Raw genomic sequence first — 57341 nt, 5'->3', positions numbered from 1 at the left:
CACCACTTGGTCACCGAAGTGGTCGACAACTCCGTCGATGAGGCCTTAGCCGGGTATGCCACGCACATTGAGGTGACACTGCTCGCCGATGGCGGTGTACGCGTGGTTGATGACGGCCGCGGTATTCCGGTGGATATGCACCCGACCGAAGGCAAACCCACCCTGGAAGTCGTGATGACGGTGTTGCACGCCGGCGGCAAGTTCGGCGGCAGCGGTTACGCGGTGTCCGGCGGTTTGCACGGCGTGGGTATTTCCGTGGTGAACGCGCTCTCCACACACGTGGATACCGTGGTGAAGCGTCAGGGTTACACCTGGTCAATGAGCTTTGAGAACGGCGGCGAGCCGATTGGCGGGATCGTTAAGGGTGAGGAAACCACCGAGACCGGCACCTCGCAGTCGTTTTGGCCCGACCCCGAAATTTTCGATGTGACCGATTTCGACTACGAAACCATCCGCATGCGCCTGCAGCAGATGGCGTTCTTGAATAAGGGTTTGCGGATTTCGCTGACCGATGAGCGGCGCCCCATGGAGGAAACCGAGGAGCTTGCCGAGGGTTCCACGGCTCAGGTGGAGGAAGAGACCCCCGAGTTCCGCTCGGTGACCTACCAATATGACGAAGGCCTTGTGGACTATGTGAAGTTCCTGAACTCCGCCAAGAAGAGCGAGAGCGTCCACGACGAAATCATCTCCTTCAGCAACGAGGACACCAAGGAACGCATTGCCCTGGATATCGCGATGCAGTGGACCGCGGCCTACACCGAGAGCGTGTACACCTACGCGAACAACATCAACACCCATGAGGGCGGAACCCACGAAGAGGGCTTCCGTGCCGCGCTGACCGGGCTGATCAACCGCTATGCACGTGAGAAGAACCTCATAAAGGAGAAGGAAGAGAACCTCACCGGTGAAGACATCCGTGAAGGTTTGACCGCCGTTGTCTCGGTGAAACTCTCCGAACCGCAGTTTGAAGGCCAGACCAAAACAAAGCTCGGCAACTCGATTGCCAAGCGTTTTGTGCAGGGCGTGGTCAATGATCAACTCGGCGACTGGTTGGAACGCAACCCGCAGACCGCCCGCGAAATTGTGCGGAAAGCTCTGCAGGCCTCCCAGGCGCGCATTGCTGCACGTAAGGCACGGGAAACCACCCGCCGCAAGGGTCTGATGGACTCCGCCGGGATGCCCGGCAAGCTCAAGGACTGCCAGTCCAAGGACCCCTCGCGCAGTGAAATTTACATTGTGGAGGGTGACTCCGCAGGCGGCTCCGCGGTGCAAGGACGCAATCCCGAGACGCAAGCCATCCTGCCCTTGCGCGGCAAGATCCTGAATGTCGAGCGGGCCCGCCTGGACCGCGCATTGTCCAATACCGAAGTGCAGGCCATGATCACCGCGTTCGGTGCCGGCATTGGCGAGGACTTTGACGTGCAGCGTGCCCGGTACCACAAGATTGTGCTCATGGCCGATGCGGACGTCGATGGTCAGCACATCACCACGCTGCTCTTGACCCTGATTTTCCGGTACATGCGCCCGCTCATCGAGTCCGGGTACGTGTACTTGGCGCAGCCGCCGCTCTACCGCATCAAATGGTCCAACGCTCCGCACGATTATGTGTTCAGCGATAAGGAACGCGATGACGCGCTCGCCGCGGGTCAAGCTAAGGGGCACCGTATCCCCAAGGACAACGGCATCCAGCGCTACAAGGGTCTGGGCGAAATGGACTACCAAGAGCTCTGGGAAACCACCATGAACCCGGAAACCCGCACCCTGTTGCAGGTCACCATGGAAGATGCCGCCGCAGCGGACCAGGTGTTCTCGGTGCTCATGGGCGATGACGTGGAATCCCGCCGTAACTTTATTCAGCAAAACGCCAAGGACGTGCGCTTCCTGGACATTTAGTCCTCTCTAGCGCCCGGCGTGACCGCACAGATTTTGTCAGAACGGAAGAAGAATGACTGAACCTCCCTTGGAACATGACCGTATTGAACAGGTAGACCTGCAGACCGAAATGCAGCGGTCCTACCTGGACTACGCGATGGCCGTGATCGTCGGACGTGCCTTGCCCGAGGTGCGCGACGGCCTCAAGCCCGTGCACCGGCGCGTGCTGTACGCCATGTATGACGGCGGGTACCGTCCGGACCGCTCCTTCAGCAAATGCGCGCGTGTGGTGGGCGATGTCATGGGCACCTACCACCCGCACGGCGACATGGCGATCTACGATGCGCTGGTCCGCCTGATCCAGCCCTGGACTCTGCGCTACCCGCTCGCCCTGGGTCAAGGCAATTTCGGATCCCCGGGTAATGACGGCGCCGCCGCACCGCGGTACACCGAAACCAAGATGGCGCCGCTGGCGATGGAAATGGTCAAGGACATCAACAAGGACACCGTTGATTTCCAGCCCAACTATGACGGCCGTAGCGAAGAGCCGACCATCCTGCCGGCGCGCTTCCCCAATCTTTTGGTCAACGGGTCTTCCGGAATTGCGGTGGGTATGGCCACCAACATTCCGCCGCATAACCTGCGCGAAGTCGCCGACGGTGTGCAGTGGTACCTGAAGAACCCGGACGCCACCCGCGAAGAACTGCTCGAGGCACTGATTGAGCGGATCAAGGGACCGGATTTCCCGACCGGCGCTCAAATCCTCGGACACAAGGGCATTGAGGACGCGTACCGCACCGGTCGCGGCTCCATCACGATGCGCGCCGTGGTCAATGTGGAGGAAATTCAGGGACGCACCTGCCTGGTGGTGACCGAGCTTCCATATCAGGCCAACCCGGACAACCTCTCCGAGAAGATTTCTGACCTGGTACGGGACGGGAAGATCGGCGGCATCGCCGAAATTCGCGACGAAACTTCGGGCCGTACCGGGCAGCGCCTGGTCATTTTGCTCAAGCGTGACGCGGTAGCGAAGGTTGTGCTGAACAACCTGTACAAGCACACCTCGATGCAGGAAAACTTCAGCGCGAACATGCTGGCGATCGTGGATGGGGTGCCGCGCACGCTGAGCCTGGACGGCTTTGTCTTCCACTGGGTCAACCACCAGATTGAAGTGATCGTCCGGCGCACCAAATACGATCTGCGCAAGGCCGAAGAAGATGCCCACATTCTGCGCGGATTGCTCAAGGCTCTCGATGCGCTGGATGAAGTCATTGCACTCATCCGCCGCTCTCCCACGGCCAATGATGCTCGTGACGGGCTGATGAACCTGCTCAAGATTGATGAGCTGCAAGCCGTCGCCATCTTGGACATGCAGTTGCGTAAGCTCGCGGCCTTGGAGCGCCAAAAGCTTCAAGACGAGCATGACAAGCTGGAAGCGCAAATCAAGGAATACAACGAGATCCTGGCATCCCCGGCGCGCCAGCGCGGACTCATCTCCGATGAGTTGACCGAGGTTGTGGAGCGCTTCGGCGACGATCGCCGCACCGAGATCCTCCTGGGTTATGACGGCGACATGAATATGGAGGACCTGATCCCGGAAGAGGAAATGGTCGTCACCATCACGCGCGGCGGATACGTCAAGCGCACCCGCAGCGATAACTACCGTTCGCAACAGCGCGGTGGTAAGGGCATTAAGGGTGCCTCGCTACGCGGGGATGACGTGGTGGAGCACTTCTTCGTCACGACAACACACCACTGGATTCTGTTCTTCACGAACCTCGGCCGGGTGTACCGCGCCAAGGCGTATGAACTGATGGAGGCCGGACGGGACGCCAAGGGCCAGCACGTGGCGAACTTGTTGGCGTTCCAACCCGACGAGACGATCGCCCAGGTACTGGATCTGCGCGATTACCAGCAGTCCCCGTACCTGGTGCTCGCCACCAAGAACGGCCTGGTCAAGAAGACTCGTCTGGAGGATTACGACACAAACCGCACCGCCGGCGTCATCGCGATCAACCTGCGTGACGGCGATGAACTGGTCTCCGCGCAGCTGGTGTCGGAAACCGATGACCTGATGCTCGTCTCCCGAAAGGGTCAGTCGCTGCGCTTCACCGCCAATGACGCGGCACTGCGACCGATGGGACGTGCCACCTCGGGTGTGACCGGTATGAAGTTCCGCGCCGATGACGAACTCTTGGCAGCAGACGTGGTCACCGACGGTTCCTTCGTCTTCGTGGTCACCGAGGGCGGCTACGCGAAGCGCACCCCGGTGGAGCAGTATCGCGTCCAAGGCCGCGGCGGCCTGGGTATCAAGGTCGCGAAGCTTGCCGAGGAGCGCGGCGACTTGGTCGGCGCGATGATCGTGAGCGAGCAGGATGAGGTGCTTGTGGTGATGGAAGGCGGCAAGATTGTCCGTTCCTCCGTTGCCGGTGTTCCCGCCAAGGGCCGCGACACCATGGGCGTGATTTTCGCCAAGCCGGACAAGCGCGATCGCATTATCGAGGTTGCGAAAAACAGTGAGCGCAACCTGGCTGAATTGGATGCCGATGCGGAAAACTCCGACGAAGGCATGAGTAACCGCCAAGATAATCCGGCCGAAGATGCAGTACCGTTGAGTGAGATTGAGTCAGACCTGGATACGTTAGACGAAGACGTAGATGGAGGAACCGAGTGAGCACGCCGACGTCAAAACCGAACCAGTCATCATCCGGTGGCGGTAAACCGCAGGCACGCCCGAGCGCACCGACCAACCGTCCGCAGTCGCGTCCTGCGGGCGCGTCCACCGGCACCAGCGGCACCGCCAAGGCGGGTGCAGCGCGTCCACAGCAGGGCGCAACGGCCGCAAAAACCGCTGGATCCGCGTCTACTGCTCAGCAAGGGCAGGCACAGAAGCTGATCAAGCCGGCGCCGAAGGCCAAGGCCCGCCGCGCCAAGTTGATCGTGAGCAAGATCGATACCTGGTCCGTGCTGAAGATGGCGTTCCTGCTTTCGGTAGCGCTTGGTATCGTCACCGTGGTCGCGGCGATGGTGCTCTGGGCCGTCCTGGACTTCACCGGCGTGTTCAACCAGATCAATGAACTCATGGGCGGTGTTGTGGGTGAAGAATCCGGCGGATTCAACATTTATCAGTTCGCCTCGCTCGGCCAAGTGGTGTCCTTCGCGGTGATCATAGCCGTGGTGAACGTGGTCTTGTTGACCGCGCTCGCGACGCTGACCGCAGTCCTTTACAACCTGTCCTCTTCCTTGGTGGGCGGCATTGGACTGACCCTCACCGACGACTAAAATCCTCCGCACCGTGACCGGTGCGGTACCCGATTTGAGCCGCGGGCCGAGCATACGGTAAAGTCGTATCTCGGCCCGATACGGTTTCGGGCGTATAGCTCAGGCGGTTAGAGCGCTTCGCTGATAACGAAGAGGTCCCAGGTTCAAGTCCTGGTACGCCCACGGAACGTACCTACTACGAAGGCAGGTCCACCATGAAGAAGTTGCTACTGGTAGCGGCGGTGGTTGCCGGAGTGATGGGGTACAAAAAGTGGAAGGAGTCCGAGGCTGACAAGTCGGTCTGGGACAACGCCACAGACAAGGTCAAGTAGCTATACTTGATTCGTTCCCATTCGGGGGCATGGCGCAATTGGTAGCGCACCTGCTTTGCAAGCAGGGGGTTAGGGGTTCGAGTCCCCTTGCCTCCACCGAATAAAGGTGAGCGGCCCGGTTCAGGTAACCGGGTTGCTCACCTTTTTTGCATGAAGTACGACGGCGCGTGGTCACCTTTTGCGCAGAAGGTGACCACGCGCCGTCGTACTTTGCCGGGTTTTACCGAAAATGGTAGACGGTAGAATTTTATATAGGTAGAATATCCACATGGGGCTCAATATCAAGAATGAACGGGTTCATGGTCTGGTCAAGGATCTGGCCAGCTTGACTGGTCAGAGTCAAACTTCTGCGATAGAGGAGGCGGTTATGCATAGAATTTCTGAACTTCGTAAAGATGCCGCAGCACCGATTCGCTCCGCGCGATTCGATGCGATTCGCGAGGCCGCGCAGACTCTCATCGCTCGTATGCCCGCCGGATTCGACCCGGAACGCGCCAATGAGGAACTGTATGACGAGCGGGGCCTTCCACGTTGATTATTGACACGTCAGTCATTGTGGCGGTGCTGAAACAAGAATCCGATGCGGAGGAGTTACTTCGGGCTCTCGCGAATTCGCCCCGCTCGGTCATTTCTGCGGGCAACTACTTGGAATTGGGAATTGTGTTGGATTCTGCGCGGGATCCCGCTTTGAGCAGGGAGCTCGATCGATTCTTGGCGGCGGCAAATATTGAGGTTGTGCCGGTCTCCCCGCGCCAGGCAAGCATAGCTCGAGATGCCTATCGCGACTTCGGTCGCGGAAGCGGGCACAAGGCAAAACTCAATTTTGGGGACTGCTTTGCTTATGCGCTAGCCATCGATGCCGACGAACCGCTCCTTTTCAAAGGCGAGGATTTCGTGCATACCGACGTCAAGCGAGCGTTGGGGTAGCAACGCGATTCATTCGTGCGGCGCGAGGCCCGCGAGGGCACTCTCGATCGTCTCGCAGGGTCCGGGTTGGAGATCAAAACCGACAGGCTTAAGGCTCGCCCGTTCCTCCTCGGTTGCCGGGCGCATCGGTTCCTCGCGGAGTACATCCCATACGCGCGGATTCCAATTGGAACCCATGATGAAGTAGCGCTGGAAGGGCTCGACGTCCCCCGAGTGAAAGTGTTTCGTGAGAATCCAGGTCTGGCCGAAGTAGGGCCACTCGTGCGGTTTGCGCCGGAGGAATTCGCTGCCGCCAATTCGCAGACACGGAATAGCGAGCGGCACGTCCTCAATGTCGGAGGGCAGTTCGGCGGTCCGCGTGGCCAGGCGATGGATCGCGGTCAGGTACATCTGACCGTTGTCCACCTCGGTGAAATACCCGTGCGCAAACGAGCCGTCCGAAAGTGGCACCGTAAAGTACCGTCCCAGCTTAAATCTGGGGTTGCCCATCGTATTCCCCTCGTCGACGTGGTTGAAGTCTATCGCCGCGCGAGAGCCCCGTCGATGAGGGCGACGATCTCGGTATAGCCGCGGGCGGCGGCGAGTTCGCGCGGTGAGTCGCCGTAACCGTCCGGGATGGTGACGTCCGCGCCGCCCTCGATTAACAGTCGAACGGTCTCGATATGGTCGGGGCCGCCTGTGCCGAGGACGATCGCCTCCAGGAGCGCGGTCCAGTTCAGGTTGTTGACGTGGTTGACCGGGACGCCGGCGTCTAAGAGGATCTTCACCGTTTGGGTGTAACCGTGCTCGCTGGCCGGGATCAGTGCGGTCCCGTTGAATCGGTTGGTGCTTTTCACGTCCGCGCCGTTTTTCAGGGTGGCTCGCAGGATGTCGTTCAGGCCTTCGGCACCGGCGTAAAGGTACGCGCTGTCCTGAATGTTGTCTTTGGCGTTGGGGTCTGCCCCGGCGTCTAGGAGCGCTAAGGCAATCTCGGTGGCCTGGGCCTTAGTTGCGGCGACGAGCGGGGTGGCACCGCCCTCGCCGCGCACCTCGAGGTCGGCGCCGTCCGCGATGGCTTGCTTGACGGCGGCGAGGTCTTTGGCTTTCACCGCTGCGGCAAGGTTCGCGGTGGCTGTGGCCGGATCGATGGTGGGCATGGCGCTCGTCCTCGTGGGGGTGGGAGTGGTGCTTTGCGTGCCCTGGATACTCGATGGCGTTGCCTGCTGCGAGGTGGGTGGGGCGGTCGGGTCATTGACCGTGGTCACCGAACAGCCACTCAAAACGCCCATGGAGAGAGCGCCGGTGAGCGCGAGGGCACCCGCCCAAACGGATCGGCGCTTCACGGTAGCACCAGCTCGCCGTCCTGAACCAGGACGCGGCCACCGGCAATGACGGTGTCCCGCCGTGGTGTGCGGACAATCGCGTCGGGGACATTTTCCGCGTCAATGAGCACAATGTCGCCCGGGGCTCCGACGGCCAGATCATGCGTATCGCGGTGCACAAACCGCGCCGCGCTACTGGTGAGCAGTTTGGCAACCTCAAGGAAATCCTCGTCATAGCGGACGCGATGCAACCGTGCGAAGCCCAAGGCAATCTTGAGCATGTCTCCGTCGCCATACGGGGACCACAGGTCGCGAATGCCATCGGTGCCAAGCCCCAACCCGATCCCGAGTTCGCGCATGCGCCGGTATGGAAGCGGCGCCGTTCCCACGGGAGCGACGGTGGTCCAGGAAATGTCGAGCTCGGCGAGTTCCGCGAGGAGTTCCTCTTGGCGCGCGGGCGCGATCTCGCCGAGGGCAAAGCCGTGCGAGATATTGACCTTCCCAAGCAGTCCGGCGCGGCGGGTGCGGTCAATAATCAGCTCATACTCGAACAGGCCCAGAGCCCCACCGCTGTGTAGATGGATGTCCAGCCCACTGCCGCGCCGTTCGGCAATGTCGAAAAGCCCATCGAGCTGGGCCACGGGATCACGGTCAATGGAGCACGGGTCGATGCCACCAATGCTTGCGGCACCGAGTTGGGCCGCTTTGTCTAACAGGTCCAGCACGCCCTCGCGGCGAATGACACCGTCCTGCGGAAACGCCACAATTTCGACGGCGATGGCCTCACCTAGGCGCGTGGCGGCTTCCCGCACGGCGGCAATCCCCTCCAGACCAATGCCTAAATCCACATCCACATGGGTACGTATTGCGGTGGTGCCGTGGCGGATGAACTCGCGAAGCACCCGCTCGGTCACATTTGCGCTCGGGATGCCGTACTTGTCCCGTTCGGTCCGCTCGTGGGCAATGCGACCTTGAGTAGTGGCCTCGCCGCCGTAGGACACCCACGGCAGCCCCCACCAACTTTTGTCCACGTGGGCGTGCGCGTTAATGAAGCCCGGCAGTGCGAGCAGCCCCTTGCCGTCTATGACGCCGGACGCGGTGCTCTCGCGAGCGTTGCGTTCGGTTTCGGGAGCACCCGCTGCGCGGTGTGGCCGAATCTCGGAGATAACGCCATCCGTCAGGACTATGTCAGAGACTTCCCCACCCCAGGGACGGACGCCAGACACCACAAGTTTTTCCATACCCAAAATGGTATACCAAATTTAGATGAAGTTGCGCTGCATCTCTCGGCTGTGAGCGAGATGCTCGGCAGCGAGGCGCACGACCAATAGGTGATCGCCCGCCGCGATCGCGTCACAAAGGCCTGCGTGTTGGCGCGCAACATCCTGCACGTCATCGTGTTGGCTGAGCAACCATCGCATTCGGCTCCTTGTTGTTTCGGCGAGTTCGGTGAGGACCGTGTTCCCTGCCAACTCAATGACAAGCTCGTGAAAATCCGCGGCTAGCCGGCGTGCGGTGCGGACGTCGCCGGCTTCGGCGGCACGGGTTTCAGTGTCCACGGCTGAACGCAGGCGCTCCATCCCCTCGGGGGTACGGCGGGAGGTCGCTAATCGAAAGGCAAGCGAGTCGAGGGCTTCGCGCGCCTCAAAGAGGTCGGCAACCTCGCGCTCGCTGAATTCTCGCACCACCGCCCAGGTGCGGGGTCGAAGAGTCACGAGGCCTTCGGCGACCAAAATTTTGAGAGCATCGCGCACCGGCACGCGGCTCACACCCATGGCGGCAGCGACGTCCCGCTCCACCAGTTTGCTGCCCGGCGCGCGCACGCCGTCGACAATGTCCGCACGCAATTGGGCGGCAATGCGGGATGCTTCGGATCCAGAACCGGGAGAGGACGCCATGGTGAACATCATGCTTGAGTGGTACCACGATACAAAATTGCGCTCAGCGACTCCTAGGGCGGTTCAACCGCGCTCTCCTGGCTAGGATTAGAGCTTGTGACCTTCCTGCTCGCGCTGATTGGGGTCCTCGGCGTTTCGGCATCGGGGCCCATCATGGCCGCCACTCCCGCACCGCCACTGGCAATCGCTTTTTGGCGCAATCTCTTTTCCGCAGGCATCATGGGCGCCGGAGAGCTGGTACGCCGTCAACCGGTGTGGCGCATTAGCCGGTCTGAACTCCAGACGGTGCTGATTTCCGGGGTGGCACTCGGGCTGCACTTTGCGTGCTTTATCACTGCGCTTCGGCTCACTGCAGTCGCGACCGCAGCCGCGTTGGTGTGTTTGCAGTCCGCGTTCATTGCTGCGATCAATCTCGTCAGACGCGTCCCCACCGGGGCATCCACCCTGTTGGGGTTGCTCGTTGCGCTCTTGGGAGTTTTTACCATCACCGGGTTCGACTTCAGCGCCAACCCAAAAGCGTTGCTCGGGGACGCGCTCGCCCTTGCCGGTGCGTTCCTCGCTGCGGTGTACACCATGGCCGGCGGCCGGGCCCGCCGCACCATGAGCACCGGACGGTACACAACGTGGGTGTACTCGATTTGCGCGCTCACGGTGGTCGTCCTCGCGCTCATCACCCGGCAGCCGTTGCTCGACTTCCCGCCCGAAGGCTGGATCGGCATTATCGCGGTGACCCTGGCGTCCTCGATCCTTGGGCACACCGTTTTCAATCACTTGCTTGCGATCATGAGTCCGCTCGTGGTCTCGATGCTCATTCTGCTAGAGATTCCCGGCACGGCCATTCTTGCGGCAATTTTCCTGCAAGAAGTATTAGCACCCCCGGTCTACCTGGGCCTCGCGCTCATACTGGTGGGACTCGCCGTCGTAATTTCCGGGCAACGCGCCCCCAAACTGAACTGGCGGGACCGCTTTAATTGGCGGCGCTGGCGCCGCCCGCGGTAACTACGATTCCTCGGAAACCCGAGCGACAACGGCTTCAGCAAGCTTCTTGGAGGACTGCGGGTTCTGCCCGGTCAGCAGGTTCCCGTCCTCAACAATGTACGGGCGCAGCGGGAGGGTGCCCTTGCGGTAATCGGCACCAATTTCCTTGAGCCGATCCTCCAGCAGCCACGGAGCCTTCTTGGCGAATTTGTTGAGCAGCTCCTCCCGGTTGGACAAGCCGGTGAGCTTGCGCCCGGCGAAAGGATTGGTACCGTCTTCCCCGGTCGCGGCGAGCATGGCTGCCGGAGCGTGGCAGAGCAGGGCGAGCGGCCGGTCGTCTGCGAGGCGTTTGCGCAGAATGGCACCGGAAACCGGGTCGACGGCGAGGTCCTCCATGGGGCCGTGGCCGCCGGGGTAAAAAACGACGTCGAAATCGTCTGGATCGACATCCGCGAGGTTTGCCGGGTGTTGAAGGACCGGGGCTAGCGCCTCCAGCTCGGCGCGCAACTTCTTGGTGGTGTGCGGCAGGCCGCCGGCGATGCCGAGGCTGAGCTCATCGACGACCGGGACCTTGCCACCAGGTGTGGCAACCGTGATGTCCCAACCAGCGTCGCGGAAGGTGCGGTACGGCACCACGAATTCTTCCGCCCAGAATCCGGTGGGGTGCTTTTCGCCGTCGTTGAGCGTCCACACGCGTGCGGCGCTCAGGACCATGAGGACTGATGTCATGAGTTCGGCTCCTTGTCTATTGGGGGTGGCTTGGGTTCTTGGGGCGGGTTTTCAGCTCGGGTATCCCTGTGGGGCCCGGCGGGCCGGCCGGGGCCTGCTAGGAATCGCGCGGGCGAGGCATGCCGAGCAGACTGGAGAACGCGGCCGAGACGCGCGCGGAAACTTCTGCATCACTCTCGGCGGAGAGTTTGCCGTCCAAGTGCAAGAAGGCGAGGCCGTGCGCTGTGCTCCACAGGGCAAGGGCAAGCGCCGAGACGTCCTCTCCCCCGAAAATCTCGCGGACGCGGGTCTCGACCAGGTTGTGAAGGTCGGCCACGGCGGCGACCCGTTCCGGGTCCTCGGTGTTGCACTGGCTACCGAACATGAGCTGAAACACGGCGGGCCGCTTGAGCGCGAACCGAACGTAGGCTTGGCCGATGCTCGTGAGGTCTGTGGAGGTGCTGGCGGCCTCGAGGTCGGCATGTAAGTCCTTGAAACCTTGGACTGCCAGGGCGGATTCCAGCGCCTGTCGATCGGCGAAGTGGCGGTATGGCGCAGTGGCCGAGACACCGGCGGCGCGCGCGACGGCCCGCAAGGAAAACGGCTCACCCGATTCCAAAAGCTCGCTGGCGCCCTGGATGAGCGCCGCCCTCAGATCGCCGTGGTGGTAGCTTTCCCGCACTGATGTTGACACTGCTAACTTTGCCCTCTACTGTTGATGTTTACATTGTAAACATACCGTATTTGTGGAAATAATGCCATGACAGTTTCCCTCTTTGACCCGCTCAGCCTCCCCAACGGGCAGGTGCTGCCCAATCGCCTCGCCAAGGCCGCGATGGAAGAGCGGATGGCCACGCGCGCGCAACTGCCGGGCAAAGAACTGCGCACGCTCTACCGGCGCTGGAGCGAAGGCGGCGCCGGGCTCATCATTACCGGGAACGTCATGGTCCACGACGCCGCACTCACCGGCCCCGGCGGGGTGGTCCTGGACGCCAATTCCCCGCTAGAGCCATTTACCGAATGGGCCCGCGCGGGGCAAGCCGGCGGGTCCAGGATCTGGATGCAAATCAACCACCCGGGCCGCCAAGTAATGGCCAACATGCCCGGCGTCGCCTGGGCGCCATCCGCGGTGCGCGCGAACATTGGCCGCAACACCAAACGCTTGGCAGAACCCGTTGCCATGACCGGCGAGCAAATTGAAGAGACCATCCAGCGGTTTATTACGACGGCGATGCTCGCCGAAGAGGCAGGTTTCGATGGTCTTGAGGTCCACGCGGCACATGGGTACCTCCTTTCGCAGTTTCTCTCACCTTTGTCGAACCTACGGACGGATGAATGGGGCGGTTCGCTCGATAACCGGGCGCGACTGCTTGTGGAGATTGTGCGGGGGATTCGCTCTGCCGTGCGGCCGTCCACCGCTCTTGCGGTGAAGCTAAACTCTGCAGATTTTCAGCGCGGGGGTTTCGACGCCGAGGATGCGCGCCGGGTGATCGACATGCTGGCGCCGCTGGGCGTGGATCTCGTAGAGCTTTCCGGCGGGAACTATGAGAGTCCGGCGATGACGGGGCAACGCGGCGGTTCGCCTAGCGATGCGCTAGCTGGTTCGCATAGTGGTGAGGAACGCGGCCGGGACGCGCGGACACGTGCTCGCGAAGCGTACTTCCTGGATCTCGCCGAGAGCTTGGCCCGTACCAGTCCAATTCCTCTCATGCTGACCGGTGGAATTGTGCGCCGCAGCGTGGCAGAGCAGGCTCTCGCTGCCGGTATTGACGTCATTGGAATGGGTACCGCGCTAGCCGAGGAGCCTAACCTGCCAAACGACTGGCGTTCCTCGGAGAAAGTGGTTGAGGTGACGCCGGTGACGTTTCAGGATAAGGCCACGGCCTCGGTTGCCACGATGGCACGGGTACGTCATCAGTTGCATCGTTTGGGAGCCGGGAAGTCAGCTGGCCGTGAGATTGGACCTCGCTATGCGTTGCTTCGCGAACTGCTCAATAATGCCGTGGCGCTTCACAGATACAAGAAGTGGCTTGCTCGTCGCGAGCCGGTGCGCACAGAAGCGATGGCACGCTAGGTTCTGGAACTAGCCTTTGATCTGTCCGCCGCGTTCGGCGGGTTTGCCCGAGCGCAGGACGTGGATGCGCCGGAGCAACCTTCCGGGGTAGTAGACACCCATAAAGATCAACATGGGAAGTTTGAGGGCCGGTTTGTTCACGTTGTGGGCGCGGTAAGTACGTTCGAATCGGGTGACGTAGTACCGGTATTCCTCCGGCGAGTCCTCTAGACGGCGCGCCGACATCCCCGAGACCATTTTAGGAAGGTATTTCACGCCAAGATTGTGGTCGGCTAGATGAAGGGAAATGTCGATGTCCTCGTGCATTTCGTCGCGCTGGTCGCGACACACTTCATCACGGATCTGGGTCCAGGCCGTGCGGCGGATGGCCATGTTTGAGCCGAAAAGGAAGTGGAACTGTCCCCGGGTGAGTTTCAGGACGAGCTTGCGCATCCGGTTATCTGTTTTGTGTCCCCATCGTCGCAGCGGCATGTCGTAGTAGAGCACGGGACCGGTTGTGGCGTCGATCGACGGGTCGCGAAATGCGTTGCCCACTTCCTCGACCCAGTTTGGCTCGAGCAGGGAGTCGGCGTCGATACGGCCCACGACTTCCCCTTGAGCTCGATCCAGGCCGTAGTTCCGGGTGGGTATCAGGCCCTGGGCTTCTTCTTGGTGTAGAAGATGGATGGGCTTGTCAGGGAACTCGAGTTGGGCCTTGCGCACCTGTTCGACGGTGTGATCGGTGGATTTGTTGTCGATGACGAGGATCTCAAGCGGTTGCACCGATTGGAAGAGCGCGGCCTGAATGCATTGGCCGATCACGTTCTCTTCGTTGTATGCGGGTATCACAATGGACACAGTTGGAGGCGTGCCCGCCTGAGCCATGGTGAACTCCCCACATAGCAAAGAAATGCTCCGGCCCCATGAAGATGGGACCGGAGCTATTCTATAGGCTTTCTCGCGGCGCCTAGACCGCTGTCGCTTACTTTTCGGTAGCCTTCTTGATCGCGTCTCCGGCGTCCTTTGCGGCGTCGGCGACGTTGTTCTTCACGTCCTTTGCCGCGGACTTAGCGCTATCAGCAACGTCCTTGGCTGCGCTCTTCACATCGTCAGCGGAGTCCTGCGCGGCGTGCTTAGCGCTGCTCACGGCGTCCTTGCTCGCGTCCTGGACGTCCTCGGCCCTATCCTGAGCTGCACCCTTCAAGTCCTGTGCGGCGTCCTTGGCCTTATCTTGTGCCGAGTTGGCCTTGCCCTGTGCGGAGCTTGCGCCACTGCCGGAGTTTCCGGACTGCGGGGGTTGAGGTACTTGCCACGGGTCCTGAACCGGACGGGAGGCCTTCCAGGCGGCAACACCGGCGGTGACAGCGGCGGCAATAATGCCAAAGACCAGCCAGCCCTTTTTGGCCCCGGACTTATTGTTCTGGCGGGCGACCTTCTCTGCCTCTTTCTTGGCCTTTGCGATCGCTGCACTGGCGCGCTTTTGCGCCTTCTTGGTTTGTTTCTTGGAGAGTTTCACGGTCTCAGCTACCTTCTTTCCGGCAGGGGTGCCACGGAAATCGTCGACACTCTTGCTGACGGCATCGGATGCTTCGCCAAGTTTCGCCGACACGGTTGGCAAGTATTGATCTACCACCACGTCGCGAGCGTGTGACAAAGCGGGGCCGGTCTTGTCCAAGGTTTGTTGAATCTTGGGTGACGCGGAATCCACAGCATCCGAAATTTTTGGACCCATCTTCTCAAGTCCGTCTTGAATCTTGGGGGTGGCTTTGGCAATCCCATCGGCCAAGCCCGCTGCTGCTTTCTTCAATCCCTCTTGGATTTTGGGCGAAGCAGTCTCAATGCCCTTTTCAATCCGCGGTGCGGCCCACTCCACTGCTGCTTCCACTCGCGGAGCAGCCCAGTCGCGAGCCGACTCGACCGAAGACTTCACATTCTGCTGGACATCTTTTGCGATATTTTCCGCGTTTGGCATATTTCCTCCGCTATCCGGTGGGTTGATATTTCTTTAGCCTACGACGAAACCGACCACCGTGCTATCCACCATGTACTCCAGATAGTCCGCTCTCCGAGAAAGCGCCGCTCGGCCACAGCCAATCTCATGTTCATTGGCAAGTCCACGTGAAACAATTGCCACATGAGTGCTAACCCAACTGAAAAAGCAACCATCCACACCAATCAAGGCGATATCGTCGTTAATCTGTTCGGCAATCACGCGCCCAAGACCGTCAAAAACTTCACCGGTCTTGCGAACGGCAGCCAAGAATGGACTCACCCGCAAACCGGTGAGAAGAAGAACGAACCGCTCTACAACGGCACGATCTTCCACCGCATCATCCCGAACTTCATGATCCAGGGCGGCGATCCGCTTGGTCAGGGCATCGGCGGTCCTGGTTACCAGTTTGACGATGAAATCAGCTCCGACCTGGACTTCACCGAGCCGTACAAGCTGGCGATGGCCAATGCTGGCATCCAGGGCGGACGCGGAACCAACGGGTCACAGTTCTTCATCACGACCGTTCCCACCACTTGGCTCCAGGGCAAGCACACCATTTTCGGTGAAGTTGCCGATGACGCATCAAAGGCTGTGGTGGACAAGCTGAATGCGGTGGCAACCGACGGCCGTGACAAGCCGCTCGAGGACGTTGTGATCGAAAGCATCGACATCGAGTCCGCGTAATTTCGTTTCCCGGGGGCGCGGAGAATCTTCGCGCCCCCGGCTGTCATTCAAGGAAAACTTTGTCTTACGGAACCTCCGGGAACATTTCCGGCACCGAAGCGCCTGTCTGCCCGCGCCACCCGGACCGGGTGGCCTATGTGCGTTGTCAGCGTTGCGGACGTCCCACCTGCACAGAATGCCAACGGCAAGCCTCGGTGGGCATGCAGTGCGTTGATTGCGTCAACCGGGCCGCCGCTGCCATCCCGGACGGCAGGACGGCATTCGGTGCGACGGTAAAGCACGGCAAAAATACGCCCTACGTCGGGTACACCATCATTGGCGTGTGCCTGGTTGTCTTTGCTCTGCAATATCTGGTCCCCGGATTCACCGAAGAATTCCTTTACGCCCCGCTCTACACGATGCAGGGCACGCCACTGGATTTCGAGCCATGGCGGATGATGACCTCGGCATTCTTACACTCGCAATCCTTTGTGCTGCACATCGCGTTGAATATGTACGCCTTGTGGATTTTGGCGCGCGCCCTGGAGCCCGCCATCGGCCACTGGCGTTTCCTCGCGCTGTATTTGATTTCCGCACTCGGCGGCTCGGTGGGTGTACTGCTCCTTGGTACTCCCAACGTTGGAGTGGTGGGTGCTTCCGGCGCCATCTTTGGTCTCTTCGGCGCGCTCTTTGTGATTTCGCGCAAGGTCGGTAGCGACGTCACGCAACTGCTGGTGATTCTTGGCATCAACTTCGTCATCAGCTTTATGGCGAGCGGGATTTCCTGGCAAGCGCATGTTGGCGGACTCGTGGTCGGCGCCGCCGCCGGTGCGGTCATCGCCCATGCGCCGCGCGGCAAGAATCAGACGCTCGTACAGACCGTCGGCTTGGCGCTCATTGTCCTTGTTCTGGTCATTGTGACGGCGATCAAGTACGTTCGCATCTTCTAAACCCCACTTATCCACAGACCTTGTCCACAGCGTGCATAAGTTACACACATGTAATTCCACAGTTGTGAATAACTCTCCTGGCCTGCAATCCGGCTGATCGGGGCTAAAGCAGCGGGGTTCCAGGCGGTATCAGTCCACAGCCTGTGGATAACTTTGTGCACTTATCCCACCCCGCTCCGCCGTTCATCCCTCAATTGCGTTTTCATCCGGAAATTGCGTCATGAAAGTGCAATTGGCGGATGAGCGCGCGGTCGGCCCGGCGCACACCCTCCCGCGTCTAGGATGGACATCGACACTACTTCCCCGAAAGGACGGCATGGCCACCCGCGAGCTCCGCTTCTTTGGCGATCCCATTCTGAGCACCCTGTGCGATCCGGTTACCGATTTTGGCAAGGGTACGCGCGAATTAGTGCAGGATTTGATGGACACCGTCGAACTTCCCGGACGGGCCGGACTCGCGGCGCCGCAAATCGGTGTGGGGTTGCGCGCATTTTCGTACAACGTGGACGGCCAAAAAGGCTACGTGCTCAACCCCGAACTTGTGGAGGTTAAGGGCGAGCGCAAAGAAATCACCGAGGGCTGCCTCTCCGTTCCCAAACTGTGGTTCCCCACCGAGCGTGCGTCTTATGCGGCCGTCAAGGGTGTGGATCTGAACAATGAGCCGGTATTCGTGGACGGCGAAGGGATCATGGCCCAGGCGTTGCAACACGAAACCGATCACCTCGACGGCATTGTCTACATTCAGCGGTTGAGCAAGGAGAATCGCCGACGCGCTATGGAACAAATACGCACGAGCGATTGGTTCTAACGGCATGCGCATTTTGGTGATTGGTGCCTCAGGCACAGTAGGAGCGGCCGCGGTGACGGCTCTCAAAGAGCGCCACGAGAAGTTCGGCGAGGGCCGGCTGGAAATACTAGAAGCGCATCGCGATAGCAGCGAGTATCCGGTCGACATCACGAACTCGGCCAGCGTCGGTGAACTGTTCGCGAAAGTTCGAGATCTCGATGCCGTAGTCAGTGCCGCGGGCCCGGGCCATATGGCACCGGTCTCAGAGGCAACCGTAGACGATTACAGAAAAGCAGCCGAGGGCAAACTCTTTTCGCAGATCGGCATTGCGCTCGCCGCTCGCAAAGTGATCAAGCCAGGCGGCTCGATCACTCTCACCTCGGGAATTCTCAGTGACGCGCCCATTCCCGCAGGGTCACCGTTGGCGGTCGCCAATGCCGGCGTGAACGCGTTTGTGACCACCAGCGCCGCCGAATTCGCGCCGCTGCGCATCAATGCGGTGAGCCCCAATTTGCTCACCGAATCGGTCGACACCTTTGGCGGTGCGATGGCCGGATTTATCCCGGTCGATGGCTTGCAGGTCGCCCAGGGATTCGTACGCTCGGTCTACGGTGCGGACACTGGGCAAGTCATTAAGGTGTGGTAACGAGCCGTTCGTGGTAAATCAATAGGGTGGCCGAAGTACAACAACACCAGGCGCTGACCAGCGCGGTTGCGAATGAGTCGCGGGCACTCTATGCGGCTTTGATCAGTGCTGGAGTCTCCGGAATCGCGGCCTTCGTCTACTTCCTGGGCCGTCAGGTTCCGCTCTCTGGGGCGGGTTCGGTCGGGATGGCGACCGCCAGCGCCGCGGCAATCTTTAGCTTTGCCACGTTCTGCGTCGCGTACACACTCTCCTTCCAGGATCCTTCGCGGGCGTGGATGCTTCGGGTCAGCCGTGCCCGCCGCGTTTTTGATGTGGCCGCCCTTGCCTTCGTTCACGCAGCGATTGCCTTCTTGACGATGCTGGCATCCTTTTACGTATTCCAAGACGCGTTCCAAGGCCTCGTGTTAGAACCGTTCGCTGCGGCAATGTTTGTGGCCGCGTGTTGCGGGGTCACCGCATACTCGGTGTACCTCTCCGGGAGCAGTATCTCCAGCTACACCCTCGCCAACCTGCTGGCCGTCTTCATTGTCGCCGGAGCCTTTACCAGCATGATCACCACCGATAACACGCAGTGGTGGCAGACTAACTTCTCTATCCTCGGTGCCAGCGATTCGGGCAACGCCGCTTACGCGTTCAACGTGACGCTGATACTCTCCGGGGCGGTGATTACCGTGTTGGCCTCCTACATCACCAGCGACCTGCGCACCTGGCGCAAACTCAAGGGGCACCAGAACATGCGCGGGGTCGAGCTCGTGCAGTGGCTTCTTGTGATTCTCGGGATATGTCTTTCCCTGGTCGGGCTCGTCCCGGTGGACGTCTCTGTTCCGGCGCACAACACCGCCGCCATGTCCATGATGCTGATCTTTGCCGCGATCACGCTCGGGCTGCCGTTTTGGATTAAGGAAATTCCCAAAACCTTTTTTGGCACTTCCTATACCTTGCTCGGAGTGCTGCTACTCGCCGTCGTGCTTTATTTCCCCTTGGGGTACTACAACCTGACGGCGCTCGAATTGGCGGCCGGCGCGATCATTTTCGGCTGGCTGGTCATTTTTATCCGCACCGTGGCGGCCATGGTTGCTGACGCGCAAAGCCTGGAAACCCTGCAACAGGAAACCGTCGCTGAGGAGGGGTCTAGCGCCACCGAGTCATCATCAGGAAGCCAATGAGAGCCAGGCCAAACCCGATGGCAATATTCCAGTACTGGATTGGCTCAATGGGGAACGCGCCCTCGGTGATGTAAAAGGTGATAATCCACAGGAATCCCAGAATCAAGAGCCCAAACATGATGGACTTGTAAACGACGCCGATCGGCTCCGCGACCTTGGCCGTTTCGGGTTGACGGGTGTCGCGCTTGCGGGCTTTGGACTCCGGCACAGTTTCTCCTGGGCATTCAATCGTTGGGACTGATAGCCAATTCTACCCGTGCCCGGCCGGGGCGCCCAGCCAAGCGCCCAGCCGACCAGCCAGCCGAGCGCGGGCATAGCCGCTCAGGAATACCCGTTATTCTTAGAGAGCGCACGTTTGCTTGCCAATTTAAGGGACGAATGAGCACGACAGTAGATGAGCTGATGGGCAGTGAGCCGTCGGCGGAGCGCTCACGCCGGAGCGTGCGGCACGGTCGTACCCAAAAGTATCGGCCGCGCTCCCCGTTGCAGGTTGTTATCCAAGTCATCGGCGAGCTTTTCATCACGGTGGGTCTCATCTTGCTTCTTTTTGTCGCCTGGCAACTGTGGTGGACCAATATCGAAGCGGACGCCACCCAGGCGCAAGCCGTGAACTCGCTCGTCAAGGACTTCAACCCGCCGCCTGCGGCCACCGGGGAAGACCCTAACAAGGATTACGGCGAGCCCGTGGTGGGTCAAGAACCCCCGGTCGGCACGCAATTTGGCGTCATGATGATCCCGCGCTTCGGCGCCGAATACAACCGCCCAATCACCACCGGCGTCAGTCTCGACGTGCTCAATACGCTCGGCGTGGGCCACTACCCCGGTACGCAAATGCCTGGGGCGGTCGGCAACTTCGCGGTCGCCGGGCACCGGCAAACCTACGGCCAGGTCTTCGATCAGGTCCATGAGTTGCGGCCCGGCGACAAGATCTACGTGTGGACCAAGGACGGCTTTTACACCTACGTCTTCCGCAACCAAGAGATCGTGCTGCCTAACCGCACCGACGTGCTCTACCCCGTTCCCACCCAGCAGGGCGCAGAGCCAACCGAGCGTATCCTGACCCTGACCACATGTAACCCCCGGTTTGGGTCCACCGAACGCATTGCGGCGTACGCGGTCATGGAATCGTGGCGGCCCGCCGACGCTCCGGCTCCGGCCGAAATTGCGCCGCTGGTCCAGAAGCTGAGTGAGAAGGCACAGGGATAATCATGTATGGATGGATTTTCCGGCACCTGCCCGGCCCGTTGCTCGTGCGCATTATCATTGCGCTCGCCTTGATCGCCGGCGCGGTGTACTTGCTGATGGTGTTCGTCTTCCCTTGGATGACGCAATTCTCCCCCTTCACCGAAAACACCACCATCGGCGGGACCGAATGAGTGTCCGCCTCCTCGTCATCGACAACTATGACAGCTTCGTCTACACCCTGGTGGGATACCTCGAGCAGCTTGGTGCCACGGTTGAGGTGGTGAGGAACGACGACGTGTCCCCGGCTCAGGCGCGCGAGCTTGCTTCTCGGGTGGACGGCATAGTGATTTCCCCGGGGCCTGGGGCCCCGAAGGACGCGGGCGTCAGCATTGACCTGGTGAACTTTGCCGCCGAGTCGTCGACGCCGCTTTTGGGTGTGTGCCTGGGGCATCAGGCGATTACCGAAGCGTTCGGCGGCGAAGTGGTGCATGCGCCGCAATTGATGCACGGCAAGGTATCCGCCGTACATCACGACGGGACCTCCGTGTTTGCCGGTCTGCCTTCGCCGGTGAATACGACGCGTTACCACTCGCTGGCTTCCGAGCCGACCCAAGTGCCGGACGCTTTGCGGGTGAGCGCCAGAACCGAGGACGGCGTCATCATGGCGTTGGAGCACGTCTCGGCGCCCATTGTCGGTGTGCAGTTTCATCCCGAGTCGGTTCTCACCGAGGGCGGTTACCAAATGCTCGGTAACTGGCTGGAAACGGTAGGACTAGCCGGTGCCAGGGAGCGGTCGGTTTCGCTCTCTCCCCTGGTAGAGGATGGAGCGCACCTCTAGATCGCCTCTGTTGCGCGTCTTCCCTTAGCGGCGGGAAGACGTGGGCTTCGGGCTGCTGGTGGGTGTCGGTGTGGGCGTCGGCTCTGGTTTGACCGCCACCGTGAGAGTGACCGTACCGCCCTGACTCGTCTCCTCGTTCGGTTGCGGATCCTGTTGAGTCACGGTGCCTTCTGCGACGTCTTCGGAGGCGTATTCGCGCTCTTGGACAATGCAGCGCAGTCCCGTTGCCGGATCATCGCAGAGCTTTTGGGCATCCTCAATTTTCATGCCCACGAAATTGGGCACGGTGACCTTGCCAGTGGAGACCACAATCTCCACATTGGATCCTGCCGCGACCTTTTGGCCCGCGTCAGGGTTGGTCTTGATGACCAGTCCGGCGCCTACTTGGGCGCTGTTTTGACGGGTGGTGGTCACGTTAAGGCCCATGTCTCTCAGTTGGAAACTGACCTCGCTCTCGGATTGGCCGGCGAGATTCTCCGGGATGGTGATGGTACCCGGTCCCTTGGAGATTTTTACCGTGACCTCGGAGTTGAGAGTGACCTGTTGACCCGAGGCTGGTTCGGTGCCAATGGCTTGACCGGCAGGGACGGAATCGTGGAACTCCTCAACGCTGTTCGGTCTGAGATTCGCGCCGTAAATGAGGTTCATCGCCTCTTGACTCGTTTTTCCGGCGACGTTGGGCACGGCGACGGTCTCTGGTGCCTTCGGGGTGAGGAATTGGAGCGCGAGGAAGGTTCCGGCACCGGCGAGAGCAAGGGCCAGAAGCACAATCGCCACGATCCAGCCCACCCTGCTCTTTTTCTTGGTGTCCTTCTGGTCCGTGTCGGTGAACTTAAACGCGCCGGGCATGTCGCCGGTCGGATCCTCGTTTTCAGGATCCGAGTCCGGGGTGGTGAGCGGGCCGCCGGTCATGACCTTCGCCATGGCTCGGGTCTGCGCTTCGGGTGCCAGTGGCGTTACGGTTTGAACAATCTGGGTCGCCCCGGTGTCGGTGGATACTGCCACAGAGGTGTCCACCATGCCGCGCTTTGCCGCACGGAGGGCCTTGAGGAAGGTAGCGGCGTCCTGGAAACGCTCGGACTTGTCCTTCTTGAGCGAATGCATGACGACCTTGTCCAGCGCGTCCGGAACCTCTGGGTTGAGTTTGACCGGGTGCTGGGGTTCCTCACGAACATGCTGGTAGGCCACCGATACCGGGCTGTCGCCAATGAAGGGCGGCCGACCGGTGAGCATTTCATAGAGCAGGCATCCTGCCGAGTACAGGTCGCTTCTGGCGTCAACCGTCTCCCCGCGGGCCTGTTCCGGGGAGAGATACTGGGCTGTACCCACCACTGCCTGAGTCTGGGTCATGGTGGAGGACGAGTCCGCAATCGCGCGGGCAATGCCAAAGTCCATGACCTTGACCCGGCCATCCGAGGTGATGATGACGTTTGCCGGTTTGATGTCGCGGTGCACAATACCGGCGCGGTGCGAGTATTCGAGCGCCGCCAGAACACCCTCGGTGTAGGTGACCGCTTGCTTCTCGGAGATGTCGCCTGACTTGATGAGGTCCCGGAGGGTCCGGCCAGGCACATATTCCATGACGATGTATGGCACCTTGACGCTGGCGTCGGTTCCCGCGCCCAGTTCTTGCTCGCCGGTGTCATAGACCGAAACGATCGAGGGGTGGTTCAGGGCCGCAACGGCTTGAGCCTCACGGCGGAACCGCGACTGGAAGAGCGGATCCCGCGCTAGGTCCGGGCGCAAGAGCTTAATGGCGACGGTGCGTCCCAAGCGAAGATCCTTCGCCAAGTACACGTCGGCCATGCCGCCGCGGCCGATGAGCTCGCCAATTTCATAGCGGTCGCCCAGCTTTTCAGGCATGTTCACGGTTCCCTCCCCTCAGTGGTCTGCGTCCGTGCGGTGTCTGTGCGGATTGGTAATGATTAGCCGTTGCCTCCGCTGTTGCCGCCGCCATTGCCTGGCGGTGTTGGCCCCTGGCCCTGGTCACCGCCGCTAGAGGTAGGCGTGGGCGACGGCTCCTGTTGCTCGGGGCCCGAGGAGACAACCAAGGTCACAATTTCATCCGGCCTGATGGACGAACCCTCGCCCGGGCTAACGCTGATGACGTTTCCTTGCGCGACATCGTTACTAGGTTGCGTCTCAATACGGTACTTAATGCCCTGCTTATCCAGCGCGGAGACGGCCTGTTGTTGGGACATTCCCTGCAGGCCGGTGGGCACTTGTACCGTGTCGGGGCCGGTAGACACTGTGATGGTGACATTCGAGCCCTTAGGGAGTTGACCCTCGGGCGACACCGAAATAACCAGACCTTCGGCAATAGTGTCGGAGGCGCTATTTTGCCTGCTGACTTCGAGACCTAGTTGACGCAACGCCGCCTCGACTTGATCTGCCGGTTGCTCAACGTAGGACACTGCATTCACTTCAACGGAGTCTGACGTGGATTGAGTTGGCGTTGGCGTCGACGGGGTCGGACTTGGCGTTGTGGGACGGGATGACGGCGTGCTCGACGTGGTTGCCGGCGGAGTGTCGTTGCCGGAACGGTTCGACACCAGTGGCTGCAACACTGCGAAGTACAGGATGGCGAGGGCCGCGAGCACCAGCAACACAATGAGCGGCACGGTCCACGGGGAACGCTTGCGCGTCTCCTCCTTGACCGGAGCGGCGTCATCCTCGTCATCCCCTTCAAACCACTCGCGTTGCGCGCCAACGGTCTCGGTCACAGGAAGAGACGCCGTCGAGGGTGACGCATCCACCGCGACGGTCGGTGCGGTGCCGGTGACCACACTGACCACTTGCGTGGCGTCCGGATCGGGGGTGTCCAAGAAGGGCCGCATCTGCGGAACTGCTGCCAGCGCCGCGCTCAGGTCATTGCGGCGGATTGCTTCCGCGGCTTCGGAAAGCGCCGTGGCATTCTGCGGACGATCCTTGGGGTCCTTGGACAGCATCGACATGATGAGCGCGCGCACCGGCGCCGGAATGCTGGTCGGCATCTGCGGCGGCGTGTCATTAACCTGCGAAAGAGCGATCGCGATCTGCGACTCCCCGGTGAACGGCCGCGAGCCGGTGAGCAGTTCGTAACCAATGACACCGAGCGCATAAATGTCGCTGGAGCCGGTCGCTTGCTGACCAGTGGCTTGCTCGGGAGCCAGGTACTGCGCGGTTCCCATGACCTGACCGGTCGCGGTGAGCGGCACTTGGTCGGTCAGTCGCGCGATGCCGAAGTCGGTAATCTTGACCCGACCATCAGGGGTGACCAACAGGTTTCCGGGCTTGACGTCACGGTGCACCAGGCCCTGTTGGTGGGCGGCGGCCAACCCCTGCGCGGTCTGGGCAATGATTGAGAGTGTGCGGTCCGGGGAGAGCACCTGCTCATGTTCGATGATGCTGGAGAGCGGCTGTCCCGGTACCAGCTCCATCACGAGGTAGGCGGAGCCGTCTTCTTCGCCGTAATCGTAGACGTTGGCGATGCCATCGTGATTGAGGAGCGCGGTGTGCTTGGCCTCGTTACGGAAGCGACTGAGGAAACCCGGGTCGCCCGTATATTCCTCTTTAAGAATCTTGATCGCGACGATGCGGCCGAGCACCTGGTCCTCGGCTTCCCAGACCTCGCCCATGCCGCCGATGGCGATGCGCTTGGTGAGCTTAAATCGATTACCCAAAATGATTCCCGATGTAGGTCTCACTGGTTTAACACCGCCTCAATCAGTTGCTTGGCAATGGCGCCATTCACTCTATTTCCCGTGGATACGTCTGTGTTCTCAATAACGATCGCAAATGCGATTTTTGGATCATCCGCTGGTGCGAAGCCGGTGATCCATGAGTTTGTGTTCTGGGCCGAAACCTCGTTGCCGATGTCTGCGGTACCGGATTTAGCCGCTACCTTGACCCCAGGAACCGCTGCTCCAGTTGCTGTTCCATTTTCCACCACACCTTCCATCCAGGTGGTGATTTGGTTCGCAATTTCTGGAGTGGTCACGGTAGAGAAGACCTCGGGTTCGGGGGCTTCGACGACCTGAAGATCCGGGGTACGGATGTTCTTGACCATATTGGGTTTCATCAAGGTGCCATCATTGGCGATGGCCGAGGCCATCATGGCGACCTGCAACGGCGTCATCCGCACGTCCTGCTGCCCAATAACGGTACGGGCAAATTCGGGGGAGTTTGTCGGATAGTCCGTCTCGCCAAGCGAGCTCGGCTCGACCGGTACCGGAATGCTGAGCTTCTGCCCAAATCCAAACTTTTGCGCAGTTTCCTTGATCGCCTGATTGCCGAGATCTTGGGCAATGCTGATGAATGGAGAGTTGCAGGACTGGGCAAACGCGAAGGCGAAATCGGCTTCGCTTCTGGTGGTGCAGTTTCCACCGGCGTAATTGGGGAGGGTGTAGTCGGTAATACCCGGGAAGGTCGTGGCCGGAGGGTTCGGCATGACGCTGTCCTTGTTGTACTTGCCGGATTCCAGCGCAGCGACAGTGTCAATGATCTTGAACACCGAACCTGGGGCCACGGTGCGGCTCACCGCAGGGTTCTGATAAATGGAGATTCCCGCGGCCTCATACTCCTGGGTTGCCTGCGCGATCGCCTCTGTGTCCGTTCCGGAGACTCTATTCGCGTCATAGGTAGGTTTGGAGGCCATAGCCAAAACCGCGCCCGTCTTCGGGTCAAGTGCCACCACAGAGGCCTTCAAGCCCTCTGGAATCGCATTGAAGGCGACTCGCTGCAGGTTGGGATTAATAGTCGTTTCCACCGAGGAGCCCTGGTTGGCGTTGCCGGTAAACAACTGCATGACGCGCTCTCCCACCGGTCCCACATTGACGCCGCTGAGGGCCGCGTTTTCCGCGGCTTCTAGCTGACTGGTGCCGGTCGAGAGTGCGTAGAAACCTGTCAAATAGGAATACATGGGCGAATCGGCATATACGCGCTTGAACGGGAATTGGCCCTCGGCCGGAATCGATTCCGCAATGGGTTTCCCGTCCACCAGGATCGAACCGCGGTCCATGCCAAAGTCACGAACAATGCGGCGAGTGTTCCAGGCGTTCTGTTCCAGGTTTTCTTGTTGGAAGAACTGTACGGCCGCGACGCTGCCAAAGATCATGGTGAAGAGCACGAGGGCCGCGACCCAGGCGTTACGAATGGACTGATTCACGCGCGTGCTCCTTCCGGCCTGATGACATCTGTGGCTTCTGGTGTTCCAGAGGGCGGCATCCCGGCCGGGTCTCCGGTTTGCGGGAATGGCTCCTGGGGTGCCTGCTGGGCAGGCGATGGCCGCCGAGCATTATCGGATATTCGCAAAAGCAGCGCCACGATGATCCAGTTGGCCAAAAGCGAGGAACCGCCGGCTGCCATAAAGGGTGTGGTCAACCCTGTGAGCGGGATGAGCCGGGTGACCCCGCCAACTACCACAAACACTTGCAACGCAATGGAGAGCGAGAGCCCCACCGCGAGCAACTTGCCGAAGCCGTCCCGTGTGCCCAACGCTGCGCGCACACCGCGCGACACCAAGATGAGGAACAACAGCAGGATGGCGTACAGACCGATCATGCCGAGTTCTTCACCGAAGCTCGCAATAATCATGTCCGAGTTCGCGAAATAGGTGGTGGTTGGCGAACCACCGCCAAGGCCGCGACCGAAGAGAGAGCCATCGGCCATACCGAAAAGCCCCTGGACAACCTGGCGGCTACCGCCCAAGGCGTCATATACCTCGGGGTCGAATGCGTTGAGCCAGGTATCAATACGGGCGGCAACGTGGGAGAACGTGCGGTAAGCAAAGAATCCTCCGGCGGCAACCAAAACGAGGCCGATGAGTATCCAGCTCAACCGCCCGGTGGCCACATAGATCATGACCACAAAGAGGCCGAAGAACAGGATCGCGGAACCAAGGTCGGTCTGGAACACCAGGATCCCAATGGACGCGAGCCACGCCACGATCATCGGGGCGAGGTCGCGGAATCGGGGGAACTGGATTGGCCCGACTTTCTTTCCGGCAAGCAGGATTAGATCCCGGTTCATCGATAAATAACCGGCGAAGAATATAGCGAGCGTGATCTTGGCGATTTCACCCGGCTGGAAGGTCGCGAAGCCGAGATTGATCCAAATCCGGGCTCCGTTGATTTCCATTCCGATGAACGGCAGCAACGGCAGAGCCAGCAAGACACCGCTGACGACCAGGGAAATATAAGTGAATCGCCGCAAGACGCGGTGATCCTTTACAGCCCACAAGACCGCTCCGCAGAAGGCCATGCCAAGAATTGTCCACAGCAATTGGCGGTTGCCTACCTGGTTTTCCGGGGACAATTCCAGATCAATTCGGTGAATCATGGCCAGGCCCAGCCCATTGAGCGCCACCACGGTGGGAAGTATTACCGGATCGGCATATTGGGCGCGGTAGCGCAAAACGATGTGCAGTCCGAGCGTCATCAGTGCAAACACAATGGCTTGCGAGTAGAACTCTCCTGCGAGCGGTTGCCCCGGTTCGAAGCTGACAATAAAGTTCGCTCCGATACCTACCGCGAGGGCCAGTATCAGCAACAATAGTTCGGCGTTGCGGCGCGGTTTTGCGACCGCGAGTGACGGATTGCTCATTCGCTTACCTCCGCACAGGTCTGCAAGGTGGCACCGGGGCTTGGGGTTCCTGAAGGTGTTCCGGTGGCAGAGCTGGTGCCGCTGCGAGTGGGACTAGGCGAGGGCGTGCTTGTTGCGGAGTCCGTTGGTCGCTCGGTTGCTTGCACGTCCACCGGGATACACCCGGCGGCGCGCACCGAGTCGCGAAGTTCGCCAACGATTTGCTCCGCGTGCGCCAGATCGCGTGCCGGAATGGTCCCCTTGACCCGCTGATAGTTGTAGTCAGGAAGGAACACCACCGGAATATTCTCGACTTCATATTCTTGGCTGAGCGGGATCGGACCAAGGCTCTGCGATACGCCCTTGTAGATGGCAACCTTGCCGTCCTTTTCCCCGACATAGTAGCGAGTTTGAGTCCAGGTGTAGCCCATCCAGGCCACCACCGAGAGCAAAAGGATCATGACGGTCAAGAACGCCGGAATGACCCAGCGCTTGCGGGGCACCGACCGCTCTTCCTCCCAGAAGATTTCCGGCTCAATTGCCTTACCGGGACCGCGGTGAGTCAGTACGGCAGCAGCGCGAGGATGGCGGGGCTTGGCGGCGACAATGGGGATTTGACCCGTTTCGGTTGCCAGTGCCGCAGCACCCACAAGTAAGTGCGGTCGGCTCGCCAAATCACGGCGAATCGACTGTGCTTGAGCTTTCGCCTGCGCCTCGACGGCGTTCACATTGAAGCCTTCGCTGAGGGAAACCCCGGATCTAGTGTCCGTGGTTGACCCAGTCGCAACCGTTTCCGTATCCGGGGATGCCGGATGCTTTGCGCCGTCCTGCGCTTCCGTGGATTCGGCGTTCTGGCCAGATTCGGGTGCCTCATCCTTGGAGGCCGAAAGCGCTGCTGCTAAAGCCGCGTCCTCAAGGTCCTTTTCGGTCGCCTCGACGACCTCTACCGCAATCACGGTCGTGTTATCGGGGGCTCCGCCGGCCAGGGTGAGGTCCACCAACCGGTTGACCGCAGTATTGAGATCCGCAGAATCTCGAACTACCTTCTCGATGACATGGTCCGGCAAGACGTCGGAGACGCCGTCCGAAAACAGGAACCACTTCTCCCCCACTTGCGGCGTAAATTCGCTGATATCAAGTTCCGGGCTGGCATCGACATCCCCCAACACACGCATGACCACGTTCTTGTTAGGGTGCACCGCGGCTGCCGCCGGGCTGAGCCGCCCCTCATCGACAAGCATCTGCACAAAGGTGTGATCCTTGCTGATTTGGGCGAACTCGTCATCCTTTAAGCGGTACGCCCGCGAGTCGCCGATGTGAGCGAGAAAGAGCTTGTCCTCGGTGAGCAGCAAACCGCTCAAGGTAGTACCCATGCCGGAGAGTCTCGGGTTGGTCGACACGAGCTCGCGCAGCATCGAGTTCGCGGCCTGGATTTCGTCGGCAAAGATGATGTCCGCGCCGTCTGCGTAGCGGTCATGGTCCAGGTGCACCAGTTCCAAGACGGTGGTTGCCGAGGCCACATCGCCGCCGGCGTGACCCCCCATGCCATCGGCAAGGATCGCCAAGTGTGCTCCGGCGTAGGCCGAGTCATCATTTTTGGCGCGCACCATCCCGACGTCCGAGCGGGCGGCGTAGCGGAAAATCAGAGGCACGTTATGGCCTCAATTCGATGACCGTCTTGCCGATCCGGATAGGGGTGCCCACTTCGACCGGAAGCGCGCGGGTCAGTTGGTTGCCATCGAGGTAGGTTCCGTTGGTGGAGCCAAGATCCTCCACAAACCACCGGCTGCCTTGCGGGAACAGCCGGGCATGGCGACCGGAAGCGTAGTCATCATCCAAAACGAGCGTCGCCTCTTGGGCCCGGCCAATCAATATGGGGCTGGACGCCAATTCCAGCACCGTCCCCGCGTGCGGTCCCTCAACCACTTGCAGGGTGGTGGGCCGGGTCGGCGCAACGGGGGCGGGCGACTCGGGTTCTGCGCTTTGCGCACCTCGGGAGCCTGCGGTCGCGGTGCGCAACCGGCGGCCAATGGCGAGGTCGCTGCGCAAGGCGGCAACAATGCTCAAGACCAGCACCCACAGCAAGATCAGAAAGCCGAAGCGGATCAGGTTAATGGTCAGGTCAAAGGAGTCGTTCACGAGTTCCCGTCCTTGAGGGGCAGTCGTCGGAAAGTAATCTTGGTGCGCCCCATCGAGATGGTAGAGCCATCAAAGAGTTCCGCACGTCCCTGGAGGCGCTCGCCATTAACGTGGCTTCCATTTGTCGAGCCGAGGTCCACTGCCCAGGCACGATCTCCTTGCAGCTGGATCTCCAGGTGCTTGCGGGAGACGCCGGTGTCATCAATAAGAATGTCGGCCTCGGAGGAGCGGCCCAACACGACCGGAGAGTCATTAATGGCGTATCGGCGCTCGCCGATAATAAGGACCGGCTGCGTCCGTGGCACTGCTCGAGGCGCAGCCGGAACGGATGGTGCCCGCGTGGGTGCCTCTCTCGCGGCACCCACGGTGCCCGGCGCGGCAGCCGCGGCACCTGCTTTCTCCGTCGATGAGGTGACCTCGAAGACCCCGGACTTCAGAGCGTCGTCGTGCTTAAAGGTCACCCGAACCGGGCCCTGGAGCGTGTAGCGCTGTGAGTTGACGTGCTTGATCACTACGTCACACAGTTCATCGGCGAGGCCCTCGCCCCACACCTGCGCGCGTTCGAAGTCCGGGGTGGAGAGCTCCACGTCAAACACGTTGGGCACCAGCGCGCGCCCCTGGGAAATGGTGTAGGCGGAGTTGTCGAGTGCGCGGCGAAGCCGGTTGGCGATCTCCACGGGCTGCACCTGCGCCTTGGATCCGGTGGCGAAGGCGTTGCGCACAACTTTCTCAATGCCGCGCTCAACACTGTCTAAAAGTCCCACGTTTCTCTCCCTTCTCTCCGGCCAGGCCCAGGTAATTGGGCACGCTCAATGCGTGAGCAGTCAACTAGTGCTCATGCCGATACTACTTGGCTACCCTGAGAATGACCTTAAACGTGAACGTTTAGATTGGCCCCGACAGTTCCCGATGGGCCCGAAAATGTGCGTCAAGTCACCGAATATGCGCAGCGGACACCGGTTTTTCGCGATTGCGGTGAATCTTAGCTATGATGATGTTCGCGCTTATGCCGGTTTTGACGTCGGTGGGGCGCAAAGCTAAATCTCACGCGCGAGTGGCGGAATTGGTAGACGCGCTGGCTTCAGGTGCCAGTGTTCGCAAGAACGTGGGGGTTCAAGTCCCCCCTCGCGCACGGTTACTTCACCGGCAAGTTCAATCGCCGAAAGTAAATATGCGTAAACGGGCCCCACGGGGTCCGTTTTTCGTATCTATGATGTTTGGGTAGCCGGCGAGTCTCACCCGAGGCTCGCTCGCGGAGCGGGGAGGAAGCGAGCATGGCGAAGGCGCCCACGGTATATGACGTTGCTGCCAAGGCTGGCGTTTCCATTGCGACAGTGTCTTTCGCGTTCCGGCAACCGCACCGGGTCAAGGATTCGACGCGGGAAACGGTGTTGTCCGCCGCCCGCGAACTGGGCTATTTACCCAGCGGGAGCGCGCGCGGGTTGGCTCGGGGCCGCACCGGGGTGCTGGGCGTCTTTTCCTTTGATTACTACGCCGATGATGAGGCCGGGAGCGCCGCCGGACCGCTCACCGCCGCGGCTGACCGGAACCGCGACTACCGCTACTACCCCGTCTACGGTGACGAGGTGCAACGCGGGATGGCGCTCCAGTGCCGGGCGCGAGGATACGCTTTGCTGACCGGGAGCGCCACCGAGATGTCCGGAAACGCACAGCGGATTCAGGACCTTGCCGGGCAGGTAGATGGCTTGGCGATTTTCCCGAACGTGGTTTCGGATGAGCAGTTGCGTCTGATCGCTCAACGCATCCCGGTGGTGGAGCTGTCCTCGCCCGGCGAGGTGCGCGCGGGAGGGCAAGCGCACGTGAGCGTGGACAATGAGTCGGGCATGCGCGCGCTGCTGGATCACCTGATACGAGTTCACGGGTTTCGCCGCTTTACCTTTCTGGACGCGCAAACCTCTTCTCCGGATTTTCGGGGGCGGAGCCATTTCTTTGCCGAGGCGCTCGCCGAATCGGGGATTGATGCCGAGGTGGCGAGTCATATCGTCTCGGATGATGCGAGCCCGTGGGCCGCGGCTGAGGTCGATCGGCTGCTGGCTGATCCGGCAGGGCTGCCAGACGTTCTGGTGTGCGTTCATGACGAAATCGCCTTGCCCATGATGGATGAGTTGGAGCGCCGCGGGATCAGCGTGCCCGGGGACGTGGCGGTGACCGGTTTCGACGGGATCGTTGCTGGGCGCTTGTCCCGCCCGCCGCTCACCACCGTGCGCCAGCCCATGGAAGCGATTGGCCGTTCCGCGGTGGATATGTTGATCCGGGCGGCCGAAGGCTCTGGCGAGGCGCAAACCCAGGTGCTCCCGGTGGAATTGATGGTGCGCGAAAGTTGCGGCTGCTCGGGCTAAGTTCTCGTTTTGGTGAGCGGAGAGCGGTCGGCTCACCGAGACCAGGCGGTCGCCTGGGTGAGGCACGACGGCGGTGCGTTGCCTTCTTAAGGTGAGGCACCGCCGTCGCCCCTCACCTCCCCCTCCCTATCGACTGTGCAGAACACGCACGCGACACGCCGTAAAACTGTGCATTATCTGCACAATCGATTTCGAGTGTGCGGGCGGGCAGCGAGGTTTTCCGTGCGACGCTCGCCGCCAATAACCCCCAAAAAACTCTTGCCATCACTTCTTCGATGCGCTTAGATGGACTCTAACGACGATCTAAGCGCTTAAAGAAGGCGCGCGATCCTTGCAGAATGTTCACGACACGGGAGTGACAATGACGTTATCCTCGGCTACGGCTAAACCAGCTGGCGGCCCAACGCGGCGAGCTGTGCTCGGGCTGGGGTTCGCGGGGCTCACACTGGCGGCGTGCGGACGCGTCAATGGCGGCCAGTTAGTGGAAACTCCCGGCCCGATGCCGGAGGACACCCCGGCCACCGGGAACCTTGTATTTTGGGGACAGGGTGCCGAGGCGGACGCGCTGGGCGACTTTCTCAAGCCCTTCCGCGACCTCAACCCGGACCTCAACATATCCGTCAGCTCCATTCCCTGGGGTGCCGCGCACAACAAATATCAGACCTCGATCGCCGGTGGCACTACCCCGGACGTCGCTCAAATGGGTTCCACCTGGATGACCGATTTTGCGCGCTCCTTTGAGGTCACCCCCGAAGGTTTCGACCTCTCCACCATCTTTGACGGCTCGGTCAAGTCCACCGAAGTCCAGGGGTACCGTTTTGGGGTTCCGTGGTACGTGGACACCAGGTTGTTCTTCTACCGCACGGATCTCGCTCAAGCTGCGGGATGGAATCGGTTCCCGGAAACGTGGGATGAGTTCGTGGAATTCGGCCAGGCGCTCAAGGGTGTCGATGGCGTGAGGTACCCCTTTCAACTACCGGTCTCTGGTGCGGACTCGTTCCAGTCCACGTTGCCTTTCGTGTGGTCAGCGGGAGCCAACCTGACCAATAGCGAGATGACCCGATGGACTTTCGACGAGCCGCAACTCATCGAGGCACTTGACTATTACCGCGGACTTTTCAACCAGGGCCTTGCGAACAAGAACCCTGTCACCGGTGAAAACCCGGCGGGCCGCTTCATCGACGGAAGCGAGCCAGTCATGATCTCCGGTCCGAGCGGCCTGGGCGACCTTCTGGCCGCGGGAGGCCAGGAGTTTTTAGATAAGTACATGGTGTCCACGGTGCCGGTCAAAGAAACTGGGACGTCCTTTGTCGGCGGGACAAACCTGGTGGTGTTCAAGAAGAGTCGCAACCGCGACGCCGCCTGGAAGCTCATTCGCTGGCTGACCCAACCGGACGTGCAGATCGAGTTCTATAAAAAGGTGGGGAGCCTGCCCAGCCGCGCGGTGGCGTGGGATGACCCCGCGCTCGCTTCGGATGAGCGGCTGCGGGTATTTCGAAAACAACTCGAGGACACCAATGTTCCGCCGGCCTTGCCCACCTGGACGCAAGTTTCCGCCGCCGCAGACACCCAGCTCGAATGGATAGTGCGCGGCAATCGCGAACCGGCGGATGCGATGCAGAAACTGCAGGCTACCGCCAACCGCATCGGCGTAGGTCCCGGGGCGGCTAGCCCCGGCGCAAAGGAGGACGCATGAGTTCCCCGGCCCTCAGAACAGCGAAACAGCGCAAGGCGCTACTGCCGTGGCTCTTCGCCATGCCCTTTGTATTGCTCTTCGGCATCTTCATGATGGTGCCGTTGATCTCCTCCTTCTTTATGTCCTTCACCGACTTCACGGCTCAAGACATCCAGACGCCGCTCAATGTGAACTTCGTGGGTCTGGAACACTACGTCTTGCTCTTGCAGGACCCGCAGTTCCTCCAATCCATGCTCAATACCGGCTATTTTGTGCTCATCGGCATCCCGCTGACCATTGTGGTGGGACTGAGCCTGGCGCTCGCCTTGAACAGCGGCATTATTAAGTTCCGTTCGGCGTTCCGCGTGGGCTTTTACACCCCCATCGTGACAAGCATTGTGGCCATTGCGGTGGTGTGGCGTTTCATCCTGCAACCGGATGGGCTCCTCAATGTGATTCTTGGCTGGGTTGGAATCGACGGCCCGAATTGGCTCAACGACCCTGCCTGGGCCATGCCGTCCCTCATCTTGATGGCCGTCTGGCGCAATATGGGTACCCTGATGGTCATTTTCCTTGCCGGCCTGCAAACCATTCCGCAAGAGGTCATGGAGGCGGCAGAGGTGGACGGCGCAGGAGCGTGGAAACGATTTCGCACCATCACACTGCCCATGCTGCGACCGACAATTCTCCTCGCCGCTGTCATGTTGTCCGTTGGCTTCCTGCAGTTCTTTGAAGAACCGTTTGTCATGACGCAGGGCGGCCCGCTAGATTCCACGCTCTCGATCAGCTACTTCACGTACAACCAGTTCGGTTTCGGCCAGTACGGTACCGCTTCCGCCGCGAGCTACATCCTGTTCATCGCGATTGCGCTGCTCAGCCTGTTGCAGTTCAAGTTTCTACGACCCAAGGACTAAGGGGAGAGGCAACGATGAGTCACCTACTCGAGGGAACCGGCTCCCCGACCGCCGCATTGCAACACAACAGCAAGCAGCCGGGCCGCCGTGCCCCGCGTACCCGAACCCAAAACCGCAGGGCTGCACGGTGGGCGCTTTACACCGGCCTGATCGTAGCGGTTGCGCTGACGCTTCTGCCCTTCATCTGGATGCTTCTCTCCTCCTTCAAAACGCAGGGCGAGCTCCTCCGCCGCCCTATCACCTGGTGGCCTGACGAATTCACCACCGCGAACTACCTCACCTGGTTCACCGACTTTCGCATCGACACGTTCTTTGTGAACTCGCTGATCGTGGCGGTCGTGACGGTGCTGGGCAATCTGATCTTCTGCTCGATGATCGGCTATGCGCTGGCCAAGATGGAGTTCCGGGGCAAGAAAGTGCTTTTCGGCCTGGTCATGGTCACCCTGATGGTTCCCGGCGTGGTCACCTTTGTCCCACTGTTTGTTTTGGTTTCCAACATGGGTCTGGTGAACACCTACCCGGCGCTCATACTCCCGTTCCTGGTCTCCCCGCTCGGCGTGTTCCTCATGCGCCAATTCATGTTGGGCATCCCGGATTCGCTCATGGAGGCAGCGCGCATTGACGGGGCGGGCGAATGGCGCACCTTCACCCGCGTGGTTCTTCCGCAGTGCGGACCGCCGCTGGCGACCCTGGCGATCCTGACCTTCCTGGGCTCCTGGAACAACTTCTTGTGGCCGCTGGTCGCCGCGCAGGAGGAGCGTATGTACACCCTCCCGGTCGCACTCTCGCTCTTTTCCCAAGGCCAGTTCTCCACCAATTACGGCATCTTGTTGGCTGGATCGGTGCTGGTCATTGCGCCCATCGTGGTGCTCTTCATAGGCTTGCAACGCTATTTCATCCAAGGTGTTGCCATGACCGGAATCAAATAAACCCTCACGGAAAGAAGGCTCATGAAACTCTCACTTCAGCTCTACACGCTGCGCAACCAGATCGACGAGGACCTCCCCGGCACCCTCGACCGAGTCGCCGAACTCGGCTTCACCAACGTTGAGCCCTACGGTTTCGCGGACCGCGCGCCCGAAATGGCAGCCGCGCTCAACGAACGCGGGCTCATGGCTCCCTCCGGTCACGCTCCTCTGATTTCCGGGGACGCCGAGGCCATTTTGGAGGCGGCGGCGACCCTTGGCATGACCACGGTCATCGACCCGCATCGCCCGCAAGAGCTCTGGGAAAACGTGGCAGACATCCAGGCCGCGGCCGCCCGACTCAATGAGATCGCCCCGCTTGCCGCAGAGCGCGGCATCCGGATCGGCTACCACAACCACAATTGGGAGTTGGAAAAGAAGTACGACGGCGATGCCTCCTCAACCGGTCGGCTCGCCGAAACCGGGGAGACCACAGCGCTGGAATACTTTGCGAGCCTTTTGGACCCGTCGATCGTTCTCGAGGTGGATGTGTATTGGGCGCTGGTTGGCGGCGTTGACCCGGTCGCGTTATTGGAACGGCTCGGCGACAGGGTCAAGTTCCTGCACCTGAAAGACGGTCCGGCGACCGGTGTCACGAAGGATCAATTGCCCGCCGGAGACGGCGAGGTTCCGCTCAAGGACATCGTGGAAACTTCGGGCGCGGAATATGGCGTTGTCGAGTTCGACGATTACTCGGGCGACATTTTTGAGGGCATCGCCGAAAGCAAAGAGTACTTGGTGAAGGCAGGAGTAGAGGGTAAGTGACTGATACAACCACCCAATCTGGCCCAATCGGCGTCGGCATCATCGGTGCCGGGAACATCTCCGAGCAGTACCTGAACAACCTGACCCGGTTTCCCGATCTGCGGGTCATGGCCATCGCCGATATGTTCCCCGAGGCCGCGCGAGCTCGCGCCGAACAGTTCGGGATCGAGGCGAGAGACAATGTCTCCGAACTGCTGGTCGATGACCAAATTGAGTTAGTAATCAACTTGACCATCCCGGCCGCCCACGCCGAAGTGTCCACCGCGATCCTGAAATCCGGCAAGCACGTGTGGGGTGAAAAACCGCTGGCACTGGGTCGCGAAGACGGGGATGCCTTGGTTGCGCTCGCGGAGCAAACCGGACTGCGCCTGGGATGCGCCCCGGACACCTTTTTAGGTTCGGGCATCCAGCATGCGCTGCGTCTGATTGACGCGGGCGCGATCGGAAAGCCGTTGAGTGCGCAAACGGTGTTTCAAACCGCCGGCCCGCACTTGTGGCACCCGAATCCGGCCTTCTTGTTCCAACGCGGGGCCGGGCCGCTATTCGACATGGGACCTTACTATCTGACCGCTTTGGTTCAGGCGTTTGGTGCCATTGATACCGTTTCGGCGATGGGCGGGCGCGCCTTTGAAAAGCAAGTGGTTGCATCCGGTCCCCGGGCGGGTGAAGAGTTCGAGGTCGAAGTGCCGACGCTCGTCGCGGCGCTGATCGGTTTTGAGGAAGGTCAGGTCGGACAGAGCACCTTCAGTTTCCAGTCCCCCATGATGCGCTCGGGATACGTAGAGATTTCCGGGACGGAAGCGACGCTGCTCATCCCAGATCCGAACAATTTCGAAGGCACCCTTGAGCTGTATCGCCTTGGCAGTGAAGAGCCGGAACTGATCGAGTCTGTCGGTGCGAGTGCGGGCCGCGGCATGGGCGCTCTCGATATTGCACGCTCGGTGCGCGCCGGAGTTCCTCACCGCGCATCGGGCGAACTGGGCAATCACGTTCTGGACGCCATGATCGCGATTGGCGAGTCGGTGGCGAGCGGGCAGCCCGAGCGCGTTGGGAGCACGGTGAGTCGCGCCGAGCGGCTTCCCGAAAGCTGGGACCCCTTCGCCTCGACTGTGTAGCGCGAAACGCCCATGTTCGCGCGAACATGGGCATTAACTGCTACACAGTCGAGGCGGGGATATGAAGTACGACGGCGTGTGGTGACCTTTTGTTGCAAAAGGTCACCACACGCCGTCGTACTCCACTCAAAGTAACCAAGCAACCCTGGTGAGCCGCGCACCTCACCGAAATCTATGTAGCGCGACACGCCGAGGAAACCGCAGTTTCCTCGGCGTGTCGCGCTACATAGACGGGGAGGGTTAGCCGAGGGACGCGAGCCCGAAAATACCGAGGGCAATCCCGAAGCCGACCACACCGATGAGTGTTTCCATGACCGTCCAGGTCTTGAACGTCGTCTTGACGTCCATGCCCATGAACTTGCCGACGAGCCAGAAGCCGGAGTCGTTCACGTGCGAGACGACCACCGAGCCGGCGGCGACCGCAATGACCACACAGGCGAGCTGAATCTCATTGAACCCGGCGGCCGCGACGCCCGGTGCCACCAGTCCAGCCGCAGTGGTCAGCGCCACGGTCGCCGAGCCCTGGGCGATGCGCAGGATCGCGGCGATCAGGAAGCCGGCCAGGATGAGCGGGACACCCATGTCGCCGAGAACATCCTCGAGCGCACCGCCGATGCCGCTGGTACGCAACACGCCGCCGAACATGCCTCCGGCGCCGGTGATCAGGATGACGGAGGCCACGGGGCCGAGCGCCGAGTCGAGGATCTTTTCGATGACCGTCTTGTCCTCGCCGCGGCGGCGTCCCAGCACGTAGGACGCGATCAGCAGGGTCAGCAACAGCGCCACCGGGGTCTCGCCGAGCATGCGCAAACCGACGTACCACCACTGGCTCGCGGTTTCCTCGCCGACCGCGCCCGATTTTGCGAGCGTACCGAGACCCGTGTTCAAGAAGATCAGCACGAGCGGGAGGAGCAAGATGCCCAATACGGTGCCGAATTTTGGCGGGTTCTTGATGGCTTCCTGGTCCGCTTGGCCAAGCAGCGCGGGCACCGGAAGCACAATTTTCTTACCGATCCACAGGCCGTAGAGGTAGGAGGTCAGGTACCAGGTGGGGAGCGCGACGAGGAGTCCAATGAGGGTCACGAGTCCCACGTTTGCCTCAAAGAATCCGGCCGCGGTGACCGGGCCCGGGTGCGGCGGAACAAAGATGTGCATGACCGAGAACGCGCCAGCTGCGGGCAGCCCGTAGCGCAAAACTCCGCCGCCGAGGTTCTTGGCGACCGCAAACACGACGGGCAACATCACGACCAGTCCGGCGTCAAAGAAGATCGGGAAGCCGAAGATCAGCGAGGCGACACCGAGGGCAAACGGGGCGCGCTTCTCCCCGAAGGCGCCGACGAGTTTATCGGCGAGAACCTTCGCGCCGCCGCTGGTTTCCACGAGTCGACCGAGCATCGCGCCGAGCCCCACGAGCAACGCCACGGTGCCGAGAGTACTGCCGAAACTGGAGGTCAGGGTAGGCACCACGCTTGCAATCGGGATGCCGGTGGCAAGCGCGGTCAAGAGCGAAACGAGGATCAGCGACACAAAGGCGTGCACCCGAAACGCCAGAATCAAGACCAGCAGCAGCGCAATGGCGGCGCCAGCGATGAGCAAAAGCGGGCCCGCGCCCAGTGTTTGTTCCCAGCCTTCAATGGTCACTGTGCATCCTCCTGTGTGGTGTCTTCGGCGGCGTGTTCGGCCGCACCTTGGGCCGAAAGTTGATGGGTTTTCACCAGGTGAAGCACCTCGGAAACGATCTCTTCCGGTGTCTTCTCAATGGAAATCTTGAGGCCCGGTTCATCGGATTCAAGCGGTTCCAACGTTGCCAACTGGCTCGGGAGCAGGCTGGCCGGCATAAAGTGGCCGCTGCGGTGCTGCATGCGTTCGCGGAGCAGGTCCTCGCTGCCGTCCAGGTGGATAAAGAAAACGGTACCGTCCGCCTCGCGGAGCAGGTCGCGGTAGGTGCGCTTGAGCGCGGAACACGTGACCACGGTACTGCGTCCGGCCGCTGCCTCGGCGCTCATCCAGTCGCGGATCGAGCGCAACCAGGGCCAGCGGTCCTCATCGGTCAGCGGGGTTCCTTGCGACATCTTGTCGATATTGCTTTGCGGGTGAAATTCGTCGGCCTCGGCGTAGGTAAAGCCGAGCTCGGATTCGAGCGCTTGTGCGATGGTGGTCTTCCCGGAGCCGGAAACTCCCATCACAATCAAGTGTGTTGCGGGATTCGCCATGCGATTCTCCTCTGACGTCATTGTCTGGGAGCAATCATCCCAGATTACAAAAGGTACTACCTTTCATTGTGAAATGATAGTACCTTAATGGACAGCTCACCGAAACCCACCCTGCACCGCGAAATCGTGGATGCGCTCGGGCGCGACATTGTCTCCGGCGAACTTCCCGCCGGCCAGCGCTTCACCATTGACGAGCTCCAGCAACGCTACGGCGCCTCGCGAACGGTCATTCGCGACGTCGTCCAAGTCCTCCAGTCCCTCCGCTTACTCGCGGTCAAGCGCCGCGTCGGCCTCATCGTTGAAGAGCCAAGCGCATGGAGCGTCTTCGACCCGCAAATCATCGCGTGGCGACTCGAGACCCGTGACCGCGCCCGGTATTTCAGCGAACTGACCGCACTGCGCATCGCCGTAGAACCCATTGCCGCTGCCGCCGCCGCCCGCAATATGAGCGCCGCCGAGCGAGAGAACCTGCTCACGCTCGAAGCAAAAATGCGCACCCTCGGGGAAGCCGGAAAACTCGACGAATTCCTGATCGCCGACCAGCAATTCCACGCCGCCATCCTTTCCGGCAGTCAAAACTCGCTCTTCGCCTCGCTCTGCGAGGTCATCGGGGAAGTGCTCGCTGAGCGCACGCGTCAGGGACTGATGCCGCGCAAACCGGAACCTGAGGCACTCAGTGGCCACAACGCCGTCGCACATCACATCGCCCACGGTGACGCGCCCGCAGCGGAGGCCGCCATGCACGGGATTCTGCTCGAGGTCCGCGAAGCGATGGGCTGGTAGCTTTAGGGCATGGATCTGCCCGAATTTTCCACGCTGACATTGACGTACGACGACGAGTTGCTGGCTATCGCAATTAACCGGCCGGAGGCGCTGGGCGCCTTGAGCGAGAACGTCGTGGCTGAGTTGGCGGCGGCGCTTGAGTTTGTGCGCGGGCATTGCGGCGAGGGGAGCGATTGGTCGATTCGCACCGTAATACTCACCGGGACGGGAGACAAGGCTTTTGTAGCGGGCGCGGACATTCGCGAAATGTCCGCGATGAGCGAGTCCGAAGCCACCCAATATTCGATCGACATGGCGCGGGTGACGACCGGTTTTGAAGAATTGCCGGTGCCGGTGATCGCGTGCGTGAAGGGGTTCGCGTTGGGCGGCGGCTGCGAATTGGCGCTCGCCGCGGACTGGATTCTCGCCTGTGAGAACGCGGTTTTCGGTCAGCCCGAAGTGAAGCTCGGGCTGGTCCCCGGTTTTGGCGGGACGGCCCGGTTGCCGAGGCGGATAGGGCCGGCGGCCGCCAGCGAAATGATCCTGACCGGCGAAAGCATTGGCGCGGCGCGGGCGCTAGAGATTGGGCTGGTACAGGCGGTGCTTGGCAGCTCATCGGATTTGATGGAAGCCGCACGCGTGCAACACGACCGCATAAAGGCGGCCTCTCCCCTAGCCATTGCCCGGGCCAAGAGCCTGTTGCGCGCAAGTTCCTCGCTGCCGCTGGTCGATGCGTTGAAGACCGAGTCGCTGGTGTTCGGCGAAAACTTCGGCTCGGCGGATGCCGCCGAAGGGACGCAAGCGTTTCTGGAAAAGCGGAAACCGGGTTTTACCGGGGCGTGAGCGCTCGCGGGCGCTTGCGTGGCTCGCCCGCGCGCAAATATCGCGGCACGCAAATTTTAGTAAGTGCTTGAACCATTTACTCGCCGCGCTCGTTTAATCAGGTGTATCGCGATCTTGCCCGTCCGTGAGATTCCGATACGCAACACGGTGAGGAGAATGTGGTGGGCGCAGAGCAAGACGAACTACTCGCCGCGCTCTATGACGCACACGCGCAACCGCTCTACTGGCATGTCCTGCGGATGACCCGGAACGAGAGCCTGGCCGAGGACATTGTGCAAGAAACCTTGCTCAAGGCGTGGAAGCACGCAGATATTCTCGCGCAGCCGGAAGCGAATGTTCGCTCCTGGGTGTACACCGTGGCCCGTAATTTAGTGATCGATGACAAGCGCTCGGCGCGCTCGCGACGCGAGTTTGGTACCGACGAGGTGCCCGAAGTCGCTCTTGCGGATCGCACCGACGCGACGCTGGACACCTGGCTGGTGACAGATGCGCTCGCCGAGTTGAGCTATGAACACCGAAGCGTCATTGTGCACTGCTATTACGGGGCAAAAACCGTGAACAAGGTGGCCGGTGAACTCGGCCTGCCGCCGGGAACGGTGAAATCCCGGCTGCACTACGGAATGAAGGCGCTCAAGCTGGCACTGCAGGAAAGAGGGGTGAGTCAGCCGTGACAATGGACGAGAACAATCGACTGTGTGAGTGGGATGCCGCGTACGTTTTAGGATCGCTCTCCCCCGCCGACCGCCGTGCCTTTGAGGCCCACCTGAGCCAATGTTCGGCATGCGCCAGCTCGGTGGCAGAACTGGCCGGTATGAACGGAGTATTGGGCGGAGTTCCACGCGAAGTAGCTTTTGAACTGTTGGCCAGCGAGGACAAACACACCGCCGTCAGCCCCGAGTCCCCGGCAGCACGCTCGCGAAACGTTGCCCGACTGTCTGCCGCAGTAGACCGCTCTCGACGCCGCGCGCGGGTACGTCTGGGCGGGTTCTTTGCGGCGGCCGTGGCCGCGACCTTCGCGCTCGCGCTGGTTATTCCCCAGTGGCTTGGTGGCGGTGTCGGCGATGGCGCACCCGTTGCCGCCGGTCCCGACACCGGCGGGGTGCAGATAGCGATGCACCAGGATGCCCCGTCACCGCTGACGGCCAATGTGATGTTGGAAAAACGAGCGTGGGGCACCAATATCAGGCTGGAATGTAGCTACAAGGCGGCTATCGAAAGCGCGGGAGCCTCTGCAACGGCGGACCGGACTTTCAAATACGGCATGTACATTGTGGATAAAACCGGCGGCGAATACTTGGCCGGAACCTGGACTGCCGGCCCGGGAAGCGAGTCAAAGCTCAATGCGGCAACCTACCTACAGCCCGAGGAAATCGATCGGGTGCAGATCCGATTGATGGATAGCGGGCGAGTGCTACTCACCGGATTGCCGTAGCCGGGCATTCTCCGATCAAGTGCCCACTTTGCGGTGTTGCGTGGCCTGGCGCTCACAGTAGGGTAAGAGAGTGCTGACTGTAGTAGGGGAAGCCCTCATTGATGAAGTTGTATCCGCCGACGGTTCGGTAGTGGCCCACCCCGGCGGGAGCCCGATGAACGTGGCAATCGGCCTGGCCCGTTTGGGCCACCCCACGCAGTTTGTTGGCCGTTGGGGTAAGGATGACTACGGTGAAATGCTTTCGGCACACTTGCATCACAACTCGGTGCTGACGCCGACCGGCCCGGATGACTCCCCCACCTCGATTGCTCGCGCAACGCTGGATGACACCGGTGCCGCGGAATATGAGTTTGACCTCGTATGGGATCTGCCGGGAGTCGTCGAAGACCTTTCCGGGCTTCTGGGATCGACAACTCTACTTCACACCGGATCGATTGCCGCAATGCTGGGTCCTGGGGATCGCGACGCCGTGACGATCGTGGAGCAAGCGCGCCCGGCAGCAGTGATCTCCTATGACCCGAACTGCCGTCCCACCATTATCAAAGACGTCACGGTGGCTCGTGGCGCCGCGGAAAAGTTCGTGGCGCTTGCCGACATTGTGAAAGCCTCGGATGAGGACCTGCTTTGGCTGTACCCCGATCGATCCATTGAAGATTCGGCGGCCGCGTGGCTCGAATTGGGGCCCTCCTTCGTGGTGGTAACCCGAGGCGCGGCAGGACCGTACGCAGTATTCCGTCAAGGGAATATATCCGTGGCGGCGCCGAAGGTCGCGGTGGCGGACACCGTGGGGGCGGGGGATTCGTTTATGTCGGCCCTGCTCTCCGGCGTCGTCAAGCGCGGGCTGTCGGGCGGCCAGAATCGGGATCGACTCGCCGCGCTAACCCGGGGAACAGTGGAGGAGATCCTTCGTGAAGCCACCGCTGCGGCGGCCATTACCGTGTCCCGCGCAGGAGCCAATCCTCCCGATAAAGCGGAACTACAGAAATATATGCACAACAAGGAATATAAGGAGTGACAGTGAGCAAGCACGATCCGTATGCAGATCTCCCCGAGGTAGCCAGTTTCAACCTCACGAGCACCGATATTGCCGATGGCGAGCGGTATTCAGCCCCGCAAGCAAGCGGTGCCTTCGGTGTTCCCGGCGGGGTAGACATCTCGCCACAACTCACCTGGTCCGGCGCTCCCGAGGGAACTCAAAGCTACGCCGTGACCGTGTATGATCCGGATGCCCCCACCGCGAGCGGCTTTTGGCACTGGGCAGTGGGAAACATTCCGGCAGATGTCAGCGAACTCGTGTCAGGTGCAGGCTCCGAGGATGGATCGAATCTCCCCTCGGGCGCCGTCCAGTTAAAGAATGACGGCGGCACTCGTGGATACATCGGAGCCGCCCCACCAGCAGGACACGGCGAACACCGCTACTTCATTGTGGTTCATGCACTGGACGTGCCGAGCCTTGATATTGATGAGGACAGCTCACCGGCGCTCATGAATTTTCAAATGTTCGGCCATGTCTTGGGACGTGCCACACTGGTTGCAACGTATGAACAATAGGGAATATATCGGGTTGGTCGCCGCATGAAAGTTCGGCTCGTTGCCAGCGACCTGGACGGCACCATCATCGGCGAGGGCAACTCGATCTCGGCCCGCACAATTGCGGCTTTCCAGAGCTGTGCAGAGGCGGGGATCGAGGTCGTCTTTGTTACCGGACGTCCCAAGCGCTGGATCTGGCCGCTCCGCGAAAGCTTGGGTCACCTCGGTACGGTTATCTGCTCCAATGGCGCCGTTGTCTATGACCTCGGCACCGAGACAGTAATCGGCCAACATGTGATCGCCCGGGACGCGGCCCGAGAGGTGCTGCACCGAATTCGGGCCGCGCACCCGGACGCGCTCTTCGCCATGGAAACCCTCGATCTTCCCGCGCTGTATGTGGACCCCGGATTCGTGAACACCTCGCTGCGCGAACAACTTCAGCTTGAAGAGCGCCCCGTGGACGAAGCTCTGGAACACTCAAGCAGCATTGTGAAGATCCTCGCAAAGAGCCCCGATTCCACCCCGGATGAGTTTCTGAGCCACGTGGATGCGCTGGTTTCTGATCTGGTCACCTCGACTCACTCATCCCCGGTGGATGCGCTGGTCGAGATGGGCCCGCACAAGGTCGATAAGGCGGTCACCCTGGCCAGTTTCGCCGCCGAACGCGGGATCGGGGCGGAAGAGGTTGTGGCATTTGGCGACATGCCCAACGACATCCCCATGCTCTGTTGGGCCGGACGCGGCTACGCGGTCAGCTCAGGGCACCCCACCGCGATCAGTTCGACGCGCTACCGCACCCCACCGTTTCAGGAAGACGGCGTCGCGCAGGTGCTCGAATCGCTCCTTGAGGATGTGCGCCGACCATGAGCGGGTATCTTTCCGAGCCGCCGATCGGTTTCGCGCACCGCGGCTATGCCCCGGACGGCGCCGAGAACACCATGGGTGCCTTCCAGAACGCGATCGACCTCGGATTCAGCTACATCGAAACGGACGTGCGCACCTCCTCCGACGGCGTCCTCATGATCTTTCACGATGAGACCCTAGACCGCGTCACTGACGCAACCGGCCCGATATCTGAACGCTCCGCGAGCGAGCTGAGTAACGCCGTCGTACATCCGAACTCCCGCATCCCCACGCTTGAGGAAGCGCTCACGCGCTGGCCCGGTATCAAGTGGAACGTGGATTTGAAGGACGAGGCGTCGGTGCCTGCCTTTGCCGAGTTGGTGACCCGGCTCGGCTGCGAGGACCGGGTGCTTGCCGCGACATTTTCCGAGGCCAGACACCGCACCTTCTTGCGGCTCATGACAGATGCACGACGGCGCGTGGCCACCAGCGCGAGCATGCTCACCTTGGCACTCATGGTGGTTTTGGGGCCCGTGGGGCTGACCCGGGCGATTGCGCGCTGGTCGCGGGTGGACTGCCTGCAGGTGCCGGTGCGCGCTTACGGGGTGCTGATCGTGCGCAGGGCGTTTATTGCGCGGGCGCATCGGGCCGGATTGCAGGTGCACGTATGGACGATCAACGATGAGGCGGCAATGCGGGAACTGTTTGCCATGGGCGTGGACGGCATCATGACCGATCGCGCCGATATCCTCGCGCGGGTCCTCGGGCTCACTCCGCGCGCGCTCTAGTGCCGCTGCTCATCCGCTAATTGCGTTTTCATCCCGCAATTACCGGATGAAAACGCAATTAGCGGATGAGCGCCGGGTGGGGTGTGCGGTGGGGGTGTTGGGTGCTGTGGGGAGTGTTGGGTGACGTGGGGGACGGGGTGCGGGGGGATGGGATTAGCTGAGCGCGGTGGTCTCGTCGTCGCGGGTGGCGTCCTGCGGGTGGGCGGTGCCGCGCCAACGCGCAACCGGGGTCAGAACGTGGTAGATCAGAAGCGCGGCCGCGGTTCCGAGCGCGATTCCGCCAAACGCCAGTTGCCCCACGACCATCTGGAAGTCCGCGATGCCGATGACGAGCGGGACGGCGGCGACCATCAGGTTGACCGGGTCGGCAAAGTTCACCTTGTTTTGCACCCAGATACGCACGCCCAAAATGCCGATCATGCCGTAGAGCACTACTCCGGCACCGCCCAGTACGCCTGCGGGGATCGTCGCGATCGCGGCGCCGACCTTGGGGGAGAGCGACAGCAGTACCGCGAGGATACCGGCCACCCAGTACGCGGCCGTCGAGTAGACCCGGGTGGCGGCCATGACGCCGATGTTCTCGGCATACGTGGTGGTACCGGAACCGCCGCCGAGACCGGCGAGGGCGGTGGCGGCGCCGTCGGCCATGAGCGCGCGGCCGGTGACTGGGTCGAGGTTCGTGCCGGTCATGAGCGCAACAGACTTCACGTGGCCGAGGTTTTCGGCGACGAGCACCAGCACAACCGGGATGAACAGAATGAAGACTTCGGGGTGGAAGCTTGGTCCCTGGAATGTTGGCAGTCCCACCCAGGGCGCGTCGGCAACCGACTTCATGGACGCGGGGGACAGTTCGCCTTGCAGCACAGCCGCCACGTACCCAAGCGCGACCCCGAGCAGGATAGAGAGCCGCCCCAGTAGCCCGCGGAAGAGCACCATGCACAACAGAATCCCGACAATGGTGACAGTCCCGGTGACCGGTGCCGGCTCAAAGTTCTCGAACGTCGTCGGCGCGAGATTGAGCCCAATGAGCGCGACAATCGATCCGGTCACCACCGGGGGCAGCGCAACGTTGATCCACCGAGAACCAACCCACTGAACCACCAGTCCAACCAGGAACAGCAATACGCCGGCCACCAGCACGCCGCCGAGCGCCCCCGCGGGACCAAAGTCGTCCTGGGCCGCCGCAATGGGCGCAATGAACGCGAAACTGGAACCGAGGTAGCTCGGCACCCGGCCCGCTGTAATCACCAAGAACAGCAGAGTTCCGATGCCGGAGAAGAAGAGTGTCGTTGCGGGTGGGAAGCCGGTGAGCAGCGGCACCAAGAAAGTCGCGCCGAACATCGCAATGAGGTGCTGCGCGCCAAGGCCTATGGTGCGCGGCCAGGACAGCCGCTCGAATGGTTTGACGACCTCGCCCGGCGCAATCGTTTTGCCGTCGCCGTGGACGCTCCAGCTGAAGATGTGGGCACGGCGTTCTGGGGCGGCATTGGTCACGGGGGCCTCGCAAAACTCGAAGGGGGCGATGATTCTCCCCAATTCTAAGCGCAGTTCACACTAGTGCCTTAGGTGGAGGGCGCCTCAGGTGGCCGCCCATGCAAGGCGGACGTGCGCGCCCGGGTCGGGGACACGCCGTCGTGCTTCATGCCGAGGAATCTAAAGCATCCTTGATTCCGGCGACGAGCGTGCGTACTTCCTCATCCGTGGTGGTGAACGGCGGGCTGATTTGCAGCGCGTTGCCGGGCAGAACGCGCGAGGTGAAGCCCCGATCGATGAGGCGATCCGCGAGGGCGGGGCCGTCCACACCATCGACGAGTGCGACTCCGGCAAGGAAGCCGGCGCTGCGGATTTCGCGAACTCTTTCATGCTGTTCCAGGGCGGTCAGTTCGCGTTGCAGCACCTTTTCGAGTTCGGCGGCGCGTGAAACCAGTCCTTCGCGCTCGAGGATATCGAGGTTGGTCAGGGCGAGAGCGGCGCTCGTTGCATGCCCGGAATAGGTGATGCCGTGGCGGTAGATCGGCGAATCGGCGTCCTTGTAAAACGCATCCCAGACCCGCGGCGCAACGATCACGCCGCCGACCGGAGAGTAGCCGGAGGAGACGCCTTTGGCAAAGGTGATCATGTCCGGTTCCAGTCCCCAGCGGTGGCTGGCGAACCATTCGCCGGTGCGGCCGAAGCCGGTGATGACCTCATCCACGATGAAGAGGATGTCATAGCGGCGGGCGAGCTCTTGCAGTCCCTCGAGGTAGCCTTCCACCGGCGGGATGACGCCGCCGGAGCCGATGATCGGTTCCGCAATCATCGCGGCGATGCGTTCCGGGCCGATTTCTTGGATGGTTTGTTCAACCTTTTCCACCGAATGGAGGTCAATACGTGCGGTCTCCGGGATCAGCGACTCGCTTCCGTAGCCCTCGCGGTTGAACGGGATGCCCGCGACGGCGGTGCCGTAGCCGTGCAGGCCGTGGTACCCGGATTCGCGGCTGAGGACCCAGGTCTTTTCCGGTTGTCCGGCCAATTGCCAGTGCCGCCGCGCGAGTTTGAGGGCGCTGTCCACGCCGTCGCCCCCGCCGGAGCCGAGAATGATGCGCGGGTCATCGATGGGGGAGAGGGCGGAAATGCGGTCGGCGAGCTCCACGGCCTTGTCATTCACAAAGCGGCCGAAGACGTGATAGGTCTCCAGGCGCGCCATTTGCTCGGCGGCGGTGCGGGCCATTTCTTCGCGGGCGTGCCCAATATTGGTGTGCCAGAGTGCGGCAGTGGTGTCGAAGAGGCGTTGACCGTCGCGGGTGATGACATAGTTGCCGTCGGCGGCCACAATTTCCACCTGGCGAGCGAGCACAGAGGGCATCTGCGCCTGGCCGCTCCACAGGCGGTTGGTAGGGGCGGGTACCGAGCCGGGCGTCTCGCCCAGCGCCCCGCTCATTGTGCGCCGCCGATCACCGAGTCCACCAAGCGTTTCGCCTCTTCTTGCACCTCGGCCAGATGCTCGCGGCCCTTGAAGGACTCGGCGTAAATCTTGTATACGTCCTCCGTCCCGGACGGCCGCGCGGCGAACCAGGCATTCTCTGTCTGCACCTTGAGGCCACCGATCGGCGCGCCGTTGCCAGGCGCCTCGGTCAGGATCGCGGTAATCGGCTCGCCCGCGAGTTCGGTGGCGGTGACGTCCGCGGCGGATAGCTTGGCCAGCGCCGACTTTTGCTCCGGGGTCGCTGCTGCGTCGATGCGCGCATAGGCCGGGTCGCCGAATTCGGCCACCAATTCGGCATACAGCTCGGACGGCGTCTTGCCGGTGACGGCAAGGATCTCTGCGGCCAAGAGCGCCAGCAAGATCCCGTCCTTGTCCGTGGTCCACACGGTGCCATCCAACTTCAAGAAGGACGCGCCGGCCGATTCCTCGCCGCCAAAGCCGATCGTGCCCTCGAGCAGCCCAGGCACAAACCACTTGAAGCCGACCGGCACCTCCACCAAATCCCGGCCCAGCGAGCCGACAACGCGGTCAATCATCGAAGAGGACACCACGGTCTTGCCCACACCCATCGATCCAGCCCACTCCGGGCGGTGCGAATACAGGTATTGAATCGCCACCGCCAGATAGTGGTTCGGGTTCATCAGGCCGGCATCCCGGGTGACAATGCCGTGTCGGTCCGCGTCGGCATCATTTCCCGTCGCAAGGTCAAACCCCGCATCCGGCCCCATTCGCGCAATGAGCGAGGCCATTGCCGACGGCGAGGACGGGTCCATGCGAATCTTCTCGTCCCAATCCAGCGTCATGAAACCCCATTGCGGGTCGACAACGTTATTGACCACGGTGATCGGCAGTTTGAATGCGGACGCAATTTCGGCCCAATAATCCACCGAGGCACCACCCATCGGGTCCACCGCGATGGAAATGTCGGCCCCGGCAATCGCGTCCACGTCGATGATGGAGGGCAATTGGCGCACGTAATTGCCCAGGAAGTCATACTGACCGGTGGTGTCCGCACTTTCGGCGGCCGCGAGATCGAGGCGAGCAACGCCGTCGTTCTTCTGCTCCAACAATTCATTGGCGCGCGCGGCAATCCAGGAGGTCGTCTCGCTGTCCGCGGGGCCGCCGTGTGGCGGGTTGTACTTGAAGCCGCCGTCCGCAGGCGGGTTGTGGCTCGGGGTGATGACGATGCCGTCAACCCCGCCAGAGGTGCCCTCCCGGTTGAGGGTGAGGATGGCGAGCGAGAGCGCCGGGGTGGGGGTGTAGCGCTCGCGCGAGTCGAGCCAAACGGTCACGCCGTTGGCCGCGAGGACCTCGAGCGCGGTGTCCTGCGCGGGGCCGGAGAGGGCGTGCGTGTCGCGGCCCATCAGCAGCGGGCCGGTGATGCCTTGCGACGCGCGGTATTCCACAATCGCCTGCGTGGTGGCGGCGATGTGCGCGTCATTGAAGGAGCGTTTGAGGCTGGAGCCGCGGTGGCCGCTGGTGCCGAAAACGACGCGTTGCGCCGGATCGGTGGGGTCGGGGGCGAGGTCGTGGTACGCGGCGATGAGCGCGTCGACGTCTACAAGGTCGCTGGATTGGGCCGGGGTTCCTGCACGTGTTGCCATGCCTCAAGCATGCCACGAACCGCTGGGCGTGGCGCTAGACTTGCCTCACATTCACCTGAGCCCAAGGATCGATATGAGCACGCCGGACACCCCTCAAGACCCCAAATTTGCGTCCCCTGACGGCAAACGGCGTTTCGCCAGCGAGGAGGCGTCCAAGCTCTCCGACTCGGCGGCCGCGGTTGGTCCCGGGCAGAATCCGTATTTGCCCGCCGCGAAGGATGCGGATGATCCTAGCCGCGTGTTTGGCCAGGCGGGACCGTATGCGGGCGGCTCGCCCGGTGCTCCTGGTTCCGGCGGAAGTACGACGGCGAGCGGTTACCCCTCGCAGGCAGGTTCCGGAGCGTCGGGGTACTCGGGATATTCCGCACACCCGGGGACCTCGGGGGGAGCGGCAACGGGGCAGCCGTACGCGAGCCAGGGGTATCCCGGGCAGCACCAGGCCGGGCAACCCTACGCGGGTCAGAACTATCCGGGACAACCCGGGTATCCCATGTATCCCCAAGGCGGGTACCCGTATCCGATGCAGGATCAGCGCAAGGGGTTCAGCATTGCCTCCATGGTGTTGGGCATCTTGAGCGTGCCACTGTTTTTCACCTACGGGATCATCGCGGTGTTGGCCGTAATTTTTGGGCATATCGGGCTCAAAAGGGAGCCGGCCGGTAAGGGTATGGCGATTACCGGGTTGGTGCTGGGTTACATCATGCTCGGGCTGAGCCTGGTCTTTATCTTGTTTTTTGTCATGATCCTTGGGGCCGCAGGATTCGCGAACATTGATCGGTAGTCGGCAAAGGAGTCATTGAACGCAAAAGTGCTGGGTCGCCGTCCTGTGTGGACGGCGACCCAGCACTTTTCTATGGCTATATGGCGTGGGCCCGTGGCTATGGAGGCGCGGGCTGCGGTTAGTGTACGCCCTTCATGGCCTTGCGGATCCACGGCGAGACCAACAGCAACAGCCCTGCGACGACGATCGAGGCAATCCCTACCATCAAGAAGTAGGTGCCTTCCGGGATGGTCTGTCCCAGCTGTCCGAGCACGCCGGCAAGGGTTGATCCCAGAGAAACCGAAAGGAAGAACAGGGCGACCATCTGGGTTTGGAACTTCTCGGGGGCGAGCTTTGTCGCGAGCGAGAGGCCGATGGGAGAAATGTTCAACTCGGCGAGGGTGAAGAGGAACAACACACCAATGATCATGATGAACGGAACGCTGTTTTCACCGCTGCCCGCAAACGGAACAAACAGGAAGAACGCGAGTCCCATGATGACCAGGGCAATGGCGAACTTGGTCGGCGTCGTGGGCTGACGTTTCCCGAGTGCCGTCCAAATCGCGGCGAAGATTCCCGCAAAGATGATGATAAAGATCGGGTTGATCGAATTCACCCAGGCCGGCGGAATGACGAAGCCAAAGATATTCCGGTCGAGGCGGCTCTCGGCATACACCGGGATCACCGTGAACTGTTGCTGGAAGAGCGCCCAAAATGCTGTGCTGGCAATGAAAAGCGGAATGAAGGAGAAGACCCGGCTGCGCTCATCAGAGGTGATTTGCTTGCTGGAGAGAATGACGAAAAAGTAGATCGCCGCGATGCCCGCAACTGCGATACCGACGCTGGTGGCCAGGTTGTTCGCGTTGACGATGCCGGAAACGAGCAAAATCGCAATGATCGCTGCCAGGGCGATGACGCCGACGGGCAGTACCCAGTACATGTTTTTGGGAAGCGGATTGGCGACCACGTGTGAGGACTCTGGCATGTTCTTGCGTGTGATGGCGTAGGTCACCAGGCCAATTGCCATACCTACGGCGGCCGCACCGAAAGCAATGTGGAACCCCAGGCCGGGGGCGACTTGAAGCCAACCGGTCACGAGCGGTCCAAAGAGTGCGCCGATATTGACACCCATATAGAAGATGGAGAAGCCGGCGTCTTTGCGCTCGTCATCCTTGGCGTACAAGGTGCCGACCAAGGATGTCGCGGTGGCTTTCAGCCCGCCCGAGCCAATGCCAACCATGGCCAAACCTGCGATCAAACCGGCTACACCCGGAATGAGGGCGAGTGCAATGTGGCCAAACATGATGAGGATGCCGCTGTAAAACAGCACGCGCTCCGGGCCGAAGAGTCGATCGGAAATCCATGCACCGAGAACCGTCGACAAATAGACAACGCCGCCATACGCGCCAATGATGCCAATGGCCATGGTCTCGTCGAGGCCGAGTCCGCCATCGGTTGTGGAGTAATAGATGTAGTAGGCGGCAATGGCTTGCATGCCGTAGAAGGAGAAGCGCTCCCAGAGTTCCACATTGAAGAGGCTGAACAGCATTGCCGGATGGCCCAAGAATTGGCGCGTGTTCTGTGCTGTGCTTGCCGGGGAGCCCGTGGGGGTGGGGGTTTGTGGCGTAGTGCTCATTTGATTCAGAATGCCACTTGTTTGATGTGTCTGTCATATTGGCCATGCCCGAATTTGCGCGATTCCACCCATCGCCAGGACGCGGCAACCAGTCACATTCGGCATAGGGCTGGTTGCGTTGCGGGAATAATGGCCGGTGCTTGTAGCCTGAGAATAGGCGGAATGAGCGAGCCGTCGGAGAGTTGAGAGTGGAAATGTCAGACATCACCAACGTGGACATTGACGATGTGAGTGAAACCACACCCGTCCTGGATGTGCGGGACGACTATGAATGGGTTGCCGGGCACATTCCGGGCGCGCTTCACATTCCTATGAATGACATCCCGATGCGCTTGAATGAACTCGACCCCGATGTGGAATACCGCGTGATCTGTTTACGCGGGGGACGTTCCTCGCAGGTCGTGGCATGGCTCAACGCTCAAGGTTACGAGGCGGTCAACGTTCGTGGGAGCATGACGGCCTGGTCCGTGGCCGGGCGCCCGCTTGTTTCCGAGAATGGCGAAACTCCTTATGTGATTGGAGCGGACGTTCCGTGACCCGATACACCTACCTTGGTCCCGAAGGAACCTTTACCGAGGCCGCACTGCTCAAGATTCCCGGCGCCAACGAGGCCGAACGGGCGCCGATGGCTAATGTCCAACAAGCGTTGGAACAGGTGCGCGACGGGCTGGCCGACGCGGCAATGGTGCCCATTGAGAATTCCGTTGAGGGCGGGGTCACGGCGACACTCGATGCCATCGCGCGCGGAAAGCAATTACAGATTCAGCGAGAAGTTCTGGTTCCTATCTCCTTTGTCTTGGTGGGTAAGCCGGGTATGACCTTGGATAAGGTATGCACCATATCCACTCATGTCCAAGCGTGGGCCCAGTGCCGGTTGTGGGTAGACCAAAATATTCCCAATGCGGAATATTTCCCGGGTTCGTCTACCGCGGCGGCCGCGGTAGCGCTACAGGATGAGTCTGCCCCCTTCGATGCGGCGATCTGCAATCCTTTGCTGGCTGATCGACTTGGGCTGCCGGTACTGGCGCAAAACATTGGCGATGTCGCCGATGCGGTGACGCGGTTTGTCTTGGTGGGGCGTCCCGGCGAACTGCCCGAAGTGACCGGGTTTGATAAAACAACCGTGGTCATTCCGCTACCGCAGGACCACCCCGGCGCGCTGATGGAAATTTTGGACCAGTTTGCGACGCGCGGCGTCAACATGAGCCGCATTGAATCCCGTCCCACCGGCGAATTCTTAGGCGATTACTTCTTCAGTATCGATGTGGATGGGCACATTCTGGACGCTCGCGTCGCCGATGCGCTTAAGGGTTTGCATCGGGTCTCGCCGGGGATTCGGTTCTTGGGATCCTATCCAAGGGCGGATCGCCGCGAGTCTAAAGTTCCGCGGCACACTCGGGATGAAGCGTTCTGGGCCGCCGAGCAGTGGTTCAAAACCCTCGTGCCCTAACGCCCTAACTCATTTCGCATCCCCGTACCGCACTTTCATCCCCGTATACGGGTCTGATTTTGCGGCATGGGGATGCGAAACGGGGTTACATGTTGATTAGTTCGCGCCAGTTCTCCGGCACCTTGCCAGCCGGCCCGGGCACCGGCTGATCCAGCGGCCGCGACTGTGGATCGGCTAGACGCGGACCGTCGACGTAATCGTCGGTTTCGTAGCTGTAGAACCAATCCTCCCCGGGCTCAAAACTTTGGAGGACGGGATGCCCCGACTCTTCCCAGTGGGCACGCGCGTGCTGAGAGGGAGAGGAATCGCAACACCCGATGTGGCCGCACTCGGCACAGCGGCGCAGGTGAACCCACCAGCCCGCGCCTTCACCGGCCAGACACTCTTTGCACCCGGTACCGCTCGGCACAGATTCTGGATTGATGCCGTTGGCAATGTCGTTAGTCATTTTTCCTCCGAGTTGTCGGTGCGGCGCGCTTACTCCGAGCGTCCTATTACTGAGCGTACAAAATGAAACGAACCCTGTATACGGTCCGCCCCTCCGAGGAAGATGTGGGCCGCTCGCCAGGGACGTGAGCGCGGTGGGCGTTGGCTGGGAGCATTTTGTGGCGAGGTCAGGGGGTGCCCAACTCGAGGTGGCGTGTATACGGTAGAGAGCATCAACGCAGATCGGGGGAGTGGCGGATGCAAGACCAGCAGAGCGGCAACGGTGAGGAACGCGAAGAGTTCGACTTTATTGTCGTGGGCACCGGTGCCGGAGGCGGCCCGCTCGCGGCGAATCTGGCTGAGGCCGGCTTCAGCGTGCTCGTCTTGGAGGCCGGCCACAACGACGATTGCCCCTACTACCAAGTCCCGGTATTTCACGCTCGAGCGAGCGAAGACCCGGACATGCGATGGGACTTTTTTGTCCGGCACTATCCCGAGCTGGCCGAAGCGGAGCGAGATGAGAAGTTCGTAGCCCAACGCGACGGTGTGCTGTATCCACGCGGATCTACGGTGGGCGGGTCAACCGCGGTCTCGGCCATGATTACGCTTTACCCGCACCGCGCGGATTGGGATTACCTGGCACAGCTCACAGGGGACCCCTCGTGGGGAGCGGACAACATGCATCGGTACTTTGAGCGCATCGAGCATTGGTTCAACCCAAAATCCGAGCACCCTGGCACCAAGACCGGCGCCGACGCGCATGGACACGGCTACAACGGGTGGTTACCGACCACACGCGCCAACCCTTCGGTCGGTGGTCGCGAACAGAAATTCCTGGACATCATTGACACCATGGACCAAACCTCCCGCGAAGAGCACCCGCATTCGGAACTGCCGGGAGAGCCTCCCTACGACCCCAACAGCACCGAATTCATCGATAACAGTGCCGAGGGCATGATCTTTGTGCCGGTGGCTGTTGGGCACGGCGTGCGCTTTGGCAGCCGAGAACGCCTCGTGGCGGCCGCCTCTGCCTACCCCAATCTGACACTGCGCACAGACGCGCTGGTGACACGCGTGCTGACCGAAACCGCGCCCGCCGGCGAGCCCCGCGCAATCGGCGTGGAATACCTTCAGGGTTCGGGTCTGTACTCCGCTTCGCCGCTCACACCGCAGCCGGAATCTCCGACTCCGCGCCGCGCCTATGCCCGCAAAGAAGTCATCCTCTCCGCGGGGGCGTTCAACACTCCGCAACTGCTCAAACTCTCGGGAATCGGTCCGAAAGAGGAACTGGAAAACTTTGACATCCCTATCGTCAAAGAGGCGCCCGGGGTTGGCCGCAACCTCCAGGACCGTTACGAAATTTCGGTCGTAGATGAACTCGCCGAGGACTACCCGATCTTTGCCGGTGCGGGCTTGGACGTGCCACACGGGGACACTCAGGACCCGCTGTACACCGAATGGACCGAGGATCGCGACGGCCCCTACACCACCAACGGATCGCTCGCGGCCTACGTGAGAAAGTCCCGGCCGGATCTTGGGGCTCCGGATCTCTTCATCTTCTCGCTCCCCGTCGATTTCCGCGGCTACTACCCGGGCTATGCCGACGCATTTGCGGCAACGCACAACAAGCTCAGTTGGGTCATTTTGAAGGGTCATACGCATAACCGGGCGGGCACGGTCGCCCTGCGCAGCGCAGATCCGCGCGACACACCCGCGATAGATTTCCGCTACTTTGACGAGTCGAGCGCCACGGAAAACAGTGCCGTTGACACGGAGGCAGGGTCTGTCACCGGCGCGGACGATGACCTGCGGGCGGTTGTCGATGGCATCCGGTTTGCGCGCGGATTGAGCGCGCGGTTGGGTAGCGCGGTGCGGCAAGAGTTGGTTCCGGGCGCCGAGAAGAACGACGACGAATCCCTGGCTGAGTGGGTCCGTTACCAATCCTGGGGTCACCATGCGTCATGCTCGGTCCCCATTGGCGCCGACGAAGACCCCATGGCGGTGCTCGACGGCGATTTCCGGTTGCGCGGAGTTTCG

The 57341-nt window shown here is 61.2% G+C and carries 57 protein-coding genes and 3 tRNA genes (2 of these 60 running past the window's edge); 37 read left to right on the top strand and 23 right to left on the bottom strand.

What is annotated here, in order from left to right; translation table 11 throughout:
* From gyrB to O148_RS0105335, 8 genes are all read left to right on the top strand, one after another.
* A protein-coding gene (gyrB, locus tag O148_RS0105370) for a DNA topoisomerase (ATP-hydrolyzing) subunit B (RefSeq protein WP_026530089.1) crosses the window boundary here: on the top strand, positions 1–1893 show its 3' portion. 213 nt of this gene lie to the left of the window's left edge; the window shows 1893 of its 2106 coding nt (coding positions 214–2106); the start codon falls outside the window, past its left edge; it ends in the stop codon at positions 1891–1893.
* A gap of 52 nt (positions 1894–1945) precedes the next feature.
* Complete coding sequence (gyrA, locus tag O148_RS0105365; RefSeq protein WP_026530088.1) at positions 1946–4546, top strand: DNA gyrase subunit A; 2601 nt, start codon at positions 1946–1948, stop codon at positions 4544–4546.
* Positions 4543–5154, top strand: a complete 612-nt coding sequence (locus O148_RS0105360) for a DUF3566 domain-containing protein (protein WP_026530087.1) — start codon at positions 4543–4545, stop codon at positions 5152–5154. Before gyrA ends, O148_RS0105360 begins: the two co-directional genes overlap by 4 nt.
* Before the next feature lie 88 nt (positions 5155–5242).
* Positions 5243–5316: transfer RNA gene (locus O148_RS0105355), tRNA-Ile, on the top strand.
* A gap of 32 nt (positions 5317–5348) precedes the next feature.
* Positions 5349–5465 (top strand): DLW-39 family protein, encoded by a 117-nt coding sequence (locus O148_RS18090; protein WP_240470799.1) that lies wholly within the window; start codon positions 5349–5351, stop codon positions 5463–5465.
* Positions 5466–5488: 23 nt separating this feature from the next.
* Positions 5489–5561, top strand: a tRNA-Ala gene (locus O148_RS0105345).
* Positions 5562–5733: 172 nt separating this feature from the next.
* Positions 5734–6000 carry a type II toxin-antitoxin system VapB family antitoxin gene (locus tag O148_RS0105340; protein WP_026530086.1) on the top strand — a complete coding sequence of 89 codons (267 nt, stop codon included), beginning with the start codon at positions 5734–5736 and terminating at the stop codon, positions 5998–6000.
* On the top strand, positions 5997–6392 hold the full coding sequence (locus O148_RS0105335) for a type II toxin-antitoxin system VapC family toxin (RefSeq protein WP_026530085.1): 396 nt from the start codon (positions 5997–5999) through the stop codon (positions 6390–6392). The genes O148_RS0105340 and O148_RS0105335 overlap by 4 nt, the downstream gene beginning before the upstream one ends.
* A 9-nt stretch (positions 6393–6401) precedes the next feature.
* Here the strand turns inward: O148_RS0105335 and O148_RS0105330 are convergent, their stop codons facing one another.
* The 4 genes from O148_RS0105330 to O148_RS0105315 all read right to left on the bottom strand — a co-directional run bounded on the left by O148_RS0105330 (position 6402) and on the right by O148_RS0105315 (position 9591).
* Positions 6402–6842: a hypothetical protein gene (locus tag O148_RS0105330; RefSeq protein ID WP_157374501.1), complete on the bottom strand. Its 441-nt coding sequence runs from the start codon at positions 6840–6842 to the stop codon at positions 6402–6404.
* Positions 6843–6910: 68 nt separating this feature from the next.
* Positions 6911–7714 carry an ankyrin repeat domain-containing protein gene (locus O148_RS15010; RefSeq protein WP_035744993.1) on the bottom strand — a complete coding sequence of 268 codons (804 nt, stop codon included), beginning with the start codon at positions 7712–7714 and terminating at the stop codon, positions 6911–6913.
* Entirely contained in the window at positions 7711–8934 is a 1224-nt protein-coding gene (locus O148_RS0105320; protein WP_026530083.1) for an amidohydrolase family protein, read from the bottom strand. The genes O148_RS15010 and O148_RS0105320 overlap by 4 nt, the downstream gene beginning before the upstream one ends.
* Positions 8935–8955: 21 nt before the next feature.
* Positions 8956–9591 (bottom strand): GntR family transcriptional regulator, encoded by a 636-nt coding sequence (locus tag O148_RS0105315; protein WP_026530082.1) that lies wholly within the window; start codon positions 9589–9591, stop codon positions 8956–8958.
* Positions 9592–9687: 96 nt separating this feature from the next.
* Between O148_RS0105315 and O148_RS0105310 the strand changes: the two genes are divergently transcribed.
* Complete coding sequence (locus O148_RS0105310; RefSeq protein ID WP_026530081.1) at positions 9688–10590, top strand: DMT family transporter; 903 nt, start codon at positions 9688–9690, stop codon at positions 10588–10590.
* On the opposite strand, the gene O148_RS0105305 is transcribed toward O148_RS0105310, so the two are convergent.
* Positions 10591–11298, bottom strand: a complete 708-nt coding sequence (locus O148_RS0105305) for a type 1 glutamine amidotransferase domain-containing protein (protein ID WP_026530080.1) — start codon at positions 11296–11298, stop codon at positions 10591–10593.
* Between the two features lie 97 nt (positions 11299–11395).
* Positions 11396–11971 (bottom strand): TetR/AcrR family transcriptional regulator, encoded by a 576-nt coding sequence (locus O148_RS0105300; protein ID WP_026530079.1) that lies wholly within the window; start codon positions 11969–11971, stop codon positions 11396–11398.
* Between the two features lie 66 nt (positions 11972–12037).
* On the opposite strand from O148_RS0105300, the gene O148_RS0105295 reads away from it, so the two are divergent.
* Positions 12038–13351 carry an NADH:flavin oxidoreductase/NADH oxidase family protein gene (locus O148_RS0105295; protein WP_026530078.1) on the top strand — a complete coding sequence of 438 codons (1314 nt, stop codon included), beginning with the start codon at positions 12038–12040 and terminating at the stop codon, positions 13349–13351.
* Between the two features lie 9 nt (positions 13352–13360).
* Here the strand turns inward: O148_RS0105295 and O148_RS0105290 are convergent, their stop codons facing one another.
* Together O148_RS0105290 and O148_RS0105285 are read right to left on the bottom strand one after the other, a co-directional pair.
* Positions 13361–14215, bottom strand: a complete 855-nt coding sequence (locus O148_RS0105290; RefSeq protein WP_026530077.1) for a glycosyltransferase family 2 protein — start codon at positions 14213–14215, stop codon at positions 13361–13363.
* A 97-nt stretch (positions 14216–14312) separates the two neighbouring features.
* Complete coding sequence (locus O148_RS0105285; protein ID WP_026530076.1) at positions 14313–15302, bottom strand: hypothetical protein; 990 nt, start codon at positions 15300–15302, stop codon at positions 14313–14315.
* A 162-nt stretch (positions 15303–15464) separates the two neighbouring features.
* Between O148_RS0105285 and O148_RS0105280 the strand changes: the two genes are divergently transcribed.
* The 5 genes from O148_RS0105280 (at position 15465) to O148_RS15005 (ending at position 19535) form a co-directional block, all read left to right on the top strand.
* On the top strand, positions 15465–16007 hold the full coding sequence (locus O148_RS0105280; RefSeq protein ID WP_026530075.1) for a peptidylprolyl isomerase: 543 nt from the start codon (positions 15465–15467) through the stop codon (positions 16005–16007).
* A 59-nt stretch (positions 16008–16066) separates the two neighbouring features.
* Positions 16067–16936 (top strand): rhomboid family intramembrane serine protease, encoded by an 870-nt coding sequence (locus O148_RS0105275; protein WP_051619866.1) that lies wholly within the window; start codon positions 16067–16069, stop codon positions 16934–16936.
* 316 nt (positions 16937–17252) lie between these two features.
* Positions 17253–17744: a peptide deformylase gene (def, locus tag O148_RS0105270; protein WP_026530073.1), complete on the top strand. Its 492-nt coding sequence runs from the start codon at positions 17253–17255 to the stop codon at positions 17742–17744.
* Positions 17745–17748: 4 nt separating this feature from the next.
* The gene (locus tag O148_RS0105265; protein WP_026530072.1) at positions 17749–18369 is read left to right on the top strand and encodes a short chain dehydrogenase; all 621 of its coding nucleotides are present in this window, start codon (positions 17749–17751) and stop codon (positions 18367–18369) included.
* Positions 18370–18395: 26 nt separating this feature from the next.
* A complete protein-coding gene (locus O148_RS15005; RefSeq protein WP_075204290.1) occupies positions 18396–19535 on the top strand; it encodes a hypothetical protein in 1140 nt (379 codons plus the stop codon).
* On the opposite strand, the gene O148_RS0105255 is transcribed toward O148_RS15005, so the two are convergent.
* Positions 19501–19743, bottom strand: coding sequence for a cell division protein CrgA (locus O148_RS0105255; protein ID WP_026530071.1), 243 nt, complete (start codon positions 19741–19743; stop codon positions 19501–19503). The genes O148_RS15005 and O148_RS0105255 overlap by 35 nt on opposite strands.
* Before the next feature lie 170 nt (positions 19744–19913).
* Between O148_RS0105255 and O148_RS0105250 the strand changes: the two genes are divergently transcribed.
* Genes O148_RS0105250 through O148_RS0105240 form a run of 3 tightly spaced genes read left to right on the top strand, consistent with a single transcriptional unit; the run spans position 19914 to position 21558 of the window.
* A complete protein-coding gene (locus O148_RS0105250) occupies positions 19914–20741 on the top strand; it encodes a class E sortase (RefSeq protein WP_026530070.1) in 828 nt (275 codons plus the stop codon).
* 2 nt (positions 20742–20743) lie between these two features.
* Positions 20744–20911 carry a hypothetical protein gene (locus O148_RS17905; RefSeq protein WP_026530069.1) on the top strand — a complete coding sequence of 56 codons (168 nt, stop codon included), beginning with the start codon at positions 20744–20746 and terminating at the stop codon, positions 20909–20911.
* A complete protein-coding gene (locus tag O148_RS0105240) occupies positions 20908–21558 on the top strand; it encodes an anthranilate synthase component II (protein WP_026530068.1) in 651 nt (216 codons plus the stop codon). Before O148_RS17905 ends, O148_RS0105240 begins: the two co-directional genes overlap by 4 nt.
* A gap of 24 nt (positions 21559–21582) precedes the next feature.
* On the opposite strand, the gene pknB is transcribed toward O148_RS0105240, so the two are convergent.
* The 7 genes from pknB to O148_RS0105205 all read right to left on the bottom strand — a co-directional run bounded on the left by pknB (position 21583) and on the right by O148_RS0105205 (position 31022).
* The gene (gene pknB, locus O148_RS0105235) at positions 21583–23421 is read right to left on the bottom strand and encodes a Stk1 family PASTA domain-containing Ser/Thr kinase (protein ID WP_026530067.1); all 1839 of its coding nucleotides are present in this window, start codon (positions 23419–23421) and stop codon (positions 21583–21585) included.
* A 62-nt stretch (positions 23422–23483) separates the two neighbouring features.
* A complete protein-coding gene (locus tag O148_RS15000) occupies positions 23484–25244 on the bottom strand; it encodes a protein kinase domain-containing protein (RefSeq protein WP_075204289.1) in 1761 nt (586 codons plus the stop codon).
* Positions 25241–26704 (bottom strand): peptidoglycan D,D-transpeptidase FtsI family protein, encoded by a 1464-nt coding sequence (locus O148_RS0105225; protein ID WP_026530066.1) that lies wholly within the window; start codon positions 26702–26704, stop codon positions 25241–25243. The genes O148_RS15000 and O148_RS0105225 overlap by 4 nt, the downstream gene beginning before the upstream one ends.
* Positions 26701–28140, bottom strand: a complete 1440-nt coding sequence (locus tag O148_RS14995; protein ID WP_075204288.1) for an FtsW/RodA/SpoVE family cell cycle protein — start codon at positions 28138–28140, stop codon at positions 26701–26703. The genes O148_RS0105225 and O148_RS14995 overlap by 4 nt, the downstream gene beginning before the upstream one ends.
* The gene (locus O148_RS14990) at positions 28137–29771 is read right to left on the bottom strand and encodes a PP2C family protein-serine/threonine phosphatase (RefSeq protein WP_051619865.1); all 1635 of its coding nucleotides are present in this window, start codon (positions 29769–29771) and stop codon (positions 28137–28139) included. The genes O148_RS14995 and O148_RS14990 overlap by 4 nt, the downstream gene beginning before the upstream one ends.
* Before the next feature lies 1 nt (position 29772).
* On the bottom strand, positions 29773–30258 hold the full coding sequence (locus O148_RS0105210; protein ID WP_026530065.1) for an FHA domain-containing protein FhaB/FipA: 486 nt from the start codon (positions 30256–30258) through the stop codon (positions 29773–29775).
* Positions 30255–31022 (bottom strand): FhaA domain-containing protein, encoded by a 768-nt coding sequence (locus O148_RS0105205; RefSeq protein WP_026530064.1) that lies wholly within the window; start codon positions 31020–31022, stop codon positions 30255–30257. The genes O148_RS0105210 and O148_RS0105205 overlap by 4 nt, the downstream gene beginning before the upstream one ends.
* A 284-nt stretch (positions 31023–31306) precedes the next feature.
* On the opposite strand from O148_RS0105205, the gene O148_RS0105195 reads away from it, so the two are divergent.
* The 7 genes from O148_RS0105195 (at position 31307) to O148_RS0105165 (ending at position 38052) form a co-directional block, all read left to right on the top strand.
* Positions 31307–31390, top strand: a tRNA-Leu gene (locus O148_RS0105195).
* A gap of 142 nt (positions 31391–31532) precedes the next feature.
* Positions 31533–32618, top strand: coding sequence for a LacI family DNA-binding transcriptional regulator (locus tag O148_RS0105190; RefSeq protein WP_026530063.1), 1086 nt, complete (start codon positions 31533–31535; stop codon positions 32616–32618).
* Between the two features lie 361 nt (positions 32619–32979).
* Positions 32980–34314, top strand: a complete 1335-nt coding sequence (locus O148_RS14985; protein ID WP_051619864.1) for an extracellular solute-binding protein — start codon at positions 32980–32982, stop codon at positions 34312–34314.
* Positions 34311–35207 (top strand): carbohydrate ABC transporter permease, encoded by an 897-nt coding sequence (locus O148_RS0105180; protein ID WP_026530062.1) that lies wholly within the window; start codon positions 34311–34313, stop codon positions 35205–35207. The genes O148_RS14985 and O148_RS0105180 overlap by 4 nt, the downstream gene beginning before the upstream one ends.
* A 14-nt stretch (positions 35208–35221) precedes the next feature.
* On the top strand, positions 35222–36136 hold the full coding sequence (locus O148_RS0105175) for a carbohydrate ABC transporter permease (RefSeq protein WP_026530061.1): 915 nt from the start codon (positions 35222–35224) through the stop codon (positions 36134–36136).
* Between the two features lie 21 nt (positions 36137–36157).
* On the top strand, positions 36158–36937 hold the full coding sequence (locus O148_RS0105170; protein ID WP_026530060.1) for a sugar phosphate isomerase/epimerase family protein: 780 nt from the start codon (positions 36158–36160) through the stop codon (positions 36935–36937).
* On the top strand, positions 36934–38052 hold the full coding sequence (locus tag O148_RS0105165) for a Gfo/Idh/MocA family protein (RefSeq protein ID WP_026530059.1): 1119 nt from the start codon (positions 36934–36936) through the stop codon (positions 38050–38052). Before O148_RS0105170 ends, O148_RS0105165 begins: the two co-directional genes overlap by 4 nt.
* Before the next feature lie 240 nt (positions 38053–38292).
* Here O148_RS0105165 and O148_RS0105160 read toward each other — a convergent pair whose 3' ends face one another.
* Both O148_RS0105160 and O148_RS14980 read right to left on the bottom strand, forming a co-directional pair.
* On the bottom strand, positions 38293–39693 hold the full coding sequence (locus tag O148_RS0105160; RefSeq protein WP_026530058.1) for a GntP family permease: 1401 nt from the start codon (positions 39691–39693) through the stop codon (positions 38293–38295).
* Complete coding sequence (locus O148_RS14980; protein ID WP_075204286.1) at positions 39690–40265, bottom strand: gluconokinase; 576 nt, start codon at positions 40263–40265, stop codon at positions 39690–39692. The genes O148_RS0105160 and O148_RS14980 overlap by 4 nt, the downstream gene beginning before the upstream one ends.
* Positions 40266–40352: 87 nt before the next feature.
* Here O148_RS14980 and O148_RS0105150 point away from each other — a divergent pair, with 87 nt between their 5' ends.
* The 8 genes from O148_RS0105150 (at position 40353) to O148_RS14975 (ending at position 46463) form a co-directional block, all read left to right on the top strand.
* Complete coding sequence (locus O148_RS0105150) at positions 40353–41048, top strand: FadR/GntR family transcriptional regulator (protein ID WP_026530057.1); 696 nt, start codon at positions 40353–40355, stop codon at positions 41046–41048.
* 9 nt (positions 41049–41057) lie between these two features.
* The gene (locus O148_RS0105145) at positions 41058–41870 is read left to right on the top strand and encodes an enoyl-CoA hydratase/isomerase family protein (protein WP_026530056.1); all 813 of its coding nucleotides are present in this window, start codon (positions 41058–41060) and stop codon (positions 41868–41870) included.
* A gap of 161 nt (positions 41871–42031) precedes the next feature.
* On the top strand, positions 42032–42541 hold the full coding sequence (locus O148_RS0105140; RefSeq protein WP_026530055.1) for a sigma-70 family RNA polymerase sigma factor: 510 nt from the start codon (positions 42032–42034) through the stop codon (positions 42539–42541).
* Positions 42542–42543: 2 nt separating this feature from the next.
* Complete coding sequence (locus tag O148_RS0105135; RefSeq protein ID WP_026530054.1) at positions 42544–43302, top strand: anti-sigma factor family protein; 759 nt, start codon at positions 42544–42546, stop codon at positions 43300–43302.
* Positions 43303–43372: 70 nt separating this feature from the next.
* Positions 43373–44317: a carbohydrate kinase family protein gene (locus O148_RS0105130; protein WP_026530053.1), complete on the top strand. Its 945-nt coding sequence runs from the start codon at positions 43373–43375 to the stop codon at positions 44315–44317.
* A gap of 2 nt (positions 44318–44319) precedes the next feature.
* The gene (locus tag O148_RS0105125; RefSeq protein WP_026530052.1) at positions 44320–44853 is read left to right on the top strand and encodes a YbhB/YbcL family Raf kinase inhibitor-like protein; all 534 of its coding nucleotides are present in this window, start codon (positions 44320–44322) and stop codon (positions 44851–44853) included.
* 24 nt (positions 44854–44877) lie between these two features.
* On the top strand, positions 44878–45699 hold the full coding sequence (locus tag O148_RS0105120) for an HAD family hydrolase (protein WP_026530051.1): 822 nt from the start codon (positions 44878–44880) through the stop codon (positions 45697–45699).
* The gene (locus O148_RS14975; protein WP_035744987.1) at positions 45696–46463 is read left to right on the top strand and encodes a glycerophosphodiester phosphodiesterase family protein; all 768 of its coding nucleotides are present in this window, start codon (positions 45696–45698) and stop codon (positions 46461–46463) included. The genes O148_RS0105120 and O148_RS14975 overlap by 4 nt, the downstream gene beginning before the upstream one ends.
* Positions 46464–46616: 153 nt before the next feature.
* On the opposite strand, the gene O148_RS0105110 is transcribed toward O148_RS14975, so the two are convergent.
* The 3 genes from O148_RS0105110 to pgm form a co-directional block, all read right to left on the bottom strand.
* Positions 46617–47957, bottom strand: coding sequence for a uracil-xanthine permease family protein (locus tag O148_RS0105110; RefSeq protein ID WP_240470797.1), 1341 nt, complete (start codon positions 47955–47957; stop codon positions 46617–46619).
* Between the two features lie 145 nt (positions 47958–48102).
* Positions 48103–49383, bottom strand: a complete 1281-nt coding sequence (locus O148_RS0105105; protein WP_051619863.1) for an aminotransferase family protein — start codon at positions 49381–49383, stop codon at positions 48103–48105.
* Entirely contained in the window at positions 49380–51032 is a 1653-nt protein-coding gene (pgm, locus tag O148_RS0105100; RefSeq protein ID WP_026530048.1) for a phosphoglucomutase (alpha-D-glucose-1,6-bisphosphate-dependent), read from the bottom strand. The genes O148_RS0105105 and pgm overlap by 4 nt, the downstream gene beginning before the upstream one ends.
* Positions 51033–51105: 73 nt before the next feature.
* Here pgm and O148_RS17520 point away from each other — a divergent pair, with 73 nt between their 5' ends.
* Entirely contained in the window at positions 51106–51813 is a 708-nt protein-coding gene (locus tag O148_RS17520) for a DUF4190 domain-containing protein (RefSeq protein ID WP_051619862.1), read from the top strand.
* 118 nt (positions 51814–51931) lie between these two features.
* Here the strand turns inward: O148_RS17520 and O148_RS0105090 are convergent, their stop codons facing one another.
* Positions 51932–53428 (bottom strand): peptide MFS transporter, encoded by a 1497-nt coding sequence (locus O148_RS0105090; RefSeq protein WP_026530047.1) that lies wholly within the window; start codon positions 53426–53428, stop codon positions 51932–51934.
* A 194-nt stretch (positions 53429–53622) separates the two neighbouring features.
* Here O148_RS0105090 and O148_RS0105085 point away from each other — a divergent pair, with 194 nt between their 5' ends.
* Positions 53623–53964: a rhodanese-like domain-containing protein gene (locus O148_RS0105085; RefSeq protein WP_026530046.1), complete on the top strand. Its 342-nt coding sequence runs from the start codon at positions 53623–53625 to the stop codon at positions 53962–53964.
* Complete coding sequence (gene pheA / locus O148_RS0105080; protein ID WP_026530045.1) at positions 53961–54878, top strand: prephenate dehydratase; 918 nt, start codon at positions 53961–53963, stop codon at positions 54876–54878. Before O148_RS0105085 ends, pheA begins: the two co-directional genes overlap by 4 nt.
* Positions 54879–54963: 85 nt before the next feature.
* Here pheA and O148_RS0105075 read toward each other — a convergent pair whose 3' ends face one another.
* Positions 54964–55326: a UBP-type zinc finger domain-containing protein gene (locus tag O148_RS0105075; RefSeq protein WP_026530044.1), complete on the bottom strand. Its 363-nt coding sequence runs from the start codon at positions 55324–55326 to the stop codon at positions 54964–54966.
* 236 nt (positions 55327–55562) lie between these two features.
* Between O148_RS0105075 and O148_RS0105070 the strand changes: the two genes are divergently transcribed.
* Positions 55563–57341, top strand: the 5' portion of a protein-coding gene (locus O148_RS0105070; RefSeq protein ID WP_035744983.1) for a GMC family oxidoreductase. The gene runs 120 nt beyond the window's last position; 1779 of the gene's 1899 nt are visible here — the first part of the coding sequence; it begins with the start codon at positions 55563–55565; its stop codon lies beyond the right edge, outside the window.

The organism is Haematomicrobium sanguinis DSM 21259 (genome assembly GCF_000688395.1).
Classification (GTDB): Bacteria; Actinomycetota; Actinomycetes; order Actinomycetales; family Micrococcaceae; genus Haematomicrobium; species Haematomicrobium sanguinis.
The sequence above is the reverse complement of the archived record's forward strand: the minus strand, read 5'-3'. Positions and strand labels throughout refer to the sequence as shown.

Excerpts from the sequence above, each read along its gene's own strand:
- gyrA (WP_026530088.1), top strand. The coding sequence starts at position 1,946 with ATGACTGAACCTCCCTTGGAACATGACCGTATTGAACAGGTAGACCTG.
- O148_RS18090 (WP_240470799.1), top strand. The coding sequence starts at position 5,349 with ATGAAGAAGTTGCTACTGGTAGCGGCGGTGGTTGCCGGAGTGATGGGG.
- O148_RS0105340 (WP_026530086.1), top strand. The coding sequence starts at position 5,734 with ATGGGGCTCAATATCAAGAATGAACGGGTTCATGGTCTGGTCAAGGAT.
- O148_RS0105320 (WP_026530083.1), bottom strand. The coding sequence starts at position 8,934 with ATGGAAAAACTTGTGGTGTCTGGCGTCCGTCCCTGGGGTGGGGAAGTC.
- O148_RS0105315 (WP_026530082.1), bottom strand. The coding sequence starts at position 9,591 with ATGGCGTCCTCTCCCGGTTCTGGATCCGAAGCATCCCGCATTGCCGCC.
- O148_RS0105305 (WP_026530080.1), bottom strand. The coding sequence starts at position 11,298 with ATGACATCAGTCCTCATGGTCCTGAGCGCCGCACGCGTGTGGACGCTC.
- O148_RS0105295 (WP_026530078.1), top strand. The coding sequence starts at position 12,038 with ATGACAGTTTCCCTCTTTGACCCGCTCAGCCTCCCCAACGGGCAGGTG.
- O148_RS0105290 (WP_026530077.1), bottom strand. The coding sequence starts at position 14,215 with ATGGCTCAGGCGGGCACGCCTCCAACTGTGTCCATTGTGATACCCGCA.
- O148_RS0105285 (WP_026530076.1), bottom strand. The coding sequence starts at position 15,302 with ATGCCAAACGCGGAAAATATCGCAAAAGATGTCCAGCAGAATGTGAAG.
- O148_RS0105280 (WP_026530075.1), top strand. The coding sequence starts at position 15,465 with ATGAGTGCTAACCCAACTGAAAAAGCAACCATCCACACCAATCAAGGC.
- def (WP_026530073.1), top strand. The coding sequence starts at position 17,253 with ATGGCCACCCGCGAGCTCCGCTTCTTTGGCGATCCCATTCTGAGCACC.
- O148_RS0105265 (WP_026530072.1), top strand. The coding sequence starts at position 17,749 with ATGCGCATTTTGGTGATTGGTGCCTCAGGCACAGTAGGAGCGGCCGCG.
- O148_RS0105250 (WP_026530070.1), top strand. The coding sequence starts at position 19,914 with ATGAGCACGACAGTAGATGAGCTGATGGGCAGTGAGCCGTCGGCGGAG.
- O148_RS17905 (WP_026530069.1), top strand. The coding sequence starts at position 20,744 with ATGTATGGATGGATTTTCCGGCACCTGCCCGGCCCGTTGCTCGTGCGC.
- O148_RS0105240 (WP_026530068.1), top strand. The coding sequence starts at position 20,908 with ATGAGTGTCCGCCTCCTCGTCATCGACAACTATGACAGCTTCGTCTAC.
- pknB (WP_026530067.1), bottom strand. The coding sequence starts at position 23,421 with ATGCCTGAAAAGCTGGGCGACCGCTATGAAATTGGCGAGCTCATCGGC.
- O148_RS14995 (WP_075204288.1), bottom strand. The coding sequence starts at position 28,140 with ATGAGCAATCCGTCACTCGCGGTCGCAAAACCGCGCCGCAACGCCGAA.
- O148_RS0105190 (WP_026530063.1), top strand. The coding sequence starts at position 31,533 with ATGGCGAAGGCGCCCACGGTATATGACGTTGCTGCCAAGGCTGGCGTT.
- O148_RS14985 (WP_051619864.1), top strand. The coding sequence starts at position 32,980 with ATGACGTTATCCTCGGCTACGGCTAAACCAGCTGGCGGCCCAACGCGG.
- O148_RS0105180 (WP_026530062.1), top strand. The coding sequence starts at position 34,311 with ATGAGTTCCCCGGCCCTCAGAACAGCGAAACAGCGCAAGGCGCTACTG.
- O148_RS0105175 (WP_026530061.1), top strand. The coding sequence starts at position 35,222 with ATGAGTCACCTACTCGAGGGAACCGGCTCCCCGACCGCCGCATTGCAA.
- O148_RS0105170 (WP_026530060.1), top strand. The coding sequence starts at position 36,158 with ATGAAACTCTCACTTCAGCTCTACACGCTGCGCAACCAGATCGACGAG.
- O148_RS14980 (WP_075204286.1), bottom strand. The coding sequence starts at position 40,265 with ATGGCGAATCCCGCAACACACTTGATTGTGATGGGAGTTTCCGGCTCC.
- O148_RS0105150 (WP_026530057.1), top strand. The coding sequence starts at position 40,353 with ATGGACAGCTCACCGAAACCCACCCTGCACCGCGAAATCGTGGATGCG.
- O148_RS0105145 (WP_026530056.1), top strand. The coding sequence starts at position 41,058 with ATGGATCTGCCCGAATTTTCCACGCTGACATTGACGTACGACGACGAG.
- O148_RS0105135 (WP_026530054.1), top strand. The coding sequence starts at position 42,544 with ATGGACGAGAACAATCGACTGTGTGAGTGGGATGCCGCGTACGTTTTA.
- O148_RS0105120 (WP_026530051.1), top strand. The coding sequence starts at position 44,878 with ATGAAAGTTCGGCTCGTTGCCAGCGACCTGGACGGCACCATCATCGGC.
- O148_RS14975 (WP_035744987.1), top strand. The coding sequence starts at position 45,696 with ATGAGCGGGTATCTTTCCGAGCCGCCGATCGGTTTCGCGCACCGCGGC.
- O148_RS0105105 (WP_051619863.1), bottom strand. The coding sequence starts at position 49,383 with ATGAGCGGGGCGCTGGGCGAGACGCCCGGCTCGGTACCCGCCCCTACC.
- pgm (WP_026530048.1), bottom strand. The coding sequence starts at position 51,032 with ATGGCAACACGTGCAGGAACCCCGGCCCAATCCAGCGACCTTGTAGAC.
- O148_RS17520 (WP_051619862.1), top strand. The coding sequence starts at position 51,106 with ATGAGCACGCCGGACACCCCTCAAGACCCCAAATTTGCGTCCCCTGAC.
- O148_RS0105090 (WP_026530047.1), bottom strand. The coding sequence starts at position 53,428 with ATGAGCACTACGCCACAAACCCCCACCCCCACGGGCTCCCCGGCAAGC.
- O148_RS0105085 (WP_026530046.1), top strand. The coding sequence starts at position 53,623 with ATGTCAGACATCACCAACGTGGACATTGACGATGTGAGTGAAACCACA.
- O148_RS0105075 (WP_026530044.1), bottom strand. The coding sequence starts at position 55,326 with ATGACTAACGACATTGCCAACGGCATCAATCCAGAATCTGTGCCGAGC.